Source organism: Methylobacterium sp. BTF04 (assembly GCF_010692745.1).
Lineage (GTDB): Bacteria > Pseudomonadota > Alphaproteobacteria > Rhizobiales > Beijerinckiaceae > Methylobacterium.
The window spans coordinates 1-57,671 of the sequence record NZ_JAAHTB010000006.1 but is presented as its reverse complement, the minus strand read 5'-3'; the positions used below and the strand labels follow the sequence as shown (position 1 = coordinate 57,671).

Sequence of the window (57,671 nt, the reverse complement as noted above, 5' to 3'; positions counted from 1 at the left end):
ACCGGCGCGCCGCGCTCCTTGATGACCTCCTCGATCGACGTGCTGCCGACCGTGGAGAGAATCATCTGGTGACCCTTGACCTTGCAGGCGCGCGCAGCGGCGGCCTCGGCCTCGGGGTGGAACGCACCGACGCTGCTGACGGGGGCGAGCGCGATGGGGCTCGCCCACGTCTCACCGAAGATCTTCACCGAGGTGTCGATCTTGCGCACGTCGATCAGGCGGCGAGCGCGAATCTTGATCTTGTCGAAGGCGTCGCGATTCGCCTTCAGGGTCTTGTCGGCATCGACGCCGCTGGCGAGGTAGCCGTAATGCGCCGGGGGCAATTCCTTCTTCGCCACCGGTTCGAAGTCGAACACGTTGAGCGCCTGGGCGGGCGTGCTGATGAGGTCGCCGTTCATGGTCGGCGCCTGGCGCAGCACGTCGTAGCTCTGGGCCAAGGCCTCGGTGGTGCCGAGGGCGGACAATCCGGCCAGGGTGCTCGCGACGCCCGGAGCGATGACCGGACTCGCCGAGATGTACTCGATGAACTTGCGACGGCTGACCATCGTTTCAGTCTCAGTGTCGTGCTGAGGTTGAAGGTTCTTCGACATCGATTGAGTCCATACGTCCGCGTTCAAGGTATGCTGTCCTGCACCATTCATGTTGCAGTGCGCAAGAGCCTGATTTCAGACTTATATGTCCATCGATCGACGCCACAAGCCGACGTCAATCACTGCCCGGCAGCTTGAAAACCCCTCCATTGTCGGTCGCTCAAACGCAGTGCAGAGCGCTCAGCACTGCATTATCTCTCATTCGCGCAAGGCTCTCAAAGATTCCGCGCCGCGAAGACTGGCGCTTTCTCTCTCAGGTGTTGTCGAAGGGCGACAGAAGCGGCGGACGAACGCTCCGAACGATCCTAATCATCTGCGCCGATCCCCGCCGCATTCCGCTCACCCCGGTAGCCCGAAGCCAAGACGTAGAGTTCGCTCGAATCGGCACGGCTGGCATTCGGCTTGACGTGCCGCACGCTGGCGAAATCGCGCTTCAGGTCGGCGAGCAACGCGCCCTCGGTGCCGCCCTGGAACACCTTCGCGAGGTAGGAGCCGCCGGGCGCCAGAATCTCGCGAGCGAATTCCGCAGCGGTCTCCGCCAGCCCGATGATGCGCAGGTGGTCGGTCTGCTTGTGGCCAGTGGTGTTCGCCGCCATGTCCGACAGCACGAGGTCGGCTGGGCCGCCGAGTAGGCCTGTGAGCAGGCCGGGGGCTTCCGGCGCCAGAAAGTCGAGGGTGATGAAGTCGACGCCGACCATCGGCTCGATCTCGAGCAGGTCGATCCCGACGATCTTCCCGCTGTCACCGACGATCTTGGCGGCCACCTGCGACCAGCCTCCGGGGGCTGCGCCGAGATCGACGATGCGCTGGCCGGGCTTGAGGAGCTTAAAGCGCTCGTCGATCTCGATCAGCTTGAACGCGGCGCGCGAGCGGTAGCCTTCGCGCTTGGCCCGCGCCACGTAGGGGTCGTTGAGCTGCCGCTCCAGCCAGCGTTTCTGCGATTCGGTGCGGCCCCGTCCGGTCTTCACCCGCTGTTTGAGATCGCCGCGCAAACCTGCGCCGGCACCACGCCTGTCGCTCACCGGTAACCCCCACGGCGCCAGACGCCGTCTTCACGCATCATATTCATCAAGAGTCCTTCGCGCAGGCCGCGATCGGCAATGCGCAGACGATCGGACGGGAAAGCCCGGCGAATCGCCTCTAGGATCGCGCAGCCCGCCAGTACCAGGTCGGCCCGGTCGCGGCCGATACACGGATTGTCGGCCCGCTGGTCGAGCCGCGTATCGAGGAGGTCATCGATGGCATCGCCGACCTCGGCGTCGCTCATCCACAAACCGTCGACTCTGCGTCGCTCATAGCGGACGAGCCGCAAATGCATCGCGGCCAGAGTCGTCACCGTGCCCGAGGTGCCGAGCAAGTGGAAATGCCGCGCATTCGCGGCCGGCGCCGCCCGGATGGCGAAGCGCGCCAGCATGTCGGCCACCTCCTCCACCATGCCTTCGAAGGTCAGCCGGGTGACGTCGGCGCCCCCATGCCGTTCGGCCAGGGTCACGACGCCGACGGGCAGCGAATCCCAGGCGCGAATACGCAGGGTCGGGTCGGCGGACGGGTTCGTGGCAGCCCCGTCCAGCCAGGCGATCTCGGTGGAGCCGCCGCCGATGTCGAAGATCACCACCGATTCGGCGTAAGGGTCAGCCAAGGCGGCGCATCCGGTCACCGCCAGATAGGCTTCGGTCTGACGGTCGACGATCTCGAGATCGAGGCCGACCTGGTCGCGCACCCGCTCGACGAATTCGGCACCGTTCACCGCGAGCCGGCATGCCTCGGTGGCGATGATCTTGGCGCGCATGACGCCACGCGCCTGCATCTTCCCGCGGCAGACCCGCAGAGCCTCGATGGTCCGCTCGATCGCGGCGTTGCTCAGGCGATCCGAGGTGCCGAGGCCTTCGCCGAGGCGGACGATGCGCGAAAAGGCATCGATGACGCGAAAGCCGTGCGAGGCCGGCTCGGCGACGAGCAGCCGGCAATTGTTGGTGCCGAGGTCGAGCGCTGCGTATGCGTTGCGCCGTCCGGTGCGCGTGACAGCCGCCGGCTGCTCACTGGCGCCTAGCGCGGCCGTGGGCAGGGTTTGGCCGGCTGCGGAGGGAGCCGGCATGGTGTCGGCACTCTCTTCCCTCATCGGCTGTGCCGAATCCTCGGTCGTGGCCCCAGGCGGAGAGCCGGGCCATCATTCGCCCGCGACGCTACAGGGCTCGCGGACAAACTGCAAAGACTCGATCACGTCGATGAGAGATGGTGGCCGGCGAGAGAGCGACTAGGGATACTCAGCCGAGCTTGCCGACGGCCGCAATCCGAGGCACCGGCCGCAGCAAACTCTTCACCTGGGAGAACGGCCGCGGGCGGTTGATGACCTCGTCGAGGCGCGACCAGAGGGTTTTGGGCGAGAACGGCTTGGCGATGATCTCGTTGACGCCCACCGAGATCGCGCGATCGACGACGTTGCGGCGCGGCTGAGCCAGCATCAGGATGATCGGGATGGTGGGCGATGGGGACGTGGTCGGGGTGCGCGCCAGCCGGATGAACTCTTCGCCGGAGAGGATGGCGAGGTCCCAATCGATGATCGTCAGATCGGGCTTGCTCTCGGCCAGCACGCCGAGTGCCTCGGCCCCGTCGGGCGCCTCCAGTACGCGCTTGATCCCGACGCGCATGAGCATGTCGCGTACGATTCGACGGATATACAGGCTTTCGTCCACGACGAGGGCCGAAAGATCCGGAAATGAGGGTGTTGCGATCATGCGGCGGCGCTCGGGGCGGACCGCGGGAGCGGATCTGCCAATCGCGGCAGGCTAGGCCGCCGGACCTTTGCGTTTCCCTAACGGATTACCCACGAATCGCCCGAACCGGCGCGACGCTACACGCAGCGCGCGTGCTGCGAGGATACCGCTGAGCGAACGAGGAAGCGGCACAGCCGGCCAAACATACGCATTTGGCCGCAGGAAAGTGAGGGAACCAAGGCGGGATTGGGCATAAGCATCTTGCGAGATCGCCCTATTTCAGTCAGGACTGGACCGTTATTCTTGGTCACCGCTGCTGGGAGTAATGATAGTGCGGAACGTGGGCTGTCTGGGACGGCGCGCCCGTGGTATTCAAAACTGATGGTCGGCGGACGGTTTTTGCGAGCTTTCTATGGGACGTGGTCGTGATTTCAGGGGGCCGCAGAAGCGCGGTTTCGATGAGGGTGGAGCCGAGCCGCGTTGGCCGGATCAGGCTCCTCCGAGCGGTGGTGGCTACGGTGGCGGTTTCGGCGGTGGCGGCGGTTTCGACCGCGGCCCGTCGCGCGCTGCGGCAGCGCCTTCGGGACCGGAGCGCGATGCGACGGTCAAGTGGTTCAACAAGGAGAAGGGCTTCGGTTTCGTCGAGCTGGCTGACGGTTCGGGCGATGCCTTCCTCCACATCCGCGCTGTCGAAGCTGCGGGCCACGCCGACCTTCTCCCCGGCACGCGCCTGACGGTCCACACGGCCCAGGGCCAGAAGGGTCCTCAGGTCACCGACGTGACCAGCGTCGATACCTCGACGGCCGAGGCAGCTCCCCCGATGCGCGATGCGCGTCCCCCGCGCACTGGCGGGTTCGGTGGCGGTGATCGCTTCGGCGGCGCTGGCGCTAGCGCCGGCGGCGGTGGCAGCTACGGTGGTGGCGGTGATCGCTATGGCAGCGCCGGCGCAGGTGGTGGCGACCGGGGCGGCGGACGCTTCGCAAGCGGTCCGTCCACCGAGATGAGCGGCACCGTGAAGTGGTACGATCCGGCCAAGGGCTTCGGCTTCGTGTCCGTCAATGACGGCGGCAAGGACGTGTTCGTGCACCGTTCGGCTCTGTCGCGCGCCGGCCTCGAGTCCCTCGCCGAGGGCCAGCAGGTCGTTCTCGGCGTGGTCGAGGGCCAGAAGGGCCGCGAGGCCCAGACCATCAACGTCGACGATTGAGATCCGGGACGGCTGCAACGCGGCCAGCCGATCGATGCGATCTTTGAAAGCGGCGGCCGGAAGGCCGCCGCTTTTCGTTTGAACAGAGGCCTGCAGGGAGGATGCATGCGGCTCATCATGATCACGACCGCACTGGTTGGAGCGACGTGGAGCGGCGCGGTGGCCGAGGATTTCAGCGGGTTCTATGCCGGGCTCAATGCCGGCTACGCCCGACAGGCCGGCGAGCGCGAGGACCGGGGTCCCGGACCGCTGACCGGCCAAGCCGACATTGCCGCTCCCGAGTCGCGTCTTCCACCAAGCGCCCGGAGCGCATCCGAGACGATCCAGGCACGCAACCGGGCGGTCGATCGGACGGTCGATCGGACGCGCTGACGGCGTCGGTACCAACAACGAAAAAGGGCTGCCCGTGCGGGCAGCCCTTCCGATCTTCGAGCGATGATCCGGTTGGGATCAGCGCGAATAGAACTCGATCACGAGGTTTGGTTCCATCTGAACCGGATAGGGAACCTCGCCGAGGTTCGGGATGCGGGTGACGCGCGCAGTCATCTTGGCGTGATCCACCTCGATGTAGTCCGGCACGTCGCGCTCTGCGAGCTGCGACGCGACGATGACGATCTCGAGCTGCTTGGACGAATCCTTCACCTCGATCACGTCGCCGGTCTTCACCAGGTAGCTGGCGATATTGACGCGCTGACCGTTGACCTTGACGTGGCCGTGGTTGACGAACTGACGGGCCGCAAACGGGGTCGGCACGAACTTAGCGCGGTAGACCACGGCGTCGAGGCGACGCTCGAGCAGACCGATCAGGTTCTCGCCCGAATCGCCACGCAGGCGGATGGCCTCGGCGTAGTAACGGCGGAACTGCTTCTCGGTGATGTTGGCGTAGTAGCCCTTGAGCTTCTGCTTGGCGCGCAACTGCGTACCGAAGTCGGACATCTTGCCCTTACGACGCTGGCCATGCTGGCCGGGGCCGTACTCGCGACGATTGACCGGGCTCTTCGGGCGGCCCCAGATGTTCTGGCCCATGCGGCGATCGAGCTTGTGCTTCGCCTGAATGCGTTTTGACATCGCGGTTCCTCTCGCAATGGAGATCTATCGAGGAACGCGCCCTCCTCTTTCCGAAACGGTCCTGGACCTGTCCCGGAACGACAGAGCGACCGAAGCCGCTCACGGGTGCGCTTGAAAAAGCGACGGGGCCCCTCGCGGAGCCCCGTCACTGCAGTGTCCCTAGACGAGAGCGTCGTCCCGGTCAATGCCGAGCCGGCTTGTGGTCAGGGCAATCACGCGAGGCCGCTGCCCGCCTAGACGGGTTCGGTGGCTCACCATCCTTCACGGCTGCAGATCGGGAGCTGCCACTCCGCAAAGCCGCACAACCGGCCTCCACCGATCGCTTCAGGCTCGGCGCGTGCCACTGTCGTCCGCGAATATCTATTGCAGGCTAAGCGGCATCGACTCCACTGCGATCTCCAACACGCCCCGCAGCGCGAGCGAATGGCGCAAAGGACCGGTGAGGCCGCTTCCGCCGGTGAAGGCGCCAAGCACCGGAGCCTCTCGGTCGAATGGCAGCCGGGATGCCGGACCGAGCAGCTGCGTCACGCGGCGCGCGATCGCGGGAGCGGGATCGATCCACGTGACCGGCCATGGGGCCAGCGCCTGGAAGCGCGCGAGCAGCAGCGGATAATGGGTGCAGGCGAGGCAGACCACGTCGGTGCGGCGACCATCGTCCAGGGTGACGAAGCAGGGCGCGATCTCTGCGGCCAAGGCCGCATCGTCGATAGGCAGGCCGGCAAGCTCAGCCTCTGCGAAGCCCGCGAGGTTCGGGGCGCCGACCAGCGTGACATCGCACGCCCCCGCATAAGTCTCGATGAGCTCATGGGTATAGGCGCGGGCCACCGTACCGGGGGTTGCCAGCAAGGTGATCACGCGCGACCGCGTCGCCTCGGTCGCAGGCTTGATCGGAGGCACCACGCCGACGAACGGCGTTGCGAAGCGCTGGCGCAGAGCCGGGAGCACGAGGGTCGAGGCGGTGTTGCAGGCCACCACCACAAGGTCCGGCGCATGGACCGCGAGGAGCCGCTCCATCACTACGAGCACACGGTCGACGAGGGTCGCCTCCGAGAGGCGGCCGTAGGGGAAAGCGGCGTCATCCGCGGCGTAGACGTAGGTCGCGTCGGGTCGCGCCCGTCGGACCTGCTCGAGCACCGTCAGGCCGCCGAGCCCAGAATCGAAAACCAGGATCGTCGGCACTGGCGTCAGGTCCCGTGCCACTGAGGCCGTAGTCGCTCCAGCCATGAGATCGATCCGCATCCGAGTCCGGTCCGAAGGTGCGTGGGGAAGTCGAGTGTCGGACCGGCAAGGTTAAGGCGCTGTCACCGCGGCAGGAGAAAGGCGAGTGAATCCGGCCGCGCTGAGGTCCGCGGCGAACGGACTGGCACAGGGGGCGTTGCCGAATGGCCGAGCGGCCATATTTTCTGGTGAGTTTTGTATCAGGAGTGGCCGTAATGGCAGCAACGGCAGCGTCACGCGGGACCGATATCGGCCGCGACATCTCCTCGGCGTTTCCGCCACCGAGTCTCGGCGCCGCTCCGGTGGATAGGGCTGCGTGGATCGCCGCGTTCCATCATGTCCGCGACGAGACCGAGCGGCGGGCTGCCCCATTGTCCGCGGAAGACCAGCAGATCCAGTCCATGGCGGATGCCAGCCCGACAAAATGGCACCGGGCGCATACGACATGGTTCTTCGAGCAGTTTCTGCTGCGCGAGCATCTACCGGGCTACGCCATCCACGACGAGCGCCTGAACTATCTGTTCAATTCCTACTACGTCGCTGCGGGCCCGCGTCAGCCGCGGATCATGCGCGGACTCATCACACGCCCGAATGCGGCGGAGGTCGCGGCCTATCGCGCCCATGTGGACCGGGCCGTCGATGCGCTGCTGAAGGAGGCCTCGCAGGCCGCGCTGCACGCCGTGCTGCCGATTTTAGAGATCGGGCTCTATCACGAGCAGCAGCACCAGGAATTGCTGATCACCGACATCCTGCACGCCTTCGCGCAGAATCCTCTTGGGCCGGCTTACGACGAGGCCTGGCGTTTCCCGGCTCCGACGCAGGCCGCCGGCACGGTAGACCTGGCCCGTGGCATCACCCGGATCGGGCATGCCGGCGAGAGTTTTTCGTTCGACAACGAATCGCCCCGCCATGAAGTATTGATCCAGGGCGCTGCGCTCGACCGCGGATTGGTGACGAATGCGCAGTGGCTCGCCTTCATGGAAGACGGTGGCTATTCCCGGCCCGGTCTCTGGCTTTCCGATGGCTGGGTCGCTGCGCAGGCCGAGGGCTGGGAGGCGCCGGGCTATTGGCGCCGCGAGGGCGAGACATGGTCGAGCATGACGCTGGCCGGTGTTCGCGCCATCGACCCGTCGCTACCGGTCACCCATGTCAGCTATTATGAAGCTGACGCCTATGCGCGATGGGCGGGGCGCGAACTCCCCACCGAGTTCGAATGGGAGGTCGCAGCGCGCGACGACAGGCTCGCCGATGCGTTCGGCTCGGTGTGGCAATGGACCCGCAGCGCCTACACTGCCTACCCGGGATATCGCCCAGTGGACGGTGCCCTCGGCGAGTACAACGGCAAGTTCATGTCGAACCAGTTCGTGTTGCGCGGCTCGTCGGTGGCGACCGCCGAGGGTCATGCCCGCGTCGGCTACCGCAACTTCTTCTATCCGCATCAGCGCTGGCAATTCACGGGCCTGCGCCTGTCGCAGACCCACGCCTGAGACCGTCGTTTCGCGTCCCGGAGACCCTAGGCCTTGACCATCAATCCCGTCTTCACGGACGCCACCCCCATCGCGGCCATTGATGCCGAGCAGCAATTCCGCGCCGACGTCCTCGCGGGCTTGTCGGCCCAACAGAAGTTTCTCTCCGCCAAGTACTTCTACGATGCGGCGGGCTCCGATCTGTTCGAGGCGATCACCCGGCAGCCGGAATACTACCCGACCCGGACCGAGATCGGCATCCTCGACAAGCAGGGTGCCGAGATCGCTGCGACGCTCCCGGCGCGCGCCAACCTCGTGGAGTTCGGGAGCGGCTCCACCGCCAAGGTGCGCCGGCTCCTCGTACATCTCCCCGATCTCGCGGCCTACGTGCCGGTGGATGTCTCGGAAAGCTTCCTGCGCAGTGAAGCCAATGCGTTGGCTATCGATTTTCCGCAGCTCGCCATCGCGCCGGTGGCGGCGGATTTCACCCGAGCCTTCACCCTACCTGACGGACTCTCGCACGGTGCCGTGGCCGGCTTCTTTCCTGGCTCGACCATCGGCAATTTCGAGCCGCCCCAGGCCGCTCATCTTCTCGCCCATTTCGGACGGGTCCTCGGGCGCGGCGCCACGCTGATCATCGGCGTCGACCTAGTGAAGGAAAAGGCTGTGCTCGACGCCGCCTATGACGACGCGGCGGGGGTGACTGCCGCCTTCAATCGCAATCTTCTTGTACGAATCCAGCGGGAACTCGGCGCAGACATCGACTTAAACGCCTTCGCGCACCGGGCGTTCTTCAACGTCGCGGCGTCGCGTATCGAGATGCACCTCGTGAGCCGGATCGCGCATACCGTCACTGTGGCTGGTCGGGCCTTCCGGTTCGAGGCGGGCGAGACCATTCATACCGAGAACAGCTACAAGTACACGATCGACCGGTTCAGGGATCTCGCCGCAGAGGCCGGCTGGACGCCGCGGGCGGTATGGACCGACTCCGAAGCCCTATTCTCGATTCACGCGCTGGTGCGGAGCTGATCATCGTCCCGATTTGCGAATCGCCGCCTCTAGACGCGACGTGCCGCGATGGCATTTGGGCCGATGGCTGCTGTGGATTCGATAGCGGCCCACGCGAAAGAGCGGGTTTCGGGGCCGAAGCACTCGGATTGCAGGCCGCCTCGCGAGAGTCGGCACGCCCCGATCCATCGGGGACGAGAGCGGGTCCAAGCCTCATCGTTTCGGCAACACGCGCAGGCGCGTTCGCCCAAGTAAAGGAATCGATCCCATGCACATGAACAAGCTCGGACAGACCGGTCTCTTCGTCTCTGAACTCTGCCTCGGCACCATGACCTTCGGCGGGACCGGCGAGATCTGGAGCAAGATGGGGTCGCTCGACCAGAACGATGCGGAGCGGCTCGTCGGCCGGGCGCTCGATGCCGGTATCAACTTCATCGACACCGCCGACGTTTACTCGGATGGCCTGTCTGAGACGATCACCGGTCAGGCGCTGCGCAACCTCAAGGTCCCACGCGAGAGCGTCGTCGTCGCCACCAAGGGCTACGGCCGGATGGGGATCGGCGCGAATGCCAGCGGCAACTCCCGCCTCCACCTCCTCGATGCGGTCAAGGGCAGTCTGAAGCGGCTGCAGCTCGATCACATCGATCTCTATCAAGTCCACGGCTTCGATCCCGCGACTCCGATCGAGGAGACCGTGCGAGCGCTCGACATCCTGGTCCAGCACGGACACGTCCGCTACGTCGGTGTCTCCAATTGGGCCGCCTGGCAGATCATGAAGGCGCTGGGGATCGCGGAGCGGCTGGGACTCGCACGCTTTGCCAGCCTCCAGGCGTATTATACCATCGCTGGACGCGACCTCGAACGCGAGATCGTGCCGATGCTGCGCAGCGAGGGGCTGGGCCTGATGGTGTGGAGCCCGCTGGCGGGTGGCTTCCTCAGTGGCAAACACACCCGCGAGCGGGACGCCAGCGCCGGGGATCGTCGCGCTGCCTTCGCCTTCCCGCCGATCGATGCCGAGCGCGCCTTCACCTGTATCGAGGCGATGACGCCAATGGCGGAGGCCCGTGGCATCGCCGTGGCGCAGATCGCACTGGCCTGGTTGCTGCACCGGAAGGTCGTCAGCAGCGTCATCGTCGGCGCACGGCGCCTTGATCAGCTCGAGGACAACCTCGCCGCCGTCGACGTTACGCTGACGGAGGCGGAACTCGATATCCTCGACGGCGCCGGCACGCTGCCGCGCGAGTATCCCGGTTGGATGTTTGAGACGCAGGGAAACCGCGCCGTTCAACTCGCGGAATCGCTGCGGACCAATACGCGCTGATTCTCAACCGCGATACAGGAAAACGGAATCCGCTTTTCGCATATTATGATGTTCAGTCAATAAGATAGGGCCAGTTGCGGTGTTCGTTACACCGCAACGGGCTCTCGGTCGCAGACGCGATCAGCTCCGCTTTTCCATCATCGCCTTGACCTGCATCAACTGGTCCCAGACCGTTCCCGGAGTGGTGCCGAGAAACTCGAAGCCGGCGGTGACGCCCCAGTAGATGCCGAACAGGATGATTGGCACGAGGATCCAGCCGAGGATCTCCTCGCCCCGCCGCCGGCGCTTGCGGCGCATCCGGCGCTCGTCGCGCCGGCTCGGCTTGGGCGGCGCCACAGGCGACGACACCGACGTGAGGGGGCCCTCATGCAGATCGTTCATCAAGACGCCCCTCTTCACACAGATCTATGCAACGCGCAGATGGCCGGGCACGATCCGGTGCGACCTCCACTCTTCGATGCGCTTGCTAACCATCGCGAACGCAGGTGTCGACAGTTGTCGAAACATTTCGGCAGCGCGGTGGTATGCCGAGACTCGCTCCGGCCCTCTCCTGAACGCCCAATACGAATGGGGCTCCCTCCCGTTTCAGGAGAAAGCCCCATGCGATGGGCAATCCGATCAGGCCTTGACCAAGGGGACCTTCGGCACGGTGCGGACGCTGCCCGAACCACCGCCCTTATCGTCCTTTTTGTCGTCTTTCTTGCGCGGAGCCGCCTTCGCTTTGGCACGCTTGTGCTTCTTGGCTGCGTTGGTGACGTCCTTCTCGGGCTTCGGCGTCACGGGGCCTGCCGGGAACTCGAAGCCGAGCGCGTCCTTCTCGCCCTCCTCGGGCTTACGGACCACGACCCGCACCGCGCCGCCATCCTTCAGACGACCGAACAGCACCTCGTCGGCGAGGGGCGTCTTGATGGTGGACTGGATGAGACGCGCCATCGGCCGGGCGCCCATGGCATCGTCGTAGCCGTGTTCCACCAGCCACTCGCGCGCTTCGTCTGCCAACTCGATGGTGACGTTGCGATCGGCAAGCTGTGCCTCGAGTTGCAGGACGAACTTGTCGACGACCTTGGCGACGACTTCCTTCGGCAAATGGCCGAAGGAGATGATCGCATCGAGACGGTTCCGGAATTCCGGCGCGAACAGCTTGTTGATCGCCTCGACGTCGTCGCCGGTACGCTTGGTCTGGGTGAAGCCATAGGCCGACTTCGCCAGATCCGACGCGCCCGCATTCGTGGTCATGATGATGATCACGTTGCGGAAATCGACCTGCTTGCCGTTGTGATCGGTGAGCTTACCGTGATCCATCACCTGCAACAGAATGTTGAACAGGTCCGGATGGGCCTTCTCGATCTCGTCGAGCAGCAGCACGCAATGCGGGTGCTGATCGATGCCATCGGTGAGAAGTCCGCCTTGGTCGAAGCCGACATAGCCGGGAGGTGCACCGATCAGGCGGCTCACCGTGTGGCGCTCCATGTATTCCGACATGTCGAAGCGCAGCATCTCGATCCCGAGCGAGGCGGCGAGTTGCTTGGCGGCTTCGGTCTTGCCGACGCCGGTCGGGCCAGCGAACAGGTAGGAGCCGATCGGCTTGTCGGGGTCGCGCAGGCCGGCCCGCGCCAGCTTGATCGCCGAGGTCAGCGCCTCGATGGCGCCGGTCTGGCCATAGACCACCCGCTTGAGGCTCTCGGTGAGGTTCTTGAGCACCACCGCATCGTCCTTCGACACGGTCTTGGGTGGGATGCGGGCCATCGTCGCGATGGTCGCCTCGATCTCCTTGACGCCGATGATGCGCTTGCGACGCGCCTCCGGCACCAACATCTGCGAGGCGCCAGTCTCGTCGATGACGTCGATGGCCTTGTCGGGTAGCTTACGGTCATTGATATAGCGGGCCGACAGTTCCACGGCGGCCTTCACCGCTTCGGTAGTATATTTGAGCTTGTGGAATTCCTCGAAATACGGCTTGAGGCCCTTCACGATCTCGATGGCATCGGGGATCGACGGCTCGTTGACGTCGATCTTCTGGAAGCGACGCACCAGGGCACGGTCCTTCTCGAAGTACTGGCGGTACTCCTTGTAGGTGGTCGAGCCGATGCAGCGGAGCGAACCGTTGGCCAAAGCCGGCTTCAGGAGGTTCGACGCATCCATCGCCCCGCCCGAGGTGGCGCCGGCACCGATCACCGTGTGGATCTCGTCGATGAAGAGCACCGCGTTCGGGTGCGCCTCGATCTCCTTCATCACCTGCTTGAGACGTTCCTCGAAGTCGCCGCGATAGCGCGTGCCCGCGAGCAGCGTACCCATGTCGAGGGAGAACACCGTCGCGTCGATGAGAACCTCGGGGACCTCCTTGTGGATGATCTTCCGGGCCAAGCCCTCGGCGATGGCGGTCTTGCCGACGCCGGGATCGCCCACCAGCAGTGGGTTGTTCTTCTGGCGGCGGCACAGGATCTGGATGGTCCGCTGGACCTCGGTGTCGCGGCCGATCAGCGGGTCGATCCGGCCATCGCGGGCCTTCTTGTTGAGGTTGATGCAGTAGGCGTCGAGGGCATCGCCCTTCTTCTTCGGCCGCCCCTCGTTCTCCTCACCGCTCGGACGCTCGGAGGATGCCTCCTCCTCCGCACCCCGAACCGGCTTCGGCTCCGAAGCGCCGGGGCGCTTGGCGATGCCATGGCTGATGTAGTTGACCGCATCGTAGCGGGTCATGTCCTGCTCCTGCAGGAAGTAGGCGGCATGGCTCTCGCGCTCGGCGAAGATCGCCACCAGAACGTTCGCGCCCGTTACCTCTTCACGGCCGGAGGATTGAACGTGGATCACCGCACGCTGAATCACCCGCTGGAAACCGGCCGTGGGCTTCGCATCCTGCCGTCCATCGCCGATGAGGTTCGACAATTCCGTGTCGACGTACTCGACGAGGCTGCGCTTGAGCGTCTCGACCTCGACGTTGCAGGCTCGCATCACTGCCGCCGCATCCTGGTCGTCGACGAGGGCGAGCAGGAGATGTTCCAGCGTCGCGTATTCGTGCCGGCGCTCACCGGCAAGGGCCAGGGCGCGGTGAAGAGCTTGTTCTAGGCTGCGAGAGAAGCTGGGCAAAGCAGGGCCTCTGTGTGGGGGGAGCCTATTTTTTTTCCATGACGCACTGGAGAGGATGTTGATGTTTGCGCGCGAAGTCCATGACCTGCGTCACCTTAGTCTCGGCGACCTCGTAGGTGAAAACTCCGCACTCACCCACACCATTGTGGTGGACGTGCATCATGATCTGGTATGCGTCTTCCTGTGACTTATTGAAGAACTTCTCGACCACATGCACGACGAACTCCATCGGAGTATAGTCATCGTTCAAAAGAAGTACCCGATAGAGGCTCGGGCGCTTGGTCTTCGTCTTCGTCCGGGTGATGATCGCAGTGCCAGACCGACCATCGTCGTTGCCGCCCGGATCATGCGGGTCCGAGTCCACGGACCTGACCGATCGTCCAGTCGTACCTATCTCGGCACGCGACCGCGCACCGCCCCGCAGCGGGACATCGAAAATTTGAATCGCATCGACCCGAAATGGCGGCATGCTGCTCATGAAGCTGCTGATCCGCGAGGGGGCGCCGGCGAGGCGCGCTCGCATTGAGAGCAATCTATAGAGCGCCGGGTCGTTTCGCCAGTCGGCTGCGCGCACTTGTCCGTGTCGGAGGGGCGCCGATGGCTAGAGGGCGGATAGGCGACCGCGCTTACGCGATCGCCGGGTTCGGGTCATCGGGCTTATTCAGGCGATCGCGGGCAGCGTCACGCCGGCCGGAGCGCCCTTGGCGAGATCCTTGGTCATGTCCTTGGCGAGCCCGCTGTAGAGCTCGCCGATGAACTTGGCCTGTGCCGTCATGCGCTCATAGGAGCCCTTCAGGTATTCGGCCTGGATCTGCAGGGCGGTCTTCGGATCGCGGGCCTTGGCGAGCTCCCGCATGGCCGTCGCGCTATGTTGGAGCGACTGCTTGGCGAAGTCGGCCCATTCGATGCCTGCGGTCTGCGCGGTCTTCGACACGGCCTCGACACTCTTCAGCATCATCTGCATCGGGTTCTGCCCGGAGGCGCCCTGCCCGAAGGTGCGGGGGGAAAACGGCTTCAAGGTCGCGAAAGACTGCGTCATCATGGCTGCGCTCTGCCCTTGCGGGCCCTCTGTGAAAGATATCTTCGAACGTCCCACTGTGTGCGGCGCACCAAATTCCGTCAAGACCGATGTTGCGTCGCACCATTATCCGTAAGATCCATTGCGGATCATTAACCCGGCCGTAACTGCATCGACCTAGCCTGATTGACAGATGTTGCGAGGTCACGGCGGCTTTGAGCCGGCCTCGTACGGATGTTGCGGTGCAAGCCGGCCGAAAGGCCGCGCATGTCGAGGCAGTGAGTCGTAATGCGTAGCCCCTCCAGCCGGTCCCAATTCGGTCGCGCCAAGGTCGCGCCGACGTTGCCGGCCCTCATCGCAGCGGCGGCCGTTCTCACGGCGATCGCGTCTCCCGCCGAAGCGAAGCGTCATCCCCATCATCGCGGAGGCGGCGGCTACAGCCCGCCCTACGCCGCCATGGTCGTCGACGTGAAGACCGGAAAGACGCTGCACGCCGTCAACGAGGATTCCCTGCGTCATCCGGCATCGATCACCAAGGTGATGACGCTGTACATGCTGTTCGAACAGCTCGAGCGCGGCCGCTACACCCTCGAATCCCCGCTCTCGATCTCGTCCTTCGCTGCCGCGCAGGCGCCCTCGAAGCTCGGGCTGCGGCCGGGCTCGACCATCGAGGTCGAAGACGCGATCAAGGCCATCGTCACGAAATCGGCCAACGACGTCGCCTGCGCCATCGGAGAGAACATCGCCGGCTCGGAGGCGCGCTTCGCCGAGATGATGACCGCGAAAGCCCACGCACTCGGCATGAGCCGGACCCACTACGCCAATGCCTCCGGGTTGCCCGATTCCGATCAGATCACCACCGCGCGGGACCTGACGATCCTGGCGCGGGCGATCCAGGACCGCTTCCCGCGCTACTACAAGTATTTCCAGACCCGCTCCTTCGCCTTCCGCGGCCGGGTCATCGGCAACCACAACCACCTGCTCGGCCGCGTCGAGGGCGTGGACGGCATCAAGACCGGCTACACCCGCGATTCCGGCTTCAACCTGATGACCGCCGCCAAGTCCGACGACCGCCAGATCGTGGCGATCGTGCTCGGCGGCAAGTCGGGTGCGAGCCGGGACAAGATCATGGCCGACCTGGTCCGGGCCAGCCTGCCGCGAGCCTATGCGGGCAACCGGCAGACCCCTTCCAGCATAGAGGTCGCCGAGCGGGCGCGACCGGCAGTGGTGGCCGACGGCGCCTCCCGCACCCGCACCCAGGTCGCCTCCGCCGACGACGAGGATATCGAGACCACCGCCTCGACGCCGCGCGGCGAGCAGCCCCTCGACATCAGTCCGAACCGGACCACGACGACGCCTGGCAGCGCCGGTACGAAGTGGCGCTCCGGCGCCCTGCCGGGCAGCGCCCAGGCCTATGCGCCGGCCGCGGGACAATCCGCCTTCCCAGCGGGCTCGAAGACCAACGCCCGTCTCGCCTCGGTGGACGGTCCTCGGACGGAATCGGCGCCCAAGCCGATCTCCGGTACCAAGGTCACGCCCACCGCCTGGGTGATCCAGCTCGGCGCCATGGACGACGAGGACAAGGCCAAGTCGATGCTCTCGGAGGCACGCAGCCGCGGCGGCGGATCGCTGTCGAAGGCTTCGCCCTACACGGTGAAGGTCGAGCATGGCGGGGCGACCCTGTACCGGGCCCGCTTCTCGGGGTTCGCCGAGCAGGATTCCGCCCAGGACGCCTGCAACGCGCTCAAGCGCAACGGCTTCAGCTGCTTCGCAACCCGCAGCTGACAGTTTCGGAAGAGTGAGCAGTCCGAGTTCGGGATTGCTCGTTTCCCATACGCGGCGCGGATCGGCGCCGCGTGAAAGATGTGCCCATTGAATGGGTCGCGTGAAGTTCTCGATTTTTTCTGGCAACGCGCGTGGAGTATCAGCGATGTCGGTTCGTCAGCCTGTCCCGGGCCGCGTTGACACGCGCCGCCTGTTCGACCGTTCCACCCTGGTCGGGGTGAAGCCGCTTCATCAGCGTTCTGTGAGCCGTGCGGATCTCCTCCAGGGACGCCCCGCGCTCAAGCCCCAGGATCTGATAGGCCTGCTCCTGCGTCATCGCCCCTGGGTCCGCCGAGCGGCGCGCCCGCGGGTCGGGATCAGCGTCAGCGTCTACACGCCAGCCGGCGTGCCGGCGGTCGAGATACGCCTCTAGGCGGCGCGCGGTGTCGGGGTCGTTGTCTCGGCAAAAGCGCAGCAGATCGAGCAGCGCCGGTCGCGGGATCAGGCCGAGCGCCTGACCGGCGAACGGACCGACGAGGGCGACCCCCTCGCCCGTCTCCCCGAACTGCACCGTTTGGACGCCGCGCGGCGCAGTGCCACGGCGCACTCTTCCGATGAGCCTCTGCCAGCGCTGCGCGAATCCGGAACGCCCCTCCAGAAGCCAGATGCCACCGGCTCCAAGTAGCAGAGCGAGGTCGATACGTCCGCGCACGAGGACAAGGCCGGCCAGTGCGAGGGCGACATAGCCGCCGACCTGCCGCATCATTCGCGTCGTCAGGGCCGGATAGTGGCGCCGGGCATTGCCGGCGCCCCACCACAGGATGAGGAGCGCGAGTCCCCCGAACAGCAGGGTCATCGCGCGATGCCGTACTGGGCACCGATCCGGCCGCCGACCCGCACTTCGACGCCGCCAATCTCGTGAATGCCGTTCTCCCTGGAAACGCGCGGCCGTGCCGCCGCCGCAGCATGACATTCCGGATTCGGCGGAAGCCGCACCCCTTCGGGCGCGTCCTCAGGGCAGAGCTGACGAGTGGGCCCGCGCGCGCTCCCCTCCCCCGCCGCAGCCGCGGTGACGGTTGCGACGAGCAGGAAGGCCGCAACGGATCGGGTATCGAGAAACATGAACTGCCTTTGTCGAAGCCCGCGACCCTATCGCCGCGCGTTGGCGATGACGAGCCGGCGTTCGAGAGTTGAGTCCCGCGGGTGTTACAGACGCGACTCGGCGACGTCGGCGGTAGTCACGCGCACGGTACGGGTCCGGCCGTTGCGCTCCACCGTGAATTCCACCGTAGAACCGAGGCCGGCAGATTCCATCGCGGCGGTGAAATCGGCGAGGCGGTGTACCGGCTGCCCGGCCGCACCGACGATGACATCGCCGATTTCACCGGTCTGCGTATCGACGCCGCGCAGTCCCGCATTCGCGGCGGGCGATCCACGGAGAACCCGCAGCACCACGACGCCGTCGATGCCGAGGCGTGCGGCGGTCGCCTCCTCACCGGCGATGATGCCGATCCCGGGGGTGCGGACGCGCCCGTTGCGGATCAACTCCGGCACGATCCGGTTCACGACGTCGACGGGGATGGCGAAGCCGATCCCGGCGCTCGCCCCCGACGGCGAGAAGATCGCGGTGTTGACCCCGATGAGCCGGCCGGCGGAATCGAGCAGCGGGCCGCCGGAATTACCGGGGTTGATCGCCGCATCGGTCTGGATGACGCCCGACAGCTCGCGCCCTTCGCCGGTGGGGAGACGGCGCTGGAGTGCGCTGACGACGCCGGTGGTCAGGGTATGGTCGAGACCGAACGGGTTGCCGATGGCGAAGGCCGATTGCCCGACCTTGAGGTCGGACGAGGTCCCGATGGCGAGCGGCGGCGGCATCGCGGCGATGCGCCCGAGTCGGAGCACCGCGAGATCATAGCTCGGCGCCGTACCGACCACCGTCGCGGCGATCACCTCTCCCGAGGAGAGCCGCACCGAGATCGACCCCCCGCCTTTCACCGCGGCGTCGACCACGTGGTTGTTGGTGACGATGTGACCGCCGGCATCCCAGACCAACCCGGTGCCGGTCTGCGCGCCGCCGCCGCTCTGCCGCTCGCCGTCCTCGGATTCGACGCCGAGCAGGGCGCGTCCCTGTGCGGCGGCCTGGGCAAAGACGTGCACGACGGAAGGGCTGGCGCGGGCGAACAGCGCCACAGTGGAGGCCTCGGCCGGGGCAAGGTCACCCCGCGCTGTCACTGCGCGCGGCGTCTGCGCCGAAAACAGGAACGCGGTCACGTAAGGCTGGGCCACCAACAGCGCGAACAGGACGAGGGCCGCGCTCAACCCAATCCTCACGAACCGATCCGGCATGTTGCATCCCTTTTACCACGCTGGAAAATTCGTATCGGTGCGCGGCCGCATTAACTCCTCGGTGACGCAATTCCCGTCAACTGGATCCAAGGGCGACACGGCCAGGGTGCGTCAGCACACCGTCTCCCCACGATGACGTAGCTACAACTCTCGATCACCGCGAGATCTACAAAACAGACATAAACGGAAACAGCGTCCAGATGCAGCCATATGGCGCATTATGCTTCAGACATAATGCTCCGCATGAGGGATAGTGCGTCGAAACAGTGGCGGTTTTAAATACCGTGCCTGAATTGATCGCAAAGCTGCCCTAGAGATGCTTCCATTCACATCGATACAGAGCCCCATCGGCCGTTCAGATTCGCCTCTTTAACAGTGTGCGGACCGGGCTGCCGGCATCGTGGGGAACGTCCCTCCCGATTCAAGGAACAGGCATCATGGAAACCGAAGCCCTCGAACGACCGGCCGATCTGACGATCTGGCGTACTGCCCCGGTCCCCGCTCCCCTCGCTCAGCCCGCTCGCTACGAGACCCTGCGCGAGGCGATCAAGGCCGCTGCCGGCGCCCTCACCGATCCGGCCAAGCAGCCGTGGATCATCACGGAAGAGGGCGAGATCCTCTCCCCGAACTGGATCCGCACCTACCTCAACTGAGCCGATCCGTCGGCGCCGAATCCGGCGCCGCCCGCATCGCGAGCCGACCGCCGCACCGTCCGCGGCCGGCTCACGAGCGTCGCTAGACCGTATGAAACGCTCATCAACACAAACCACGACTGGAATTCCTTCACGGAGGCCAACGGCCGGCGGGTCGCCTGCCGCGGGCATAGCCATCTGCGGGCGGGGGTGCCGGATAGTCTCGGCGAGCCAGATGGAGGCTGCTACCAAGTCCGACGCCAACAAGAAGCGGCATCCCGCGGTGAATGCATCCGAGTTCAAAATCCGCCCACCTCTGGCCGAACAGCAGCGCGCTCACCGCGAACGCCGCGACGTGCCTGTCCAAGCGAAAGTGGTGACTGATGAAATTCGGTTCGATCGCCCCAGCTGGCGGCAGCGTGAGCGCCAAAGGCGAATGATGCGAGGACCGGAAATCGAACTGACTTCAGACGCTGGCGATCTTACGAACGCGTCTTAGCGCACAGGGATGCGGTCAAAAGCTGTACGCCGGTCAGAGGCAGGCTGCGTCGGCCTAAGAAGCCAGACGCGCGCGGCGCTCGCGGTGACGGTTTCGTGTCCGGTTGAGCCGTCCTCGGCGAGGCCGGGTCAGCGGGTCAATGAGGCAAGAAAAAAGGCCGCTCCGAAGAGCGGCCCGAAGTCTAGGGAGGAAACGCCCAAGAAGGGCTGCCGGACCACGACGCCATCGCGATCCCGCAATGCACAAAGTAGAGTGCGCCGCACAAATAGCAAGGGACTTCCGTCCGCCCCCGCCCATCATCGGTGCATGCCCCTCGGGCGCCCTGCGCAACACTCAGGCGCGCCAACGGAGCGCCACGCTTACGCTTGATGCTCGCTCAGCAGGCGCGCAATTTCAGCCTTGAGCGGCTCGGACAAGTCCTTCCGCTCCAGCGCGTAGGCGATGTTGGCCGTGAGGAAGCCGAGCTTCGAGCCGGTATCGTAGGTCCGGCCCTCGTAGCGCATACCGAAGAATTGCTGCTCCTGCGCCAGCTTGATCATCGCATCGGTGAGCTGAATTTCTCCGCCCGCACCCTTTTCGCCATGGGCGAGGATGTCGAAGATCTCGGGCTGGAGGATATAGCGGCCGGAGATGATGAAATTCGAGGGCGCAGTGCCGGCCTTCGGTTTTTCGACCATACCGTTGATTTCGAAGGTCTGCCCGAAGGTCTCGCCGACGCCGACAATACCGTACTGGTGCGTCTCATCGGGCTTCACCTCTTCGACGGCGATGACGTTGCCACCGTGCCGCTCATAGGCCGAAAGCATCTGCTGCATGCAGCCGCGGCTCAACATATCCGGCAACAGCACCGCGAAGGGTTCGTCGCCGACGATCTCGCGGGCGCACCACACCGCATGACCGAGGCCGAGCGGTGCCTGCTGCCGGGTGAAGCTGGTCTGGCCGGCGGCCGGCAGATCGCGCTTGAGTTCCTGGTATGCGGCGTCCTTGCCGCGCTCCTGCAACATGCGGTCGAGTTCGAATGCCACGTCGAAATGGTCCTCGATCACGGCCTTGCCGCGACCGGTGACGAAGATGAAGTGCTCGATGCCGGCTTCACGGGCCTCGTCGACCACATGTTGGACCACCGGCCGGTCGACCACCGTCAGCATTTCCTTCGGAACGGCCTTCGTCGCCGGAAGGAAGCGAGTGCCTAAGCCCGCGACAGGAAGAACGGCCTTGCGAATCGGTTTCATCAAACGGGACCCGGTGGCAAAGAGGAGAGTGTGAAGAGCCTGACAGACGAGCAGTTTCAGTTGCGGCGCCCCTGCGCGATCCCGGCAATGGGCTCGCGCGGTGCACGCGATCTACGGCATAAACGACAACACGGTTTTCCGATATATCTGCGCTGTAAGGTTTAAGAGGGCTCTGGGCGATGGCGGTTCTTGTGACGGGCGGAGCCGGCTACATCGGCAGCCACATGGTGTTGGCGTTGCTCGATGCAGGCCATGAAGAGATCGTCGTTCTCGATGATCTCTCCACAGGTTTCGATTGGGCGCTGCCGCCCGAGGTCAAGCTCGTAATCGGCGACGTGGCCGATCAGGCGCTGGTGACCGAGATCATCCTCCAGCACCGCATCGACGCGGTTGCGCATTTCGCCGCCAAGATCGTCGTGCCGGAATCGGTGGCCGATCCGCTGGGCTATTACCTCGCCAATACGGTGAAGACCCGCGCGCTGATCGAGACGGTGGCGCGCACGGGCGTCAAGCACGTGATCTTTTCCTCCACCGCAGCGGTCTACGGTGAGCCGGAGATCGTTCCGGTTCCGGAGAATCTTCCGGCCTCGCCGATCAATCCTTACGGCCGCTCCAAGCTGATGAGCGAGTGGATGATCGCCGATGCCGCCGCGGCGCATGGATTCTCCTATGTCATCCTGCGTTACTTCAACGTCGCCGGGGCCGACCCGCGCGGGCGCACCGGTCAATCGACCCCCAATGCCACACACCTGATCAAGGTCGCGACCCAGGCCGCCCTGGGCCAGCGGACGCATCTCGATGTCTACGGCACCGATTATCCGACCCGGGACGGCTCGTGTCTGCGCGACTACATCCAGGTCTCGGATCTGGCCGAAGCCCACCGGGTGGCGCTCGACCACCTGCGGGCGGGCGGCGAGAGCCTGACCATGAATTGCGGATACGGCCAGGGCTACTCGGTTCTCGAAGTCATCGACGTGGTCAAACGCGTCTCCGGCCGTGATTTCGAGGTGCGGTTGTCGCCGCGCCGTCCCGGCGATCCCGCCCAGATCGTCGCAAAAGCCGACCGTATCCGGCAACTCGGTTGGCAGCCGCGACACGACGACCTCGACGGCATCGTCGCCCAGGCCTTCGCCTGGGAAGAGGCTCTGACCCGCCGCAACCGTACGTGAAGCACACCATTACCGCTGCCCTTGCCGGCGTGATCGCACAGGGTGCCATCAGTCAGTGTGCCTGGGCCGAGCCCGGGCGCGCCCCCGCTCTCGTGAAGGTCCGAAACCCGGTCGAGGCCGCCAGCGACCCTGCCGAGACGGGCTTTCGGGTATTCGTCGAGGCTCTACGGCCGGATGCGACCGCAAGGGGCGTCTCACGCGCGATCTTCGACGCGGCCTTCCGCGATGTCGCCACGCCGGATGCGGAGGTGCTGGCGCGGACTAGGCGTCAGGGCGAGTTCGCACGTCCGGTCTGGGAGTACCTCGTGGGCGCGGTCTCCCCGGGCCGGATCACGCGTGGGCGAGCGCAAGGCGCGCGTCTGGCGGCGACGCTCGCGTCCATCGAGGCACAGACCGGCGTCCCCCGCGCCATCGTGCTGGCATTCTGGGGGATCGAGTCCGATTTCGGCGCAAGTGCCGGCACCGTCTCGACGATTCGGGCGCTCGCGACCCTGGCGCAGGCCCGGTTTCGTGGAAATCTGTTCCGCGAAGAATTGCTCGCCGCGCTCACCATCCTGGAACGCGGCGACATCACCCCGGCTCGCATGAAAGGCTCCTGGGCCGGAGCGATGGGGCAGGTTCAGTTCTTGCCGTCGAGCTTTCTCGCCCACGCGGTGGATTTCGACGGCGACGGCCATCGCGATATCTGGAACTCGGATGCCGACGCCCTCGCCTCGATTGCAGGCTACCTCAAGAATCTGGGCTGGAATCCGGGGCTGTCCTGGGGATATGAGGTCGTTCTGCCCGCCGACTTCGACCTGACGCGCTACCGCGCCGATCTCGCCGACTTCGCGCGTCGCAGCGTGCACCGGACCGACGGTGCTGCGCTGCCGGTCTCGGGCGAGGCCAGCGTGTTCCTACCTGGAGGCATCGGCGGACCGGCCTTCCTCATCACCGGCAATTTCGAGGTGGTTCGCGCCTACAACACCTCGGATGCCTACGCGCTGGCGGTCGGGCATCTCGCCGATCGGCTCGCTGGTGGTCCTGCCCTCGCGGCCGCCTGGCCGAGCAAGGCGGCACGTCTCGATACCGATGGTCTACGCGCGCTCCAGACCGGATTGGCAGCACGTGGGCTCTATGCCGGCGATGCCGATGGCCGGGCCGGCCCCAAGCTGCGGGACGCGGTACGGCAATATCAAATTGGACAGGGTATTCCGGCAGATGGGTATGCCACGCCGGCACTTCTCGCTCGGGTGAAGGGCGGCCCTTAGACCTCGGCGGCTTCCTCGGCTAGACTGTGATCTCCCTTAAGGGTGCACCTTATTGCGCCCCCTGCGACAGATTTCGAGATCGTTGCCATTTCCAGGTCGTTTCCATGTCGAGGTCGTTTCCCATGACGCTTCCGGCGCCGCGTGTGGCCTGTTCCTTGATCGTCTGCATCGGTCTTCTCCTGGTCGGGTCCGTGCCGGTCCGGGCGCAATGGGGCGATTCCTACGACGCGCCGCAAAGGCGCTCACGCGACGTCTATCGCGACGACAGCGGCTACGGCGCGCGACAAGCCAATCGCCGCTACGCGCCGCCGCCTCAGGAGGCGCCGCGCCAGTTCTACTGGCCATGGGAGGACCGCCCGCAACAAGCCCAACCCGCACCAGTCTCACCAAGTGCGCGTCAGCCGCCCCGGCAACGCGGGCCAAGCTACGCCGACGATCCGCGCTCCTCACGTGAGGACACGCGTCCGGTCCGGCGGCGTCCGCGCCCGGTTCCGCTCGTCGCCCAGCCCAAACCCGTCGCCCCCAAGGCCGAGCCGGCCACCCGCATCGCGGTCTTCGGAGATTCCTTGGCCGGATATCTCAGCAGCGGCCTCGACGACGTCTTCGAGGACAATGCCGATGTCGGCGTGCTCGACCGTTCGAAGCCGGACAGCGGCTTGGTGCGTAAGGACGTTGTCGACTGGCCGAAGGCGGCCGAAGACTTCCTGAAGGCCAATCCTAAGGTCGCCTTCGCCCTCGTGATGCTCGGTGCCAATGACCGGCAGCCGATCCGCGACAACGACCAATCCGTCGAGCCGTTGAGCGAGCGGTGGCGCGCGCTCTACGCGGAGCGCGTCGATGCGATGGTCAAGGTGTTCACCGACCGCAAGATTCCGCTGATCTGGGTCGGCACCCCACCGATGAAATCGGAATCCCTCGCCAAGGATCTCGCTGTCATCAACGACATCTGTCGCGAGCGCGTCGCCAGGGCCGGGCAGACCTACGTGGATATCTGGCCGGGTTTCGTCGACGACCGGAACCGCTATGCAGCGAACGGGCCGGACCTGGAAGGCCAGGAGGCGAAGTTGCGCACCTCCGATGGCGTGCACTTCACCAAGGCGGGCGCGCGCAAGGTCGCCCACTTCGCCGATGTGGAGCTCAAGCGGCTAATGGGAGCAGGCTCACCCGAGCAGCCCGCGGCTCCGGTCGCGACCGCGCCGATGCCGACACTCGACAACGAACCGGTCAAGCTCGACGACGCGGCTGCCATCGATCGTCAGATCACCGCCATGCTGCCGAGCCTGCCCGAGCCGCCCGGTATCCCGGCCCTCCCGATCAAGCCGCTGGCCGGTCCAGTTTTACCGCTCGGCCGCAGCGAAATCACGCCGGGGGGAACCCTGATTAGCAGTCGACCGCGCGACGGTGACCCAACAGGGAATGTCGAGCGGGCGCTTCTGCGCGGAGCGGCGCCATTGCCTCAACCCGGCCGGGCCGACGACTTCAAGTGGCCGCCGGGGTGAACACGCGCGGCCTCGCGTCCAGTTTGACCGGCCCCGCGCAGCGGGACCGGTCGTCGCCTCAGCGCGGCAGGATGCTGACACCCATCAGCGCTTCGTCGATCGAGCGCGCGGCCTGCCGGCCTTCCCGGATCGCCCAGACGACGAGGGACTGACCCCGGCGCATGTCGCCGGCAGCGTAAATCTTCTCGTTGGAGGTCCGGTAATCGGTCACATCGGCGGTGACGTTGCCGCGCTTGTCCATCGCGACGCCGGACTCCTCGAGAAGCCCCTTGCGGAGCGAACCGGCGAAACCGATCGCCAGGAACACGAGATCGGCCGGCAGAACGAACTCTCCGCCGGGCACGGGCTGGCGCTTGTCGTCGACCCGAGTGCAGACCACGCCGGTGAGCTTGCCCTTCTTGCCCTCGAGCCGAAGGGTCGCCGCCTGGAACTCGCGCTCGGCGCCTTCGGCTTGGCTCGACGAGGTGCGCATCTTGGTGGGCCAGTACGGCCAGACCGAGAGCTTGTCCTCGCGCTCGGGCGGCCGGGGCCGGATGTCGAGCTGCGTCACCGACAGGGCGCCCTGGCGGAACGAGGTGCCGACGCAATCGGACGCGGTGTCGCCGCCGCCGATGACGACGACGTTCTTGGCGGTGGCGAGGATCGGTAACTCGCCGTTGCCCGGCATCGGCTCGGCGCCGACGCGACGGTTCGATTGGACGAGGAACGGCATCGCGTAATGCACTCCGATGAGCTCCTGGCCGGGAAGCTGCGGATTGCGCGGGTCTTCGGCACCGCCGGCAAACAGGACTGCGTCGAACTCGGCGGTGAGTTCGTCGAGCGGCTTCGTCACACCGACATTGACGCCATAATAGAAGCGGACGCCCTCTGCCTCCATTTGCTTCACGCGCCGATCGATATGGCGCTTCTCCATCTTGAAGTCGGGAATGCCGTAGCGCAGCAGGCCGCCGGCCTTCGGCTCGCGCTCGAAGACGTGGACGTCGTGGCCGACGCGGGCGAGCTGCTGGGCCGCCGCCATGCCGGCGGGGCCCGAGCCGATGACGGCGACCTTCTTGCCGGTGCGGTGTCCGGCCGGCTCGGGCTTCACCCAGCCGTTGTTCCAGGCGCGATCGGCGATTGCCTGCTCGATGGTCTTGATCGCCACCGGCTGGTTTTCGAGATTCAGCGTGCACGCCTCCTCGCAAGGCGCCGGGCAGATGCGCCCGGTGAATTCGGGAAAGTTGTTTGTGGAGTGGAGGTTACGCGCCGCCTCCTCCCAATCCGACTGGAAGACGAGTTCGTTCCAGTCGGGAATCTGGTTGTGGACCGGGCAGCCGGTATCGCCATGGCAGAACGGGATGCCGCAATCCATGCAGCGCGCCGCCTGCTTTTTCAGGTCGTGCTCGTCGAGCGGCAGCGTGAACTCACGAAAATGCCGCACGCGGTCGGCGGCGAGCTGGTACTTCTGCTCTTGCCGATCGAATTCGAGGAAGCCCGTGACCTTGCCCATCGTGACCGTCTTTCGCGAGTCTAGCTGATCGTCGTGCGGAAGGCGGCCGAATACGGCCTGTTCCGCTGATTGACTATGCGGTGCCCTTACCCGAGGGCAGCTTCAAGGGCCGCCGCATCGTATTCCTGCGCGAAAGCTCCACTGCAACGTGTGAGCCAAGCCCGGATCGCCGGCCTCCCCTCCGGGGAGAATCCGACCTGTTCGACCCATGGCGTATAACCCAAGAGTGCAACATTCGCGATGATTGCGCCGCGACCGACCAACCGGGCTGCGTCCGAGTTCGGTGCAACGCAGTCCATGGGCCGAAACGACCAGCGGCGATCCGAACTTTCGGAAATTCCCAGAATCGGGATCCCCGAAAATTCGGATCCGCGCACTACTCGGCTGCCACCGGCATCCGCGCCATTTCCATCTCGCGCAACGCCCGGCGGTACTCCACCGGCATCACTTTGACGAACCTGGTGCGGTAGCCGGCCCAATCCTCCAGGATCGCCTTGGCACGCGGGGACCCCGTGTATTTCAGGTGATTGGTGATGAGCTGGCTCAGGCGCTCCTCGTCGTGGCCGGACATATCGGCCAGGATGTCGACGCGCCCCTTGGTCTCGAGGTCGCCGTCCTGGTGGAAGCGACGCATCAGGTCGTCCTCCTCCTCGACGGGCTCGAGATCGACCATCGAGAGATTGCAGCGGGCGGCGAAAGAGCCGTCGGCATCGAGCACGTAGGCGATGCCGCCGGACATGCCGGCCGCGAAGTTGCGCCCGGTCTCGCCGATGGACACCACGACACCGCCGGTCATGTACTCGCAGCCATGGTCGCCCATGCCTTCGACCACCGCGATGGCGCCGGAATTGCGCACGGCGAAGCGCTCGCCGGCCGAGCCGCGGATGTAGCACTCACCCGCGATGGCCCCGTACAGGACGGTGTTGCCGGCCATGATCGTGTGCGACGGCGGTGCCCGAAGGGCATCGGACGGCCGGATGATCAGCTTGCCGCCCGACAGACCCTTGCCGACGTAATCGTTGGCATGGCCGGTCAGGACCACGGTGACACCGGCCGCGAGCCAGGCGCCGAAGCTCTGGCCGGCGGTGCCGGACAGGTTCACCCGGATCGTGTCGTCGGGCAGGCCCTCGTGGCCATAGAGCTTGGCCACCGCGCCCGACAGCATCGCGCCGGCGGTGCGGTCCGAGTTCCGGATGACCTCGTCGATCACCACGGTCTCACCGCTCTCCAACGCAGCCTTGGCGCCGGCGAGAAGGCGACGGTCGAGAACATCGTCGATGGGGTGCTTCTGCTTCTCGACGTGGCGGATGGCGATCTCCGGCCCGACATCGGGGCGGTGGAACAACTTCGAGAAATCGAGGCCGCGGGCCTTCCAGTGCTTGACCACCTCCAGGCTGTCGAGGAAGTCGGCACGGCCGATCAGGTCCTCGAGCTTGGTGTAGCCCATCGCCGCCATCAGCTCGCGCAACTCCTCCGCCACGAAGAAGAAGTAGTTGATCACGTGCTCGGGCGTGCCCTTGAAGCGCTTGCGCAGCACCGGGTCCTGCGTCGCCACGCCGACCGGGCAGGTGTTGAGGTGGCACTTGCGCATCATGATGCAGCCGGCCGCGATCAGCGGCGCGGTGGAGAAGCCGAACTGATCGGCACCGAGCAGGGCCGCGACGAGCACGTCGCGCCCGGTGCGGATGCCTCCATCGGCCTGCAGCACCACCCGGCCACGCAAGTGGCTGAGCACCAGGGTCTGTTGGGTTTCGGCAAGGCCAGTCTCCCACGGACCGCCGGCGTGCTTGATGGAGGTGAGCGGCGCCGCGCCCGTACCGCCGTCGAAGCCGGAGATGGTGATGTGGTCGGCCCGCGCCTTGGCGACGCCGGTGGCCACCGTGCCGACTCCGACTTCGGAGACCAGCTTCACCGAGACGTCGGCGGCGGGATTGACGTTCTTCAGGTCGAAGATCAGCTGGGCCAGATCCTCGATCGAGTAGATGTCGTGGTGTGGCGGCGGCGAGATCAGGCCGACGCCCGGGGTGGCGTAGCGGACCTTGGCGATCTTGGCGTCGACCTTGTGGCCGGGCAGCTGGCCGCCCTCGCCGGGCTTGGCGCCCTGCGAGACCTTGATCTGCATCATGTCGGCGTTGACGAGATATTCGGTGGTCACGCCGAATCGGCCCGAGGCCACCTGCTTGATCGCCGAGCGGCGCGAGCGCCCGTCGGCCATCGGCTTGAAGCGCTCGACCTCCTCGCCGCCCTCGCCCGAGTTCGAACGACCGCCGAACGAGTTCACCGCGATGGCCAGCGTCTCGTGCGCCTCCTTCGAGATCGACCCGTACGACATGGCGCCGGTGGCGAAGCGCTTGACGATGTCGACCGCCGGCTCGACCGCCTCGATGGCGACGGGCTCGCGGCCGAGTTCGGCGGCCTGCTTGATCCGGAACAGGCCCCGGATGGTCTTGAGGTGGTTCTCCTGCTCGTTCACCAGCTTGGCGTATTCGCGGTAGCGATCGGGCAGCCCGAGGCGCACCGCGTGCTGCAGCGTCGCGACGGAATCCGGGGTCCAGGTGTGGCTCTCGCCGCGCAGGCGGTAGGCGTACTCGCCGCCGACATCGAGCGCGGTCCGGTAGATCGGCGCGTCGCCGAAGGCGTCCGAGTGACGCCGCGTGGTTTCCTCGGCGACCTCGGCCATGCCGATGCCTTCGATGGTGGTCGCGGTGCCGAAGAAGTCGCGGGCGACGAAGGCCGAGTTCAGGCCGATGGCGTCGAAGATCTGGGCGCCGCAATAGGACTGGTAGGTGGAGATGCCCATCTTGGACATCACCTTCAGCAGGCCCTTATCGATCGACTTGATGTAGCGGTAGACGATCTCGTCGGGGGTCAGGTCCGGCGGGAACTCGTCCTTCATCGCGATCAGCGTCTCGAAGGCGAGATACGGGTTGATCGCCTCGGCGCCGTAGCCGGCCAGACAGGCGAAGTGGTGCACCTCGCGCGGCTCGCCCGACTCGATCACGAGCCCCACCGACGTGCGAAGCCCCTTGCGGATCAGGTAGTTGTGCACCGCCGCCGTCGCCAGCAGCGCCGGGATCGCGATGCGATCTGGGCCGACGCCACGATCCGACAGGATAATAATGTTGTAGCCGCCGCGGACCGCGACCTCGGCCCGGTCGCACAGGCGATCCACCGCGCCTTCCATGGCGGCAGCACCGGTCTCGGCCGGGAAGGTCATGTCGAGAGTCTTGGTGTCGAAACGATCCTCGAAATGGCTGATCGAGCGGATCTTCTCGAGATCGCCATTGGTCAGGATCGGCTGTCGCACCTCGAGCCGCTTCTTGCGGGACGCGCCTTCCATGTCGAGCAGGTTCGGGCGCGGACCGATGAACGAGACGAGGCTCATCACGGCCTCTTCGCGGATCGGGTCTATCGGCGGGTTGGTGACCTGCGCGAAGTTCTGCTTAAAGTAGCTGTAGAGCGACTTCGGCTTGTCCGAAAGCGCCGAAAGCGGGGTGTCGGTGCCCATCGAGCCAACGGCCTCCTGGCCGGTGACGGCCATCGGCGTCATCAGCAGCTTGAGGTCTTCCTGGCTGTAGCCGAAGGCCTGCTGGCGATCGAGCAGCGGCACATCCGAGCGCGAGGCGCGCGGGATGACCGGCTTGAGGTCTTCCAGCACGATCTGGGTGTTCTTGACCCACTCGGCATAGGGGTGCGCGGCGGCGAGCTCGCTCTTGATATCCTCGTCCGAGACGATGCGGCCCTTCTCTAGGTCGATCAGCAGCATCCGGCCCGGCTGAAGCCGCCAGGACTCGACGATCTTCTCGTCGGGGATCGGCAGCACGCCCATCTCAGAGGCGAGCACCACGAGGCCGTCATCGGTGACGAGGTAGCGGGCGGGGCGCAGACCGTTGCGATCGAGGGTCGCGCCGATCTGGCGGCCGTCGGTGAAGCACACGGCGGCCGGGCCGTCCCACGGCTCCATCAGCGCCGCGTGATACTCGTAGAACGCCTTGCGCTCTTCGTTCATCAGCGGATTGCCGGCCCAGGCCTCGGGGATCAGCATCATCATCGCGTGGGCGAGCGAGTAGCCGCCCTGCACGAGGAACTCGAGGGCGTTGTCGAAGCAGGCGGTGTCGGACTGGCCTTCGTAGGAGATCGGCCACAGCTTCGAGATGTCGTTGCCGAACAGATCGGAATCGACGCTCGCCTGTCGCGCCGCCATCCAGTTGACGTTGCCGCGCAGCGTGTTGATCTCGCCGTTATGCGCCACCATCCGGTAGGGGTGAGACAGACGCCAGGTCGGGAAGGTGTTGGTGGCGAAGCGCTGATGCACGAGCGCCAATCCCGAGATGAAGCGCTCGTCCAGCAGGTCGCGATAATATTCGCCGAGCTGGCTCACCAGAACCATGCCCTTATAGACGATGGTCCGGGTGGACAACGACACGGGGTAATACGTGTCGGTACGCGCGTCCTTGAGACCGTAGACCTTGTTCGAGATCACCTTGCGGACAGTGAACAACCGGCGCTCGAAGGCGTCCTCGTCCACGCTGGTGGCGGGGCGGCCGATGAACAGCTGGCGGTGATGCGGTTCGGTCTCCTTGACCATCACGCCGAGATCGCTCGGATCGACGGGGACGTCGCGCCATCCGAGCAGCGGCAGGCCCTCGTCGACGAGGGCCTTCTCGACGATCTGTTCGATGAGTGCGCGCGCCTCGGAATCCTTCGGCATGAAGAACTGGCCGACGCCGTAATGGCCGGGCTCCGGCAACGCGATACCGAGGCCGGCGCATTCCTCCTTGAAGAAGGCGTGCGGGATCTGGGTGAGGATGCCGCAACCATCGCCCATCTTCGGATCGGCACCGACGGCGCCGCGGTGGTCGAGGTTCTTCAGGATCTGGAGACCCTGGGCGACGATCGCGTGGGTGCGCCGGTCGTGCATATCGGCCACGAAGCCGACGCCGCAGGCATCGCTCTCCCGGGCGGGGTCGTACAGCCCCTGCGCCTTGGGCAGCGCGCCGTCACGCACGATCAGCGGCGCGCCGCCGTCACGCGTGGCGGGAATCGACGCCTGAAGCGCCCCGAATTCTGCAGATGCGACCACGCCCACCATCTCTCGCCTCCGACCCGCTCGCTCGCGAGCATGTTTCGTGCCCAAGGCCGATAGGGCCCCAGGTTTGTCTGTCGACAGCATCGGCTCGCGGCGGGTTTTGTGTCGGCGGGACTTCGGTGAGGAAGCGCCCGCTACCCGCGGGCTCGACGCCGGCCTGGTATCAAGCCGTGCGGACCCGGATCGCCGAAACGGCGATCGTCTTGGAATCTCGTTTTTTCGCCGGAAACGTCACCCGCGGAGATCCTTGGCCGAACGGACAGGTTGACTGCCAGAAATGGGACAGCCTTGCTGTCCTAACGATGGAAAGTGACAGATTTTAACAGCTCCAGCAAGTGCCTTGACCAGCGCACAGACCGTTTTCTCAAGAACCGATAGAGCTCACCGCCAGTCGATGGTGACGCAGGCGCTGAAAGCTAGGCGCCGAAGCGGTCCCCGATGGCGCGCGGAGCGAAACGAAATCGATCGAAGGACGCCTGAATCATCCCGCATTCTCGCCCCAATCCGTCGATCTAAAGGCCGGGCCGAGCACAAGCGGCATGCGGGGCAAGACCTTGCGGGCAGACAACGACCGGAGGACCCGCGCCAACAGCGGGCCTCCGGGTTGATGCCGGGATCTGGATCAAGAGGCCACATGGATTCGAGCCGCAGGGCGCCTGTGCGCTCATCGACGTCACGGACCGCCGTTTTGGCAGGCATCGTCTGCCTGTCGACATTCGGACCAGGCGTTGCGTATGCACAATACGCCTATGAGCCGGATGGGCTGATGCCGCCCCGTGCCGTGATCTGGCGCTTGAACGACCGCGGCTTCACCGAAATTTCGCGCCCGCGCTTCGACGGCCGGGCCTATGTGGTCGAAGCGTCCGGTCCGTATGGCGAACGGGTGCGCCTTTTCGTCGATGCGCGCGACGGCGCTATCCTCGGCCGCCAGCGCCTCGGCGCGGCCAGCGCGCCACCGCCCATCCGCGTGGTCCGCCCCGCTCCGGGATATGGCTGGACGGAGGAGGACGAGACGCCGCGCCGGCGGCTTCGCGAAGCCGAACGGATGGTGCCGCCCGCCGACATTCCGGCGATGCCGGGCATGCCGCAGCGGCGCTCCCGCGTTGAAACCCTGTCGCCGCCGCCTGTTCGCACCGAAGGCGCGGAGCGCAATCCGCTCGGCGTGAACCCCGATACCAAGGGTCGCCAGGACGCACCCCGCAAGGTGGTGCGGCTCAACCCACCTGTGAAACCAGCGGCGCCGCGCCCAGCTTCGGACTCGCCGAAGCTCGCCGACACGCCGCCCGCTGCCCCGAAGCCCGAGGCCGCACCGGCGACTGCCGTTCTCGAAGCACCCAAATCGGCCCCGAATCCGACGCCGGCTGCAATCCAGCCGGCTGCTGAGCCACTTGCTCAGCCCCTCGCCTTGTCTCCCGCCCCGTCTCCTGCCCAACCCGCCGCTCCGGAGAAATCCGCGAGCAAGGATTGGAAGGACCCGCCCGCCGATCAGAAGCGGGCGGTGCGGGTGATCGGGGGCGCGACCGTCGTCCCTGGCACGACCGCCAAGGACGAGCCGGCCAAGGACTGAGCGCCAGGCTTACCGGAACAGGATCAGGGCCTTCGCCACGGTGATCCAGATGCCCCAGGCGATGGGAATGCCCACCGCCGTCCAGGCGATGGCCGCGACCGGGCTGAATCCGCCGCGACCAATCCCGTAGGAACCGGCGGTCGGCACGGTCGCCGCTGCACCCTTGACGTTGGCAGCCGCCACCTCCGCGTCGGTCATGAACCACTTCTTGGCCAGTGGCCGGATCAGGAGGTTCGCGATGAAGCCAGCGGCGAGGAAGGCGGCCAGCACGTACATCGTGCGGGTGTAGAGTTGCGCGCCCTGCACCCCGGCATCGACCTGGGCCTGACGAATCCCGGTGACGAGGAACGGTCCGACGATACCGGCAGTCGACCAGGCGGTGAGGAGACGTCCGTGGATGGCGCCCACGAACTGGGTACCGAACACGTCCGCGAGGTAGGCCGGGATGGTGGCGAAGCCGCCGCCGTACATCGACAGGATGATGCAGAAGAACAGCACGAACAGGGCCTGTGAGCCGATGGTCGCTGCCCAGGGGGCCGCTGCGTAGAGGACGAAGCCGAGGGCGAAGAACGTCGCATAGGTGACCTTGCGGCCGATCTTGTCCGACAGCGACGCCCAGAAGAACCGACCGACGATGTTGAACAGCGACAGCAGGCCGACGAAGCCGGCGGCGATGGCCGCGATCTGCGCCTTCTGGCCGGAATCGAGTTGCGCGAAGCCCGTCTCCGGCAGACCGATCAGCTTGCCGCCGAAGATCTCCTGCAACATCGGCGACGCCAGCGCGAGCACACCGATTCCCGCCGAGACGTTGAGGCAGAGCACCGCCCAGAGCAGCCAGAATTGCGGAGTCTTGTGCGCCCGGTCGAGATGGACGTGGCCCGCGGTGATCATGGTGTTCTTCGACACCGGCGGAACCCAGCCATCCGGGCGCCAGCCTGCCGGCGGAACCCGGTAGCCGAAGGCGCCGCACAGCATCGCGACGACATAGATCCCGCCCATCACGGCCAGAGCCTGCCAGACGCCGACGCCGGCCGGCGACTTGAAGTGATTGATCAGCGTATCGGCCAAGGGCGATCCGATCATCGCGCCGCCGCCGAAGCCCATGATCGCCATGCCGGTGGCCATGCCGCGCCGGTCGGGGAACCACTTCACTAGGGTCGAAACCGGAGAGATGTAGCCCAAGCCCAGGCCGATGCCGCCGACGAGGCCCATGCCGATCCAGACCACCCAAAGCTGGTGCACGTAGACGCCGAGCGAACCGATGAGGAAGCCGCCGCCCCAGCACAGGGCGGCGACGATGCCGGCCTTGCGCGGCCCGGCTCGCTCCAGCCAGCCGCCGAACACGGCCGCCGAGAGCCCGAGCATGACGATGCCGATGGAGAACACGATGACGAGGTCGCTGACGCGCCAGTCGCAGCTGGTGGTGAACAGGGCTGTCCACACACTCATGTCGGGGCAGGTCGCGGGCGTCGGCTTCCCGACGCTGAGCGCCCGCGACAACGGCAGCCAGAACACGGACAAGCCGTAAGCCATGCCGATGCAGAGGTGGATCGCCAGGGCTGCCGGCGGCACCAGCCAGCGATTGAAGCCCGCTTTCGCGACGATGTTTTCTCGCGAGAGCCACCCTGGCGCCGCGGCGGAGCCGGTCAGGCCCGCACTGGATATCGAAGTCATTGTATAGCTCCCCGAGGTGTCGACCGTGTATCGGGCCGTTCACCGAAGGAGTTAGGCCATAGCGCGCGTCGTTACGCTATGCTTTTAGCCAGCTGCTGAAATTTTAATCCACGGTGATGCGACAAAAATTTCAATCTCAGCCTGCATCGCTGGCACCGGCTCCCTGGAGTGCTGGATCATGCGTCGCGGCCCGGATCGGGCTCTCCGCGTCCGGCTTGTCGAAGAGCGCCTGAAGCGCCAACGGGTCGAGACCACTGCCCTCTTTGGGGCCGAAGACCTCGATGGCGCGCCGCATTTTCGGCGTCCAGAATGCGACGATATGCTTGTGAATGCCCGCGACCGCCTCATCGTCCGGATACGACCGGAAGAACGTGGCGATCTGGTTCGCCATGCGAACGAGCTTCTGGTCGGTGGTTAGGGCGCTCATGACGGACGACGCTCGGATCGAGGATGGGATGGCGGGCCGGGTTCAGAGGCCTGCGGTGAGGGTCAGGCGCTCGCGGCCGGTGAAGACCGTGAGGGTATCGGAGCGGGCGATGGCGCAGAGGGTCATGCCGTGCATCCGCGCTCGGTCGATGGCGAGCGAGGTCGGCGCCGAGATCGCGACAAGGATCGAGGCGCCGAGGCTCGCGGCCTTCTCGACCATTTCGAACGAACACCGGCTGGTGATGACGACGAAGCCGGACGCCGGATCGGTTCGGTCGCGCATCAACGCGCCGATGAGCTTGTCGAGGGCATTGTGCCGCCCGACATCCTCGCGCACCGCCAGGAGCGACCCGTCGAGACACGCCCAGGCAGCGGCGTGGACCGCGCGGGTCTGGGCATTGAGGACCTGCGCGTCCCCGAGCGCCGTGAGAGCCCGCTGGATCGCGCCGATATCGACCGCCGTCGCGCCGCCGGTCCTGGTCTCGGCCATCGGTAGATCCGCGAGATCCTCGACCCCGCAGACACCGCAGCTTGTGCGCCCACTGATCGCCCGCTTACGCGCGAGATGCTCGCGCAGGCGTCCGGGGGCGAGATCGACGACCAGACGCAATCCGCACTCGCCGTCCTCGACCTGCACGGACCGGATCTCGTCGGCGGAGGCGACGATGCCCTCCGTCAGGCTGAATCCGTAAGCAAAGTCCACGAGGTCGGCCGGACTGGTCATCATCACCGCATACGGGATGCTGCCGTAGACGAGGTTGACCGGCATCTCCACGGCCAGCGGCCGCTCGCCTTCGTGAGCCACCCTGTCGTCATAGGCGATGACCAGGGTCGGGACGCGCCGGGCCGTGTCGGCCGGCGCGTCGATGTCAGGCCGGCTTCGGCTATTCGGCGGCATTCAACTGGGTCGCGATACGGGTCAGGGAGAAGTCCTCTTCGTAGAACTTCGCCTGCCAATCGGAGGGCCGGTTGGTGCGCCGGACCTGCACCGCCGTCACCTTGTACTCGGGGCAATTGGTCGCCCAGTCCGAGTAGTCGGTGGTAATGACGTTGGCGCCGGTCTTGGCGTGGTGGAAGGTGGTGTAGACCACGCCGGGTTGCATCCGCTCAGAGACGACCGCCCTGAGAGCGATGTCGCCGGACCGGCTCTCGAGGGACACCAGATCGCCATCGACCACGCCGCGAACCTCTGCGTCGAAGGGATGGATCTCCAGAACGTCCTCCTCATGCCAGCGCGAGTTCTCCGTGCGGCGGGTCTGCGCGCCGACATTGTACTGCGACAGGATGCGGCCGGTAGTGAGGATGAGCGGGAAGCGCGGCCCGGTGCGCTCCTCGGTGGCGACGTATTCGGTGATCATGAACTTGCCGAGACCGCGGACGAAGCGATCCACGTGCATCATCGGGGTGCCGCGCGGCGCCTCGTCGTTGCACGGCCACTGGATCGAACCGAGTTCGTCGATCTTGGCGAAGCTCACACCCTTGAAGCTCGGCGTGAGCGAGGCGATCTCGTCCATGATCTCGGACGGATGGCTGTAGTTCATCGGGTAACCGAGTGCGTTGGAGAGCAGGATCGTACCCTCCCAGTCGCCGACGCCCGCCAGCGGCGGCATCACCTTGCGCACGCGCGAAATGCGGCGCTCGGCATTGGTGAAGGTGCCGTCCTTCTCCAGGAACGATGCCCCCGGCAGGAAGACGTGGGCGTATTTCGCCGTCTCGTTCAGGAAGATGTCCTGAATGACGATGCACTCCATCGCCATCAGGCCGGCGGTGACGTGGTGGGTGTCGGGATCGGACTGGGCGATGTCCTCGCCCTGAATGTACATGCCCTTGAAGGCGCCATCGACGGCTTCGTCGAGCATGTTGGTGATGCGCAGGCCCGGATCCTTGTCGAGCGACACGCCCCAGAGCGACTCGAAGGTCTCGCGGGTGGCATCGTCCGAGACGTGGCGGTAGCCCGGAAGCTCGTGCGGGAACGAGCCCATGTCGCACGAGCCCTGAACGTTGTTCTGGCCGCGCAGGGGGTTCACGCCGGCACCCAGCATCCCGATGTTGCCGGTGGCCATAGCGAGGTTGGCCATGCCCATCACCATGGTGGAGCCTTGGCTGTGCTCGGTGACGCCGAGGCCGTAATAGATGCCCGCAGCCCCGCCGGTGGCGTAGAGCCGGGCGGCGGCGCGCAGCTCGACCGGATCGATCCCGGTGTAGATCGCCTGCGCCTCGGGGGAATGACGCTCGTCGGCGACGAAGCGAGCCCAGGCCTCGAAGTCCACGAGATCGCACCGCTCGCGAACATAAGCCTCGTCGACGAGGCCTTCGGTGACGATGACGTGCGCCATGGAATTGATGAAGGCGACGTTCGAACCGGGCTTCAGCGGCAGGTGATGGTCGGCCGCGATGTGGGGCGACTTCACGAGATCGATCTTGCGCGGATCGGCGACGATGAGACGGGCGCCCTCACGCAGGCGCTTCTTCATGCGCGAGGCGAAGACCGGGTGGCCGTCGGTCGGATTGGCGCCGATCACCAGGATCACGTCGGAATGCGCCACCGAGGCGAAGTCCTGCGTACCCGCCGAGGTGCCGAGGGTCGACATCAGGCCGTAGCCGGTAGGCGAATGACAGACCCGGGCGCAGGTATCGACGTTGTTGTTGCCGAAGGCGGCACGAACGAGCTTCTGGACGAGGTAGGCTTCCTCGTTGGTGCAACGCGACGAGGTGATGCCACCGACCGAATCCTTGCCGTACTTGGCCTGGATGCGCTTGAATTCGGAGGCGGCGCGATCGATCGCGACTTCCCACGACACTTCCTGCCAGGGGTCCGTGATCTTGTCGCGGATCATCGGCTTGGTGATGCGGTCCTTGTGTGTGGCGTAGCCATAGGCGAAGCGGCCCTTGACGCAGCTATGGCCTTCATTCGCCTTGCCGCCCTTGTAGGGCACCATGCGGACGATGCGGGTGCCCTGCATCTCGGCCTTGAACGAGCAACCGACGCCGCAATAGGCGCAGGTGGTGATCTCGGAATGGTCCGGCTGACCATGCTCGATGATCGACTTCTCCTGGAGCGTCGCGGTCGGGCAGGCCTGCACGCAGGCGCCGCAGGACACGCACTCGGAATTGAAGAAATCGGTCGGACCGGCAGCGACGCGGCTGTCGAAGCCGCGGCCGGAGATCGTCAGCGCGAAGGTGCCTTGGGTCTCCTCGCAGGCGCGGACGCAGCGGTTACAGACGATGCACTTCGACGGATCGTAGGTGAAATACGGGTTCGAGGTGTCCTTGGCGAGGAACTGGTCGGAACTCGGCTTGACGTGGTTGGCGCCGTCATAGCCGTAGCGCACGTCGCGCAGGCCGACAGCGCCGGCCATGTCCTGCAACTCGCAATCGCCATTGGCGGCGCAGGTCAGGCAGTCGAGCGGGTGATCGGAGATGTAGAGCTCCATCACGCCCTTGCGGAGCTTGGCGAGCTTATCGTTCTGGGTCGAGACCACCATGCCGTTCTCGGCGGGCGTGGTGCAGGAGGCGGGCGTACCGCGGCGACCTTCGATCTCCACCAGGCAAAGGCGGCAGGAGCCGAAGGCTTCCAGGGAGTCGGTGGCGCACAGCTTCGGGATCTGGGTCCCGACATGCATCGCCGCCGCCATCACCGATGTTCCGGCCGGAACGGTGACGCTCATGCCGTCGATCGTCAGGGTGACGGTCTGCTCGGAGACCCGGATCGGGGTGCCGTAATCGATCTCTTTGATGAGGGCCATGGGTCGCGGCTCCTTATTCGGCAGCAACGGACATCGGTCCGCGCTGCTGGAAATCCTCGGGGAAATGGGTGATCGCGCTCATCACGGGCATCGGCGTGAGCCCGCCCATGGCGCAAAGCGACCCATCGGTCATGACGTCGCAAAGGTCGGCCACGATGGCCAGATTTTCGGTCGGCCGGATACCGGCAATGACCTTGTCCATGGTCTCGACGCCGCGCGTCGCACCGATCCGGCACGGCGTGCACTTGCCGCAGGATTCCACCGCGCAGAACTCGAAGGCGAACCGCGCCTGCTTGGCCATGTCGACGGTGTCGTCGAACACCACGATGCCGCCATGACCGACGAGGCCCTTCTTGGCCGCCATCGCCTCGTAATCGAGGGGCGTATCGAGGAGATGGTCGGGGAAGTAGGCGCCGAGCGGGCCACCCACCTGGACCGCGCGGATCGGCCGGCCACTCTGCGTGCCGCCACCGAAATCCTCGATGATTTCGCGCAACGTAATGCCGAAGGCGTACTCGATCAGGCCGCCATGCTTGATGTTGCCGGCGAGCTGGATCGCCAGGGTGCCGAGCGAGCGGCCCATGCCGTAATCGGCATAGGCCTTGGCGCCGTGCTCCAGGATGTAGGGCACGGCCGTGAAGGTCATCACGTTGTTGACCAGGGTCGGCTGGCCGAGGAAGCCCTTGAGCGCCGGGATCGGCGGCTTGGCCCGGACGATTCCCCGGCGGCCTTCCAGGCTCTCCAACAGCGAGGTCTCCTCGCCGCAGATATAGGCGCCGGCACCGAGACGGACCTCGAGATGGAACGCCTTGCCCGAGCCCATGATGTTATCGCCGAGGAAACCGCCCTTGCCGGCATTGGCGATCGCCTCTTTCAGGGTGGCGAATGCCTGTGGGTATTCGGAGCGCAGATAGATGTAGCCCCGGGTGGCACCCGTCGCGATGGACGCGATGGTCATGCCCTCGATGAGGTTGAAGGGGTCGCCCTCCATCATCATGCGGTCGGCGAAGGTGCCGGAATCGCCTTCGTCCGCATTGCAGACCACGTATTTCTGCTCGGACGAAGCGAGCATCACCGTGTTCCACTTGATGCCGGCCGGGAAGCCTGCACCGCCGCGGCCGCGCAGGCCGGAATCACGAACCTGACCGACGATGCCGGCGGCATCGAGCTTCAGTGCAGCTTCGAGACCGTTATAGCCGCCATGCGCCCGGTAATCCTCCACCGAGACCGGATCGACCACGCCGCAGCGCTGGAAGGTCAGGCGATGCTGCCGGGCGAGATAGGGCATCTTCTCGGGGTCGCCGAGGCGAAGGGCATGCTCGCCGCCGGTGGCCAACCCGGCATCGAGCAGGCCGTCGACATCGGACAGGGTGACGGGCCCGTAGGCGATCCGGCCCTCCGGGGTCGCGACCTCGACCATCGGCTCCAGCCACAGCATCCCGCGCGAACCGGTGCGGACGATGGTGACGTCGAGGCCGCGCCGTTCGGCGCCGGCGAAGAGCGCACGGGCAACGCGGTTGGCACCGAGGCCGAGCGCGACGGCATCGCGGGGGACGTAAAGGGTGATGCTCACGACTTTACCTCGCTGAGGGCCGATTCCAGGGAATCCGCGGTGAGGCGGGCCAGGGGTTCGTCGTCGATCAAGGCACCGGGGCCGTTGGCACAGAGGCCGAGGCAATAGACCGGCTCGACGGTGACCTGCCCGTCCGAGGTCGTGCCGTGCCAATCGATCCCGAGGCGGGAGAGGATCTGCGCGTGGAGCGCGTCGGACCCCATCGCCTGGCAGGCCTCTGCCCGGCACAACTTGACCTGGTGCTTGCCCGAAGGAGCCCGGCGAAAGTCATGATAGAAGGTGATGCAGCCGTGGATCTCGGCGCGCGAGAGATTGAGCGCATCCGCGATCAGCGGAACCGCGCCCTCGTCGACGTAACCGAAGGTCTCCTGCAAGGCGTGCAGGATCGGAAGGGTCGCGCCTTCCAGATGGAGATGGTCGGCGATGATCCCGGCGGCGCGGGGCTCACTCCAGGGCTCGTTCGGCAGCATTGTTCCTACCCGGACTTATCTTGTTCTTGTTATAAGGTGGTATATCACCGATCCGAGATCAATCGCGACATTCGGTCGAGCAACAAGGATTTTTTGTTAAAACCGTCTTTTGTGGCGCAAAAACCTAGCGTGACCGGGCGGCTTCCGCCTGCGATTCACAACGTGGCGATATCGTGCGCGATGGCCGGCGCCACGTTGCGCGCTTCGACGATCAACGCCGCGCAGAGGGGTGTCATCGGCTCCCGTTCGGGAACGACCAGACCGATGAGGTGGCTGACGTCGGGCTCGACGATCGGCACCGCGCGGACACGGTCGCTGAGGCGAAAACTGTCGGCCAGAACGGCCGGCATGATGCTCGCCCATTTGGCCGTTCGCACATGGGTGAGCAGCACGATCATCGAATTCGACTCGAGCAGAGGCGCCGACACACCGCCGCCGCTGGTCAGATGCCGATCGATGATCCGGCGATTCTGCATGTCGGGGGTGAGGAGGCACAGGGGAATGCGCCCGACCTCGTCCCAGGTCACCGCCTCGCGCGTACCGAAGATGCCATCCACCGCCGTGAGCAACCGGTAGCGCTCGCGATAGAGCGGCACGGCGGTCAGGCGGCCGAGCGGCTCGTTCTCCAGATAGGTGATGCCGGCATCGATCTCGAGATCGGCGATCAGGCGTCCGATCTCGCCCGACGTGGTGGATTGCACGGAGAAGCGCACCTCCGGGTGGCGGGCGCGGAATGGTGTGGTCAGCGCGGCGACGATGGGGGTCGCGGTGGGAATCGCGGCCAAGCGCAGGGTGCCGGACAGACCCCGGCGCAGGCTCGCCACTTCGTCGCGCATGGCGCGGGCATCACCGACGATCCGGCGCGCCCAGTCGAGCACCCGCTCGCCCTCCGGCGTGAAGCCCTGGAAGCGCGAGCCACGCTGGACCAGCATGACACCGAGACGCTCCTCCAGTTGCTTCACGCCGGCCGAGAGGGTCTGCTGCGACACGTTGCAGAACTGGGCCGCGCGGCCGAAATGCCGCTCACGCGCCAGGGCGAGGATGAATTCAAGCCGCTCGATCACGCTGCAATCCCCACTCCTCGCTGCAGGCCATGGCTTTGCGCCGAGGTTCCGCGGACGCGATCCCACCGGCGCGGACGCCGTTTCGCGGTGCTCCGCGCAGCTACCTTTGAATCAGACCTATGCAGAAGAATGCGCCCGATGCGACGCTGTTGCGGTTGCGCGCCCCACGGCCTTGTGGTCTGACACCTCGACCGGCAATCCGCGAGCTTTGTGCGATGGATTGCCTAAAACCCGCAAAACGCGCTTGCGCTTCGTGTCGAACTTAGCAAGACGCGCGGGTACTTTACGATCACGCCATGGGGAGCCAGAGAGGCACATGCGGACGACGCAGCCGAAAAACCGGTCATCATGGGGGCTTGCCGCACTCGGCGCCTTCCTCGTTTCGTCGTCATCGGCCCTCGCGGCCGGCCTCGGCCAGCCCGAGCCGTGGCAGATGGATCGCCAGATCCCGGTCACCGAGAACGCCCGGGACATCCATCACTTCGAGCAGGGCATGCATTGGCTGTCCTTCGGCATCTCGCTGTTCGTGCTCGGCCTCATTCTCTATTGCGTCTTCCGCTTCAGCGAGAAGGCCAATCCGACGCCGTCGAAGACGACCCACAACACGATGATCGAGGTGGCCTGGACCATCATCCCGGTCCTGATCCTCGTGGCCGTGTCGATCCCGTCGTTCCGCCTGCTGCGCACGCAGCTCTCCGATCCGAAGGCCGACGTCATCGTCAAGGTCATCGGCCATGCCTGGTACTGGTCCTACGAGTATCCGGCGGTGGAGAATGGCGGCGGCTTCGCGTTCGATGCCAACATCGACGAAGACAAGATGCCCAAGCTTCTCGGCACCGACAACGACATGGTCGTGCCGGTGAACAAGATCGTCAAGATTCAGGTGACCGCTGCCGACGTGCTGCATTCCTGGGCGATGCCGTCCTTCGGCTTCAAGATCGACGCCATCCCAGGCCGCCTCAACCAGTTCTGGTTCAAGGCCGACCGTGAGGGCACCTATCACGGCCAGTGCTCCGAGCTGTGCGGGGCGCGCCACGCCTACATGCCGATCACCGTCAAGGTCGTGAGCGACGAGGCCTATGCCCAGTGGCTCGTCGAGGGGAAGACGAAGTTCGCCAGCCTCGACGGCAATTCCAAGATCGCCGCGGCCCGCTAAAGGCCCGGCCGGATCGGGTCTCGTTCGGGATCCGATCCTTTCGCCATTCGAGAGATCAAGAGTAACTGGACAAGGTCTGCATCCATGGCCAACGCCGCAGCACATACGGGGCATCACGACGCCCACGATTCGCATATGCCTTCGTTCTTCGCCCGCTGGTTCCTGTCGACGAACCATAAGGACATCGGCACCCTCTACCTGCTGTTCGCGTTCTGCGCGGGCATCATCGGCGCGTTCCTCTCCTTCGGCATCCGCATGGAGATGGAAGAGCCCGGGCTGCAGTACTTCTCGAATCCCGGCACCTACAACGTGTTCGTGACCGGCCACGGTCTCATCATGGTGTTCTTCATGGTGATGCCGGCGCTCATCGGCGGCTTCGGCAACTGGTTCGTGCCGCTCATGATCGGCGCGCCCGACATGGCGTTCCCGCGCATGAACAACATTTCGTTCTGGCTCACCGTTGCCGGGTTCTGCAGCCTCGTCTGCTCGCTGTTCGTCGAAGGCGCTCCCGGCGCGAACGGTGCCGGCACCGGCTGGACGGTCTACCCGCCACTCTCCACCGTCGGCCATCCCGGCCCGTCCGTCGACTTCGCGATCTTCGCGCTCCACCTCTCGGGCGCCGGATCGATCCTCGGTGCGATCAACTTCATCACCACCATCCTGAACATGCGCGCGCCGGGCATGACCCTGCACAAGATGCCGCTGTTCGCCTGGGCCGAGCTCGTCACCGCCTTCCTGCTGCTGCTGTCGCTCCCGGTCCTTGCCGGCGCGATCACCATGCTCCTCACCGACCGCAACTTCGGCACGACCTTCTTCGATCCGGCCGGCGGCGGCGATCCGGTGCTCTACCAGCACCTGTTCTGGTTCTTCGGTCACCCCGAAGTGTACATCATGATCCTGCCGGCCTTCGGCATCGTCAGCCACATCATCTCGACCTTCTCGCGCAAGCCGGTGTTCGGTTACCTCGCCATGGCCTACGCCATGGTCGCCATCGGCGTGGTCGGCTTCGTGGTGTGGGCTCACCACATGTACACGGTCGGCCTGTCGCTCCAGACGCAGTCCTACTTCGTGTTCGCCACCATGGTGATCGCGGTTCCCACAGGCGTGAAGATCTTCTCGTGGATCGCGACCATGTGGGGCGGCTCGATCCGTTTCACCGCCGCCATGCACTGGGCGGTCGGCTTCATCTTCCTGTTCACGGTCGGCGGCGTCACCGGCGTCGTGCTGGCGAACTCGGCGGTCGATAAGTACCTGCACGACACCTATTACGTCGTGGCCCACTTCCACTACGTGCTCTCGCTCGGCGCCGTGTTCATCATCTTTGCCGGTATCTACTACTGGTTCCCGAAGATGACCGGTCACGTGATCCCGGAATGGGCTGGCAAGCTGCACTTCTGGCTCGCCTTCATCGGTGCGAACGTCCTGTTCTTCCCGATGCACTTCCTTGGCCTCGCCGGTATGCCGCGCCGTTACGCCGACTATCCCGAGGCCTTCGCCGGCTGGCACAAGGTCTCCACCTGGGGTGGGCACATCTTCGCCCTCGGCATGGTGGTATTCTTCATCGGCGTGGTGATCGCCTTCCGCTCGAAGGTTCGCGCGGCCGACAATCCGTGGGGCGAAGGTGCAACCACCCTCGAGTGGACGCTGTCGTCGCCGCCGCCCTTCCACCAGTTCGAGACGCTTCCCCGGATCGTCGACGAGCCGGGTCACTAAGAGAAAAGCCACCGCTTTTCGGATTGCGAGGACCGCGAAAGCGGTCCTTGCTCTTTCCCGGATACCTCGGCCGGATCGAACCGTCCGAGGTATCCCGCAAAGGGCGGCGCCACGGCGGCGCGATCCGAGCCCGACCTGCCAGACACATGCATCAGGTACCCATGACGAGCCTGTCGAACAGCCTCCCCGCTGGCGCCGAGCCTCACCCGGTCACCATGGCCGTCGGCGGCGAAGTCTCCGACTTCTTCGCCTTGCTGAAGCCGCGGGTGATGGTGCTGGTGATCTTCACCGCCCTGGTCGGCATGGTGGTGTCTCACGTCCACATCCAGCCGGTGGTCGGGACGATCTCGCTCCTGATGATCGCAGTGGGCGCCGGTGCGTCGGGCTGCCTCAACATGTGGTGGGACGCCGATATCGACGCAGTGATGACCCGCACCGCCAAGCGTCCGATCCCGGACGGGCGCATCCAGCCGGGCGAGGCGCTGGCCTTCGGCCTCGTCCTGTCGGTCGGCTCGGTCCTGGTGCTCGGACTTGCCTCAAACTGGCTCGCCGCCGCGCTCCTCGCCTTCACCATCGTGTTCTACGCGGTGGTCTATTCGATGTGGCTGAAGCGGACGACGCCGCAGAACATCGTCATCGGCGGTGCGGCCGGCGCCCTGCCCCCGATCATCGGCCAGGCCGTGGTGACGGGCTCGGTCGGCATCGAGTCCCTGGTGCTGTTCCTGATCATCTTCATCTGGACGCCGCCGCATTTCTGGGCACTCGCCCTGATCAAGTCCGGCGAATACGCCAAGGCCGGCATCCCGATGATGCCGAACGTCGCCGGCCCGCAATCGACCCGGCGCCAGATCATCTATTACTCGCTGGTGCTGTTCCCCATCGGGCTCGCGCCGGTGGCCCTCGGCTTCGGTGGATGGCTCTACGCCGTCACCGCGTTCTTCGGCGGTCTCGGCATGCTGGCCTTCAGCGTCCATGTCTTCCGCAACCGGGAGGGCGAGGCCGAGCGCAAGGCCGCCTTCGGGATGTTCGGCTTCTCGATCCTCTATCTCTTCCTGCTGTTCGCGGCCCTGCTTGCCGAGCAGAGCCTCGGCCTGTTCCGCGCGGTCATGGTTTGAGCGACATGGAAAACTTTCCGACGCCCCGTCGCCTGACGCCCGAGGAAGCCAAGCGCCAGCGTCAGCGCTCGATCGCCATCGCCGCCGTGCTCTTCACCTTGGTGACGATCTTCTACGTCCTGACGATCGCCAAGCTCGGACCCCAGGTCCTCAATCGCGCGCTTTGAGCGTGGATCACGGGGCGACATCGTCATGACCGACCGACCCACCAACCCGAACCGCAAGCTCGCTGTCACCGCCTTCGCGTGTGCCGGTCTCGCCTTCGGGATGATCGGCCTCGCCTTCGCATCGGTGCCGCTCTACGACATGTTCTGCAAGGCGACCGGCTATGACGGGACGCCACGTACCGGCGCCGCACCGAAGGCGATCGCCCTCGACGACAGCATGATCGTCCGCTTCGACACCAACGTGTCGTCGTCGCTGCCGTGGCGCTTCCAGGCGGAGTCGCCTCAGGTCGTCGCGCATCTCGGTGAGACCAAGACGGTGTTCTTCCGGGTCAAGAACACCGGCACCACCCCTTCGACCGGCATCGCGACCTTCAACGTCCAGCCGAGCCTGATGGGCGGCTTCTTCGTCAAGATCGAATGTTTCTGCTTCAACGAGCAGACGCTGAAGCCGGGCGAGACCATGGATTTCCCGGTGGTGTTCTATATCGATCCGGCGGTACGCCAGGATTCGAACACCGCCCATCTCACCGAAATGACGTTGTCCTACACCTACTTCGCGTCGAAGAACGGCCAGCCCACGGCAGCGCTTGCGACAACGGGCGGCACGGACAAGAAGTCGAATTTTTGACGCGTTCAGTTTTTTGACGCGCCAAGCGTGACAAGAGATCACCCTGCCCGGTATGGGATCGGGGGTGAGGATCGGGCGGCATCCGGTCTACAGAGCGTTAACGAGCATCCGAGGCCCGCCACGGCCACGGAACGCCTGGGTTAGGAGAGACAATCAGATGGCCGAGGCCCACGCCAAGAATCACGATTTCCATATTCTCGCCCCCAGCCCGTGGCCGCTGATGGGCGCCTTCTCCGGCTTCCTGATGGCCTTCGGCGCCGTCTTCTGGATGAAGGCCCTCACCGTCGGCACTCTGGCGATCGGCCCTTACGTGTTCGGTGCCGGCAGCCTCGGCGTGCTCTACGTGATGTTCTCCTGGTGGCGTGACGTGGTCCACGAGGCCAATGCCGGCGACCACACCCGCGTGGTCCAGCTTCACCACCGCTACGGCATGATCATGTTCATCGCCTCGGAGGTGATGTTCTTTGCGGCCTGGTTCTGGGCCTATTTCGAGGCGGCGCTCTACACCGCCGATCCGATCCAGGCGACGCGTGTCGACTTCACCGGCGGCACTTGGCCGCCCAAGGGTATCGAGGCGTTCGATCCCTGGCATCTGCCGCTCCTCAACACCCTGATCCTGCTGACCTCCGGCACCACGATCACCTGGGCGCACCACGCCCTGCTGAACGACGACCGCAAGGGCCTCAAGTACGGTCTGTGGCTGACCATCATCCTCGGCGTGCTTTTCACCGCCTGCCAGGCCTACGAATACGCCCACGCGCATTTCGGTTTTGCCGGCAGCATCTACTCGTCGACCTTCTTCATGGCGACGGGCTTTCACGGCGCGCACGTCATCATCGGGACGATCTTCCTCGCGATCTGCCTGTACCGCGCCTATCTCGGCCAGTTCACGGTGAAGCAGCATCTCGGCTTCGAATTCGCCGCCTGGTACTGGCACTTCGTCGACGTGGTGTGGCTGTTCTTGTTCGCCTCGATCTACGTCTGGGGCTCGGGCATCGGTCACGCGGCTCACTGAGCCGCAGCGCGGCACGGTATGACAGCCATGAAAAGGGCGGCGCGAGCCGCCCTTTTTCGTACCTTCACCAGAACGCGTTCCCATATGACAAGAGCCGGCGCCCTCGCCCGGCTCGAGGAGTCACGATCTTGGACGTCAAGCGGCCGGTTCCCCCGCCCATCTCCACCGGCCTTCGCGGCCGCTGTCCCCGCTGCGGCGAGGGTCACCTGTTCGACGGCTTCCTGACCTTCAAGCCATCCTGCGAGGTCTGCGGGCTCGACTATGAGAAGTTCAATTCCGGTGATGGCCCGGCCTTCTTCGTGATGTCGATCGTCGGCATCGTCGTCGTCGGTCTCGCTCTGTGGATCGAAGTCACCTACGAGCCGCCGATGTGGGTTCATGCGCTCGTGGCCGGCACACTCTCCATCGGCTTGAGCCTCCTGTTGGTGCGGCCGCTCAAGGGCATGCTCGCCGCACTGCAATTCACCAACAAAGCCGAGCAAGGACGCTTCCGCTAGTGACACGGACGATTCGACCCGGTGCGGTCCGGGCACTGGCCGTGCCCGGCTTCGTGTCGCTTGTGAGCCTCGCGATCCTCGTCAGCCTCGGAATCTGGCAACTCGAGCGCAAGGGCGAGAAAGAGGCGCTAATCGCGCGGATTCTCGCCCGATCGGCGGTGGAGCCGCCGGCTGCCCTACCCCCAGCCGCTAGCTGGGACCCGGCGCAGGACGAGTTCCGCCGCGTCCGGGTGTCCGGCGTGCTCCTCAACGACAAGGAAACCCTGGTGCATGGTCTCGCGGCCGGTGCGACGCCGGGCCGCGCCTTGCAAGGCTACTACGTCCTGACACCGCTCAAGCGCGACGATGGCGGCACGGTCCTGATCAATCGCGGCTTCATTCCCACCGAATTGAAGGACCCGGCCTCGCGACAAGGTGCACAGATCTCCGGTGAGACCGTCGTCACCGGCATTCTGCGGGCGACCGAGCCGCGGACGATGTTCGTACCCGCCGCCGATCCGGCGCGCGGCGAGTGGTTCAACCGCGATATCGCCGGCATCAGTGCCGCCCGCGGGCTCGGCGATACCCCGCCCTACCTCGTCGAGGCGGATGCGACGCCCAATCCCGGCGGTTGGCCCAAGGGCGGTCAGCTGCGGGTCGATCTGCCCAACAACCACCTGCAATACGCCTTCACGTGGTTCGGCATCGCCGCGTGCCTGATCGGCGTCTTCGGCGTGTTCGCGTGGCGGCGCCTCTACGACGCACCCGAACCGACCGTGGAACGATAGCCGGCACGCGTCTTGCCCTTGCTGTGAAGCGGGTGCGCGCTACTCTCCAGTACAGGCGATCCGCCACGGAGTGTGCCCATGCGCGCCATCCTCATTCCCGTCGCCCTGTGTCTCGGGCTCTCCTCCGCTCACGCCGCCGACGAGGCGGCCCGAACCCAGGCCAAGGCCACCGTCGAGCGCCAGATCGAAGCGTTTCGGCGGGACGATGCGGCGACCGCCTATGCCCAGGCGGCGCCTGCGATCCAGGGCATGTTCACCTCTCCCGACAATTTCATCGCCATGGTCCGCCAAGGCTATGCGGCCGTCTACCGGGCGCGCAGCTTCAGCGTCGATCGGGTCGAGGATGTTGGCGAAGACGGCTTGGCTTTGGGCGTGAAGCTCCAGGATGCCGAGGGCGTCGACTGGATGGCGTTGTACAGCCTCGAGAAGCAGCCGGACGGCGCCTGGCGGATCAGCGGGTGCCAGTTGGTGAAGGCACCGGGCAGCAACGCCTGAGGCTGCGGACAGCTTTCGACAGGGCCGAACGCTTGGTGTAGACGGGGCGCCTTCCCGGAGGCCCATTTGCTTCACGTTTCGACCCGCGGCGCCGCGGCGCCCCTCAGTTTTTCCGATGCCCTGCTCGCCGGCCTCGCCCGCGACGGGGGACTCTACGTGCCGGAGAGTTGGCCCCGCCTCTCGAAAGAGACTATCGCGGGGTTCGCTGGTGCGCGATACGCCGATGTGGCCAAGGCGGTGCTGCGTCCGCTGATCGACGGCGAGATCCCGGATGCCGACCTCGATCGGATGATCGAGGAGTCCTACGCGACATTCCGCCACCCAGCGGTCTGTCCGCTCGTGCAACTCGACGACAACCTGTTCCTGCTCGAACTCTTCCACGGCCCGACGCTCGCGTTCAAGGACGTGGCGATGCAGCTTCTCGGCCGGCTGATGGACCATGTCCTTCGCGCACGCGGGTCCCGCGCCACCATCGTCGGCGCCACCTCGGGCGATACCGGCAGCGCTGCCGTCGACGCGTTCCGCGGTCTCGATCAGGTCGACATCTTCATCCTGTTCCCGGAAGGCCGGGTTTCCGAGGTGCAGCGCCGGCAGATGACCTCGGTGGGGGCGCACAACGTCCACGCCATCGCCATCGACGGCAATTTCGACGATTGTCAGAACATCGTCAAAGCCCTGTTCCAGCACGCGGAATTTGCCGACGACGTGAAGCTGTCGGGCGTCAATTCGATCAACTGGGCCCGGGTCGCCGCCCAGGCGGTCTACTATTTCACCAGCGCCGTGGCCCTCGGCAGCCCGCACCGCCCGGTCTCGTTCGCGGTCCCCACCGGCAATTTCGGCGACATCCTCGCCGGATGGGTCGCCAAGCGCATGGGCCTGCCGATCGAGCGGCTGGTGATCGGTACCAACGCCAACGACATCCTGGCCCGCACCCTCGAGCAGGGCGCCTACGAGCAGCGCGGCGTCCAGCCGACCACCTCCCCGTCCATGGATATCCAGATTTCCTCGAACTTCGAGCGCCTGCTGTTCGAAGCCATGGGCCGTGATTCCACGAGCCTCGGGCGCCTGATGGCCGGCCTCAAGCAATCGGGCGGGTTCACCCTCGACCCCGGCGTTCTGAACACGGTGCGGAGCGAGTTCGACGCCACTGCGGTGCACGAGCCGGAGGTGGTGGCCGAGATCGCGCGCACCTACGCCGAGACCGGCCTCGTCATCGACCCGCACAGCGCCATCGGTGTTCATGCCGGTCGCAAGTTGCTGCAACGGGACCCGCATACGCCGGTCGTCGCCCTGGCGACGGCTCATCCGGCGAAGTTTCCCGATGCCGTCGCCAAGGCCATCGGTGGCGCCCGCCCGCCCCTGCCGCCGCATCTGGCCGACCTCATGGACCGCAAGGAAACCTTTTCGCGGGTCGCCAACGATCAGGCGGCTGTCGAGACGTTCATCCGCGAACGCGCACGCATCACGAAGGGGGCCTGACGCCCATGAACCAGCACTTCGCGACGCATGGCGCCTCGCCCGGCCTCAAGATCACCCGCCTCGACAACGGCCTCACGGTGGTCACCGAGGCGATGCCGGGCGTCGCCACCGCGACCCTCGGGGTCTGGGTCGGAGCCGGCTCACGCCATGAGCGGCCCGAGGAGCAGGGGCTCAGCCACCTCATCGAGCACATGGCGTTCAAGGGTACGAAGTCCCGCTCGGCCCGGCGAATCGCCGAGGACATCGAGAATGTGGGCGGCGACATCAACGCCGCCACCAGTGCAGAGGGCACGAGCTACACCGCCCGCGTGCTCGGCGAGGATGCGGGCGTCGCCCTCGACGTGCTTGGCGACATCCTCACCGATTCGGTTTTCGACGCGGGCGAACTCGCCCGTGAGAAGGGCGTGATCCTGCAGGAATACGCGGCCATCGAGGATACCCCGGACGACGTGGTCTACGAGGCCTTCACCGAGGCCGCGTTTCCCGATCAGCCGATGGGTCGCCCGATCATCGGAAAGCCCGAGACGATCAACAGCTTCGATCGGGACATGATCGAGGCCTACATCACCCGCGAGTACACCCCGGATCGGATCGTGCTGGCCGCCGCCGGCGCCATCGGACACGACGCCATCGTCGAGGCGGCCCAGCGCCATTTCGGGAACCTGAAAGCGTCGCAGGCGCCCGAGACGGTGCCGGGCCTGTATCGCGGCGGTGAGCGCCGGATGCAGAAGAAGCTCGAACAGGCGAATGTGGTTCTGGGACTCCCCGGCCTGTCGTTCCGCGACGACGGTTACTATGCGTTGCACATGTTCACGCAGGTCCTCGGCGGCGGACTGACCTCGCGCCTCTGGCACGAGGTGCGCGAGACCCGCGGCCTCGCCTACGAGATCCAGTCCTTCCACTGGTCGTTCTACGATTGCGGGCTGTTCGGCATCGGCGCCGGTACGTCGAGCGGTGACCTCGCCGAACTGGTCGACGTCACCCTGGAGGCGACGACCAAGGCTGCGGCGGATGCCGATACGGTGGAGGTCGCTCGCGCCAAGGCCCAGGTGAAGGTCGCCCTGCTCTCGGCCCTGGAAACGCCGGGCGGCCGTATCGAGCGGAACGCCCGCCAGATCATGGCCTGGGGCCGGGTGATTCCGCCTCAGGAGGTGATCGCCAAGGTCGACGCCGTCACCGTCGACGACGTGCGCGCCGCGGGAAAGCGTCTGCTCTCCGGTGCCCCGACGCTGGCTGCCATCGGCCCGATCAAGAAGCTGCCCTCGCTCGATCGGATCGCCAAGGCCCTCCGGAGCTGACGGAAACCGCCCCCCACGGCTTGTTTTGGCCGCAAAGCCGCGCGATCCGAAACCGGCGGCGATACGGTTAAGAAACGGTGGGAACGACCTGCTCCGCAGGGCCTGGCGCCTTGCTGAGCGGCGACCCCGCCGATACCAATGTGCCGCGAGCTGAGCCGCATCGTCACCCAAACCAAGCCCGGCCGGAACACTCGCCCGTTGCGCAGAACCTCCCTCGTCTTCGCCGCCTTCGTCTCGGCCCTGTTCGGCGCCCTGCTCCTCAGCGGGCCGGCGCGGGCGGTGGAAGCCGTGCGGGTCACGCTCGACGCGCCCGCGATCGACCTCACGCCGATGATCGAGCGCTACCGCTCGGACGGCGACCTGATCCAGATCTCCACGGCCCCCGGCAAGGACGGAATCGTGCGACGCATCGTCGTGAAGGCGCGCGATGCCGGCGCGCGGCCCGACTGGATGGTCTTCGCGCTGACCAACGACACCGACGAGCAGATCGACCGGGTCCTGGTCGCCCCCCATTTCCGCCTCGTCGGCTCAGGTGTGATCTGGCCGGATCTCGGCGGCTCGCGCATCGCCGCGATCACCGCGAGCCAGGGCATCCGCCCGGACCGGGACGACAATCTCGAAGCCGATCAGTTCAACATCACCCTCGATCCCGGCGCCACCGTCACCTACGTGGCCGAGTTGCGCGGCCCCAACATCCCGCAGGTCTACCTCTGGGATCAGGACGCTTACCGCAAGAAATCCACCGGCCTGACCCTCTACAAGGGGATCATCATCGGCATCGCCGGATTGCTGGCGCTGTTCCTGACGATCATCTTCGTGGTCAAGGGCGCGATCATCTTTCCCGCCGCGGCCTCCCTCGCCTGGGCAGTACTCGCCTATGCGTGCATCGATTTCGGATTCCTGCAGCGCGTCTTCCCGATCACCGAAGTGGCCGAGCGGGTCTATCGCGCCTCGGCCGAGGCGGTGCTGGGCGCGACGCTGCTGGTCTTCCTGTTCGCCTATCTGAATCTCAGCCGCTGGCATGTGCGCTACAGCCACGTCGCCCTGTTCTGGCTCGCCTGCCTCGCCGGTCTGGTGGCGTTGGCGGTGTTCGATCCACCGGTGGCGGCAGGCGTCGCCCGCATCTCGATCGCGGCGGTGGCCGGCGTCGGCCTGCTGCTCATCGTCTATCTCGCGGCCCATAACGGCTACGACCGGGCGATCCTGCTGGTGCCGACCTGGTTCCTTCTAATGGTCTGGGTGGTTGCTGCGGGTTTCGCCATCACCGGGCAGATCGGCAGCGACCTGGTGCAGCCGGCCCTCATCGGTGGCCTCGTCCTCATCGTCATGCTGATCGGCTTCACGGTGATGCAGCATGCCTTCGCCGGCGGAGGCCTCACCCACGCCCTCGTCTCCGACACCGAGCGGCGAGCCCTCGCGCTCACCGGGGCCGGCGACGTGGTGTTCGACTGGGACGTGCCCGGCGACCGCGTCTTCGCCGGCCAGGAAATCGAGAGCCAGCTCGGCCTCAAGCGCGGCACCCTCGAAGGTCCTGCCTCGAACTGGCTCGGACTGGTTCACCCCTTCGATGTGGAGCGCTACTCCGCCGCCCTCGATACGGTGATCGAAGAGCGGCGCGGTCGCATCGTCCACGATTTTCGCCTGCGCTCCACCGCCGGCCCGTATTACTGGTACCGCCTCAAGGCGCGTCCGGTGATCGGCTCGGACGGCGAAGTCATCCGGATCGTCGGCACCATCAGCGACGTCACCGAGGTGAAGACCGCCGAGGAACGCCTGCTCCACGACGCGGTCCATGACAGCCTCACCGGCCTGCCGAACCGTGAATTGTTCTACGATCGGCTCGACGCGGCCATTGCGTTCGCCAGCCAGGATTCGCGCCTGAAGCCGACTACGATCGTTCTCGACATCGATCGGTTCAAGGCGATCAACGACGCGATCGGGCTGTCGGCCGGCGATTCCATTCTGCTCACGCTGTCGCGGCGCCTCGGCCGCCTCCTGCGGCCCCAGGACACCCTGGCGCGGGTGGCCGGCGACGAATTCGGCCTGATCCTGCTGTCGGAGCGCGAGCCCGACCGCATCCTCGCCTTCGCCGAGATGATCCGCAAAGCCATCGCGACGCCGATCACCTATGCCGACCGCGAGATCTTCCTCACCGTATCGGTGGGCATCGCCCTCCACGAATCCAGCGGCAATCCCAAGCGCGAAGAGGTCTTCAAGAACGCCGAGATCGCGATGATCCAGGCCAAGCGCGGTGGCGGCGACCGCACGGAAGTCTTCCGCGCCACCATGCGCAACGACCGCGGCGACCGGATGATGCTGGAGGGCGACCTGCGCCGCTCGCTCGAGCGCAACGAGATGAAGGTGCTGTTCCAGCCGATCGTCCGACTAGAAGATCGCACGGTGGCCGGTTTCGAGACCTTGCTGCGCTGGGACCACCCAAAGCTCGGGCGCGTTGCGGCCTCGACCTTCATGCCGGTGGCGGAGGAGAGCGGCTTCATCGTCAATCTCGGGATCTTCGCCCTGGAGCGCACCGCCCTGGAGCTCGCCGCCTGGCAGCGTTCGCTCGATGTCGAGCCGCCGATCTTCGCGTCCGTCAACGTCTCCTCGCGCCAGTTGCTGCGGCACGATCTCCTGCACGATGTGAAGACGATCCTCGCCCGGTCCGGAGTGCTGCCGGGGTCCCTCAAGCTCGAACTCACCGAAAGTCTGGTGATGGAGAACCCGGAATACGCCGCGCAGATGCTCGCCCGCATTCACGACCTCGGAGCGGGCCTGTCGCTGGACGATTTCGGCACCGGCTATTCCGCCTTGTCCTACCTGCAGCGCTTCCCGTTCGACATGATCAAGATCGATCAGTCCTTCGTGCGCCAGATCGGCACCGGACGGACCGCGATCCTGCGTTCCATCGTGAAGATGGCGCAGGAACTCGGCCTCGCCATCGTCGCGGAAGGGGCGGAATCCGAGGCCGATGCCCAGGCTTTGACCGAACTCGGTTGCGAGTATGCACAAGGCTTCGCCTTCGGCGAGCCGATGTCGATGCTGCAAGCGCGCCAACTCCTCGGCGCGGCGCCCGAAGCGGCGTGATTTGGCCAAGTCACCGCAACGATCTCACTCTAGTACGCCTCTGTCGCCGATCATTTTAAACCTCCCTTAACCATGATCGACCATCGTCAGGGTTGAGAAATGTGATCGGACGGCAGGGCGGAATACGCCAGCCGTGGGGAGACGGCGCGATGGCCCAGGCGGCTTTGCAGGCAACCGAAGATTTCGACTCCACCCTGGTGCGGCGCCTGATGGCGCGGCCGCTGCGCGTGGTGCGAGAGGCCGATATCGTGCCGCTCCACCAGCCTGCCCCGGTCGATGCCAAATTGGGCGTGGACGTGTCGCGGCTCCAAGCCGAGGTCATGGTGATGAAGGCAGTGCTCGGCGCCGAGCGCCGGGAGACTGAGCGCTTGCGCCAATGCCTCAGCCGTGTCGAGGAGCCAGCACCGCTCGGTCCGGAAGCGCAGGCGGTCCGTGATCGCTGGGCAGCCTTGGTCCACGAACTGCTGCACATGCCGCGCTGAAGGCGGTTGGGCGACGGATCGAGTCCGTCCCCGATCCGCTGGGACGCGTTCCCGATCCGATCTTTTCCAACACGCGAGGGACGACCATGAGCGCCCGCTGCTCGCTCGTCGTCAACGGCAAGTCCGTGCGCATCTCGACCGGCGATACGCCGCTCGAAGCCGCCCTTGCCGATGGGATGATCGCCTCGTCCCCAAGCTTGCTGGGCCAGGGCTCCGGCCCGTCACCGCGACGAGCCCAGGCGCGTAGCCACCGCTCGGATGCGATCAAGCTTCCGGTGCCGCGTCCGTCTTTGATCGAGACGCTCGCGCCCCTCCCCGCTCCGTCACGACCGGGGCCGGTGCAGAATCGTGTCGGGACCGTCACGCAGATTTCACCGCTCGGACCTCACACGGTAGAGGTCGTGGTCACGATCACCCGCCGCCTCGCTTTCGAGCCGGGGCATCAGGTGATAGCGACCTTCGCGGGCTTTCAGCCGATCACCTTGAGCCCGACATTGCGGATCGACGGTGCGGCCGAGCTGAACGAACTCGTGTTCCACCTCCGTCTCGACGGAACGCCCGGCGGCCTCGCGGCAGCACTCGGCGAGAGCATCCTCATCGACCACCCGGTGAAGCTGAAGGGCCCTGTCGGTCGCGGACAGTACCGGCCTGGCGGCGGACGCCTCGTGCTCGTGGCCGCCGAGACTGGCTTTGCGGCGATCTGGGCGATCGCTCGCGCGGCGCGCTACATCGAGCCCGCCCGCGAGATCGTCCTCCTCGTCGGCGCCCGCGACCCGCTCGATCTCTACATGCGCCCGTCCCTCGACTGGCTCCGTGCCACCGGCGTCGGCCGGATCGTCATGGTCTCGGATCGGAGCCGGCAGCGCCCCCCGGATGTGCGGCCGGGGCCCCTCACCGCGCATATCGCCTCGCTGCGCAGCACGGATGTGGTCCATGTGGCTGGCGACGCCTCGACAGTCGGCGCCGTAGAGGTCCTGGCCGCGTCGGCCGGTGCACGGTGCTACCCGATGCTGCTCGATTCGGGCACCTGACACCAGCGGCCGCGGGAGCCTGCGACGCTCCCGGCTATCCAGCGCGACCGGTCACGCTCGCGAACCTGCGAAATCTCGACTGCCCATCGGAAACGCGCTGACCAGCAGCGATCTCCGATCGGGCAGGAGTGGTCGATCGTCGATCCGCCACCGATCCCCGCCCCGACAGGGTCCTGGTCAGACCGCGTCCCGGTCAGGCCTCGGCCTCGACCAGGATCTCGCGCTTGCCCGCATGGTTGGCCGAACCGACGATGCCCTCGCCCTCCATGCGCTCCATCAGCGAAGCGGCGCGATTGTAGCCGATCTGGAGCCGGCGCTGGATGTAGCTGGTGGACGCCTTCTTGTCCCGCAGCACCACCTGAACCGCCTGGCTGTAGAGATCGCCGCCGGTCTCGCCGAAGCTGCCCTGGTCGAACACGGCGCCGTCCATCTCGATCTCGTCGGATGCGCCCTTGCCCGCTTCGCCGTCATCGGCGGTCACCGCTTCGAGATAGGACGGACGGCCCTGGCGCTTGAGATGCGCCACCACGCTCTCGACTTCCGAATCCGAGCAGAACGGCCCGT

50 protein-coding genes (1 of these 50 running past the window's edge) are annotated in these 57,671 nt (G+C 65.8%); 26 read left to right on the top strand and 24 right to left on the bottom strand.

Going from position 1 to position 57,671, the window contains the following annotated elements:
- The 4 genes from G3T14_RS05685 to G3T14_RS05670 form a co-directional block, all read right to left on the bottom strand.
- Window positions 1-545, bottom strand: partial view of an alpha-hydroxy acid oxidase gene (locus G3T14_RS05685; RefSeq protein ID WP_163640919.1) — the start only. Its footprint begins 706 nt before the window's first position; the window shows 545 of its 1,251 coding nt (coding positions 1-545); the start codon lies at window positions 543-545; its stop codon lies off the left edge, out of view.
- 350 nt (window positions 546-895) lie between these two features.
- Window positions 896-1,612, bottom strand: coding sequence for an RlmE family RNA methyltransferase (locus G3T14_RS05680; RefSeq protein WP_163640917.1), 717 nt, complete (start codon window positions 1,610-1,612; stop codon window positions 896-898).
- Window positions 1,609-2,709 carry a Ppx/GppA phosphatase family protein gene (locus G3T14_RS05675; RefSeq protein ID WP_163640915.1) on the bottom strand — a complete coding sequence of 367 codons (1,101 nt, stop codon included), beginning with the start codon at window positions 2,707-2,709 and terminating at the stop codon, window positions 1,609-1,611. The genes G3T14_RS05680 and G3T14_RS05675 overlap by 4 nt, the downstream gene beginning before the upstream one ends.
- 145 nt (window positions 2,710-2,854) lie before the next feature.
- The gene (locus tag G3T14_RS05670; RefSeq protein ID WP_163640913.1) at window positions 2,855-3,325 is read right to left on the bottom strand and encodes a response regulator; all 471 of its coding nucleotides are present in this window, start codon (window positions 3,323-3,325) and stop codon (window positions 2,855-2,857) included.
- A gap of 391 nt (window positions 3,326-3,716) precedes the next feature.
- Here G3T14_RS05670 and G3T14_RS25370 point away from each other — a divergent pair, with 391 nt between their 5' ends.
- Window positions 3,717-4,508: a cold shock domain-containing protein gene (locus G3T14_RS25370; protein ID WP_163640911.1), complete on the top strand. Its 792-nt coding sequence runs from the start codon at window positions 3,717-3,719 to the stop codon at window positions 4,506-4,508.
- Window positions 4,509-4,625: 117 nt separating this feature from the next.
- On the top strand, window positions 4,626-4,880 hold the full coding sequence (locus G3T14_RS05660) for a hypothetical protein (protein WP_204262659.1): 255 nt from the start codon (window positions 4,626-4,628) through the stop codon (window positions 4,878-4,880).
- Between the two features lie 78 nt (window positions 4,881-4,958).
- On the opposite strand, the gene rpsD is transcribed toward G3T14_RS05660, so the two are convergent.
- Window positions 4,959-5,576, bottom strand: a complete 618-nt coding sequence (gene rpsD, locus G3T14_RS05655) for a 30S ribosomal protein S4 (protein WP_163640907.1) — start codon at window positions 5,574-5,576, stop codon at window positions 4,959-4,961.
- 360 nt (window positions 5,577-5,936) lie between these two features.
- On the bottom strand, window positions 5,937-6,815 hold the full coding sequence (gene murI / locus G3T14_RS05650) for a glutamate racemase (protein WP_163640898.1): 879 nt from the start codon (window positions 6,813-6,815) through the stop codon (window positions 5,937-5,939).
- A gap of 194 nt (window positions 6,816-7,009) precedes the next feature.
- On the opposite strand from murI, the gene egtB reads away from it, so the two are divergent.
- From egtB to G3T14_RS05635, 3 genes are all read left to right on the top strand, one after another.
- Window positions 7,010-8,281: an ergothioneine biosynthesis protein EgtB gene (gene egtB, locus G3T14_RS05645; protein WP_163640896.1), complete on the top strand. Its 1,272-nt coding sequence runs from the start codon at window positions 7,010-7,012 to the stop codon at window positions 8,279-8,281.
- Between the two features lie 39 nt (window positions 8,282-8,320).
- Window positions 8,321-9,289: an L-histidine N(alpha)-methyltransferase gene (egtD, locus tag G3T14_RS05640; RefSeq protein ID WP_348645217.1), complete on the top strand. Its 969-nt coding sequence runs from the start codon at window positions 8,321-8,323 to the stop codon at window positions 9,287-9,289.
- Window positions 9,290-9,536: 247 nt separating this feature from the next.
- Entirely contained in the window at window positions 9,537-10,589 is a 1,053-nt protein-coding gene (locus G3T14_RS05635; protein ID WP_163640892.1) for an aldo/keto reductase, read from the top strand.
- A gap of 120 nt (window positions 10,590-10,709) precedes the next feature.
- Here the strand turns inward: G3T14_RS05635 and G3T14_RS05630 are convergent, their stop codons facing one another.
- The 4 genes from G3T14_RS05630 to G3T14_RS05615 form a co-directional block, all read right to left on the bottom strand.
- Entirely contained in the window at window positions 10,710-10,973 is a 264-nt protein-coding gene (locus G3T14_RS05630) for a hypothetical protein (protein WP_163640890.1), read from the bottom strand.
- 234 nt (window positions 10,974-11,207) lie between these two features.
- Complete coding sequence (clpA, locus tag G3T14_RS05625; RefSeq protein ID WP_163640888.1) at window positions 11,208-13,673, bottom strand: ATP-dependent Clp protease ATP-binding subunit ClpA; 2,466 nt, start codon at window positions 13,671-13,673, stop codon at window positions 11,208-11,210.
- A gap of 25 nt (window positions 13,674-13,698) precedes the next feature.
- Window positions 13,699-14,097: an ATP-dependent Clp protease adapter ClpS gene (gene clpS / locus G3T14_RS05620; protein WP_204262666.1), complete on the bottom strand. Its 399-nt coding sequence runs from the start codon at window positions 14,095-14,097 to the stop codon at window positions 13,699-13,701.
- Between the two features lie 237 nt (window positions 14,098-14,334).
- Entirely contained in the window at window positions 14,335-14,715 is a 381-nt protein-coding gene (locus G3T14_RS05615; RefSeq protein WP_246732948.1) for a phasin family protein, read from the bottom strand.
- Window positions 14,716-14,979: 264 nt separating this feature from the next.
- Here G3T14_RS05615 and G3T14_RS05610 point away from each other — a divergent pair, with 264 nt between their 5' ends.
- The gene (locus tag G3T14_RS05610; RefSeq protein ID WP_163640886.1) at window positions 14,980-16,476 is read left to right on the top strand and encodes a D-alanyl-D-alanine carboxypeptidase; all 1,497 of its coding nucleotides are present in this window, start codon (window positions 14,980-14,982) and stop codon (window positions 16,474-16,476) included.
- Between the two features lie 139 nt (window positions 16,477-16,615).
- On the opposite strand, the gene G3T14_RS05605 is transcribed toward G3T14_RS05610, so the two are convergent.
- The 3 genes from G3T14_RS05605 to G3T14_RS05595 form a co-directional block, all read right to left on the bottom strand.
- A complete protein-coding gene (locus G3T14_RS05605) occupies window positions 16,616-17,311 on the bottom strand; it encodes a DnaJ domain-containing protein (protein WP_163640884.1) in 696 nt (231 codons plus the stop codon).
- Window positions 17,308-17,577: a hypothetical protein gene (locus G3T14_RS05600; RefSeq protein WP_163640881.1), complete on the bottom strand. Its 270-nt coding sequence runs from the start codon at window positions 17,575-17,577 to the stop codon at window positions 17,308-17,310. Before G3T14_RS05600 ends, G3T14_RS05605 begins: the two co-directional genes overlap by 4 nt.
- Before the next feature lie 84 nt (window positions 17,578-17,661).
- Window positions 17,662-18,801, bottom strand: coding sequence for a trypsin-like peptidase domain-containing protein (locus tag G3T14_RS05595; protein ID WP_163640879.1), 1,140 nt, complete (start codon window positions 18,799-18,801; stop codon window positions 17,662-17,664).
- A gap of 437 nt (window positions 18,802-19,238) precedes the next feature.
- On the opposite strand from G3T14_RS05595, the gene G3T14_RS05590 reads away from it, so the two are divergent.
- Both G3T14_RS05590 and G3T14_RS24945 read left to right on the top strand, forming a co-directional pair.
- Window positions 19,239-19,454, top strand: a complete 216-nt coding sequence (locus G3T14_RS05590) for a hypothetical protein (protein ID WP_163640877.1) — start codon at window positions 19,239-19,241, stop codon at window positions 19,452-19,454.
- 214 nt (window positions 19,455-19,668) lie between these two features.
- Window positions 19,669-19,932 (top strand): hypothetical protein, encoded by a 264-nt coding sequence (locus G3T14_RS24945; protein ID WP_246732945.1) that lies wholly within the window; start codon window positions 19,669-19,671, stop codon window positions 19,930-19,932.
- A 359-nt stretch (window positions 19,933-20,291) separates the two neighbouring features.
- Here the strand turns inward: G3T14_RS24945 and G3T14_RS05580 are convergent, their stop codons facing one another.
- Complete coding sequence (locus G3T14_RS05580; RefSeq protein WP_163640874.1) at window positions 20,292-21,164, bottom strand: UTP--glucose-1-phosphate uridylyltransferase; 873 nt, start codon at window positions 21,162-21,164, stop codon at window positions 20,292-20,294.
- Window positions 21,165-21,343: 179 nt separating this feature from the next.
- On the opposite strand from G3T14_RS05580, the gene galE reads away from it, so the two are divergent.
- The 3 genes from galE (at window position 21,344) to G3T14_RS05565 (ending at window position 25,082) form a co-directional block, all read left to right on the top strand.
- A complete protein-coding gene (galE, locus tag G3T14_RS05575) occupies window positions 21,344-22,333 on the top strand; it encodes a UDP-glucose 4-epimerase GalE (RefSeq protein ID WP_163640872.1) in 990 nt (329 codons plus the stop codon).
- Between the two features lie 92 nt (window positions 22,334-22,425).
- Complete coding sequence (locus G3T14_RS05570) at window positions 22,426-23,583, top strand: lytic murein transglycosylase (RefSeq protein ID WP_163641097.1); 1,158 nt, start codon at window positions 22,426-22,428, stop codon at window positions 23,581-23,583.
- Window positions 23,584-23,705: 122 nt separating this feature from the next.
- Window positions 23,706-25,082 carry an SGNH family hydrolase gene (locus G3T14_RS05565; protein WP_204262658.1) on the top strand — a complete coding sequence of 459 codons (1,377 nt, stop codon included), beginning with the start codon at window positions 23,706-23,708 and terminating at the stop codon, window positions 25,080-25,082.
- Between the two features lie 58 nt (window positions 25,083-25,140).
- Here the strand turns inward: G3T14_RS05565 and G3T14_RS05560 are convergent, their stop codons facing one another.
- Together G3T14_RS05560 and gltB are read right to left on the bottom strand one after the other, a co-directional pair.
- Entirely contained in the window at window positions 25,141-26,571 is a 1,431-nt protein-coding gene (locus G3T14_RS05560) for a glutamate synthase subunit beta (protein WP_163640870.1), read from the bottom strand.
- Window positions 26,572-26,947: 376 nt separating this feature from the next.
- Window positions 26,948-31,615: a glutamate synthase large subunit gene (gene gltB, locus G3T14_RS05555; protein WP_348645216.1), complete on the bottom strand. Its 4,668-nt coding sequence runs from the start codon at window positions 31,613-31,615 to the stop codon at window positions 26,948-26,950.
- 811 nt (window positions 31,616-32,426) lie between these two features.
- Here gltB and G3T14_RS05550 point away from each other — a divergent pair.
- Window positions 32,427-33,227: a hypothetical protein gene (locus tag G3T14_RS05550; RefSeq protein WP_246732943.1), complete on the top strand. Its 801-nt coding sequence runs from the start codon at window positions 32,427-32,429 to the stop codon at window positions 33,225-33,227.
- A gap of 9 nt (window positions 33,228-33,236) precedes the next feature.
- Here the strand turns inward: G3T14_RS05550 and G3T14_RS05545 are convergent, their stop codons facing one another.
- From G3T14_RS05545 to G3T14_RS05515, 7 genes are all read right to left on the bottom strand, one after another.
- Window positions 33,237-34,901 (bottom strand): OFA family MFS transporter, encoded by a 1,665-nt coding sequence (locus G3T14_RS05545; protein ID WP_163640867.1) that lies wholly within the window; start codon window positions 34,899-34,901, stop codon window positions 33,237-33,239.
- Window positions 34,902-35,037: 136 nt separating this feature from the next.
- The gene (locus G3T14_RS05540) at window positions 35,038-35,328 is read right to left on the bottom strand and encodes a formate dehydrogenase subunit delta (protein ID WP_163640866.1); all 291 of its coding nucleotides are present in this window, start codon (window positions 35,326-35,328) and stop codon (window positions 35,038-35,040) included.
- Between the two features lie 42 nt (window positions 35,329-35,370).
- Window positions 35,371-36,225, bottom strand: coding sequence for a formate dehydrogenase accessory sulfurtransferase FdhD (gene fdhD / locus G3T14_RS05535; RefSeq protein WP_163640865.1), 855 nt, complete (start codon window positions 36,223-36,225; stop codon window positions 35,371-35,373).
- Window positions 36,212-39,073, bottom strand: a complete 2,862-nt coding sequence (gene fdhF / locus G3T14_RS05530; RefSeq protein ID WP_163640863.1) for a formate dehydrogenase subunit alpha — start codon at window positions 39,071-39,073, stop codon at window positions 36,212-36,214. The genes fdhD and fdhF overlap by 14 nt, the downstream gene beginning before the upstream one ends.
- 13 nt (window positions 39,074-39,086) lie before the next feature.
- On the bottom strand, window positions 39,087-40,646 hold the full coding sequence (locus G3T14_RS05525) for a formate dehydrogenase beta subunit (RefSeq protein ID WP_163640862.1): 1,560 nt from the start codon (window positions 40,644-40,646) through the stop codon (window positions 39,087-39,089).
- Entirely contained in the window at window positions 40,643-41,116 is a 474-nt protein-coding gene (locus G3T14_RS05520; RefSeq protein ID WP_163640861.1) for a formate dehydrogenase subunit gamma, read from the bottom strand. The genes G3T14_RS05525 and G3T14_RS05520 overlap by 4 nt, the downstream gene beginning before the upstream one ends.
- Window positions 41,117-41,271: 155 nt before the next feature.
- On the bottom strand, window positions 41,272-42,180 hold the full coding sequence (locus G3T14_RS05515; RefSeq protein WP_163640860.1) for a LysR family transcriptional regulator: 909 nt from the start codon (window positions 42,178-42,180) through the stop codon (window positions 41,272-41,274).
- Between the two features lie 316 nt (window positions 42,181-42,496).
- Between G3T14_RS05515 and coxB the strand changes: the two genes are divergently transcribed.
- The 14 genes from coxB to G3T14_RS05450 all read left to right on the top strand — a co-directional run bounded on the left by coxB (window position 42,497) and on the right by G3T14_RS05450 (window position 57,107).
- The gene (coxB, locus tag G3T14_RS05510) at window positions 42,497-43,336 is read left to right on the top strand and encodes a cytochrome c oxidase subunit II (RefSeq protein WP_163640859.1); all 840 of its coding nucleotides are present in this window, start codon (window positions 42,497-42,499) and stop codon (window positions 43,334-43,336) included.
- 84 nt (window positions 43,337-43,420) lie between these two features.
- Entirely contained in the window at window positions 43,421-45,049 is a 1,629-nt protein-coding gene (ctaD, locus tag G3T14_RS05505) for a cytochrome c oxidase subunit I (RefSeq protein WP_163640858.1), read from the top strand.
- A gap of 161 nt (window positions 45,050-45,210) precedes the next feature.
- Complete coding sequence (locus G3T14_RS05500) at window positions 45,211-46,164, top strand: heme o synthase (RefSeq protein ID WP_163641095.1); 954 nt, start codon at window positions 45,211-45,213, stop codon at window positions 46,162-46,164.
- Window positions 46,165-46,169: 5 nt separating this feature from the next.
- On the top strand, window positions 46,170-46,331 hold the full coding sequence (locus G3T14_RS24635) for a hypothetical protein (RefSeq protein ID WP_204262657.1): 162 nt from the start codon (window positions 46,170-46,172) through the stop codon (window positions 46,329-46,331).
- Between the two features lie 25 nt (window positions 46,332-46,356).
- Window positions 46,357-46,959 carry a cytochrome c oxidase assembly protein gene (locus G3T14_RS05495; RefSeq protein WP_163640857.1) on the top strand — a complete coding sequence of 201 codons (603 nt, stop codon included), beginning with the start codon at window positions 46,357-46,359 and terminating at the stop codon, window positions 46,957-46,959.
- Between the two features lie 157 nt (window positions 46,960-47,116).
- The gene (locus G3T14_RS05490) at window positions 47,117-47,974 is read left to right on the top strand and encodes a cytochrome c oxidase subunit 3 (protein ID WP_163640856.1); all 858 of its coding nucleotides are present in this window, start codon (window positions 47,117-47,119) and stop codon (window positions 47,972-47,974) included.
- Window positions 47,975-48,102: 128 nt separating this feature from the next.
- On the top strand, window positions 48,103-48,471 hold the full coding sequence (locus tag G3T14_RS05485; protein WP_163640854.1) for a DUF983 domain-containing protein: 369 nt from the start codon (window positions 48,103-48,105) through the stop codon (window positions 48,469-48,471).
- Window positions 48,471-49,238: an SURF1 family protein gene (locus G3T14_RS05480; RefSeq protein ID WP_163640853.1), complete on the top strand. Its 768-nt coding sequence runs from the start codon at window positions 48,471-48,473 to the stop codon at window positions 49,236-49,238. Before G3T14_RS05485 ends, G3T14_RS05480 begins: the two co-directional genes overlap by 1 nt.
- A 78-nt stretch (window positions 49,239-49,316) precedes the next feature.
- Complete coding sequence (locus tag G3T14_RS05475; protein ID WP_163640852.1) at window positions 49,317-49,733, top strand: DUF4864 domain-containing protein; 417 nt, start codon at window positions 49,317-49,319, stop codon at window positions 49,731-49,733.
- A 66-nt stretch (window positions 49,734-49,799) separates the two neighbouring features.
- Window positions 49,800-51,212, top strand: coding sequence for a threonine synthase (gene thrC, locus G3T14_RS05470; protein WP_163640851.1), 1,413 nt, complete (start codon window positions 49,800-49,802; stop codon window positions 51,210-51,212).
- Between the two features lie 5 nt (window positions 51,213-51,217).
- Window positions 51,218-52,510, top strand: coding sequence for a pitrilysin family protein (locus G3T14_RS05465; RefSeq protein WP_163640850.1), 1,293 nt, complete (start codon window positions 51,218-51,220; stop codon window positions 52,508-52,510).
- A gap of 198 nt (window positions 52,511-52,708) precedes the next feature.
- On the top strand, window positions 52,709-55,594 hold the full coding sequence (locus tag G3T14_RS05460) for an EAL domain-containing protein (RefSeq protein WP_163640849.1): 2,886 nt from the start codon (window positions 52,709-52,711) through the stop codon (window positions 55,592-55,594).
- 149 nt (window positions 55,595-55,743) lie between these two features.
- Window positions 55,744-56,076 (top strand): hypothetical protein, encoded by a 333-nt coding sequence (locus tag G3T14_RS05455; protein ID WP_163640847.1) that lies wholly within the window; start codon window positions 55,744-55,746, stop codon window positions 56,074-56,076.
- Window positions 56,077-56,162: 86 nt separating this feature from the next.
- On the top strand, window positions 56,163-57,107 hold the full coding sequence (locus G3T14_RS05450) for a ferredoxin--NAD(+) reductase (RefSeq protein ID WP_163640846.1): 945 nt from the start codon (window positions 56,163-56,165) through the stop codon (window positions 57,105-57,107).
- 193 nt (window positions 57,108-57,300) lie between these two features.
- Here the strand turns inward: G3T14_RS05450 and G3T14_RS05445 are convergent.
- The coding region (locus tag G3T14_RS05445; protein ID WP_281409789.1) for a DNA translocase FtsK at window positions 57,301-57,671 on the bottom strand (371 nt) is incomplete at its 5' end.

Excerpts from the sequence above, each read along its gene's own strand:
- G3T14_RS05675 (WP_163640915.1), bottom strand. The coding sequence starts at position 2,709 with ATGAGGGAAGAGAGTGCCGACACCATGCCGGCTCCCTCCGCAGCCGGC.
- G3T14_RS05670 (WP_163640913.1), bottom strand. The coding sequence starts at position 3,325 with ATGATCGCAACACCCTCATTTCCGGATCTTTCGGCCCTCGTCGTGGAC.
- G3T14_RS25370 (WP_163640911.1), top strand. The coding sequence starts at position 3,717 with ATGGGACGTGGTCGTGATTTCAGGGGGCCGCAGAAGCGCGGTTTCGAT.
- G3T14_RS05660 (WP_204262659.1), top strand. The coding sequence starts at position 4,626 with ATGATCACGACCGCACTGGTTGGAGCGACGTGGAGCGGCGCGGTGGCC.
- rpsD (WP_163640907.1), bottom strand. The coding sequence starts at position 5,576 with ATGTCAAAACGCATTCAGGCGAAGCACAAGCTCGATCGCCGCATGGGC.
- murI (WP_163640898.1), bottom strand. The coding sequence starts at position 6,815 with ATGCGGATCGATCTCATGGCTGGAGCGACTACGGCCTCAGTGGCACGG.
- egtB (WP_163640896.1), top strand. The coding sequence starts at position 7,010 with ATGGCAGCAACGGCAGCGTCACGCGGGACCGATATCGGCCGCGACATC.
- G3T14_RS05635 (WP_163640892.1), top strand. The coding sequence starts at position 9,537 with ATGCACATGAACAAGCTCGGACAGACCGGTCTCTTCGTCTCTGAACTC.
- G3T14_RS05615 (WP_246732948.1), bottom strand. The coding sequence starts at position 14,715 with ATGATGACGCAGTCTTTCGCGACCTTGAAGCCGTTTTCCCCCCGCACC.
- G3T14_RS05610 (WP_163640886.1), top strand. The coding sequence starts at position 14,980 with ATGCGTAGCCCCTCCAGCCGGTCCCAATTCGGTCGCGCCAAGGTCGCG.
- G3T14_RS05605 (WP_163640884.1), bottom strand. The coding sequence starts at position 17,311 with ATGACCCTGCTGTTCGGGGGACTCGCGCTCCTCATCCTGTGGTGGGGC.
- G3T14_RS05600 (WP_163640881.1), bottom strand. The coding sequence starts at position 17,577 with ATGTTTCTCGATACCCGATCCGTTGCGGCCTTCCTGCTCGTCGCAACC.
- G3T14_RS05595 (WP_163640879.1), bottom strand. The coding sequence starts at position 18,801 with ATGCCGGATCGGTTCGTGAGGATTGGGTTGAGCGCGGCCCTCGTCCTG.
- G3T14_RS05590 (WP_163640877.1), top strand. The coding sequence starts at position 19,239 with ATGGAAACCGAAGCCCTCGAACGACCGGCCGATCTGACGATCTGGCGT.
- G3T14_RS24945 (WP_246732945.1), top strand. The coding sequence starts at position 19,669 with ATGGAGGCTGCTACCAAGTCCGACGCCAACAAGAAGCGGCATCCCGCG.
- G3T14_RS05580 (WP_163640874.1), bottom strand. The coding sequence starts at position 21,164 with ATGAAACCGATTCGCAAGGCCGTTCTTCCTGTCGCGGGCTTAGGCACT.
- galE (WP_163640872.1), top strand. The coding sequence starts at position 21,344 with ATGGCGGTTCTTGTGACGGGCGGAGCCGGCTACATCGGCAGCCACATG.
- G3T14_RS05565 (WP_204262658.1), top strand. The coding sequence starts at position 23,706 with ATGACGCTTCCGGCGCCGCGTGTGGCCTGTTCCTTGATCGTCTGCATC.
- G3T14_RS05560 (WP_163640870.1), bottom strand. The coding sequence starts at position 26,571 with ATGGGCAAGGTCACGGGCTTCCTCGAATTCGATCGGCAAGAGCAGAAG.
- G3T14_RS05550 (WP_246732943.1), top strand. The coding sequence starts at position 32,427 with ATGCCGCCCCGTGCCGTGATCTGGCGCTTGAACGACCGCGGCTTCACC.
- G3T14_RS05545 (WP_163640867.1), bottom strand. The coding sequence starts at position 34,901 with ATGACTTCGATATCCAGTGCGGGCCTGACCGGCTCCGCCGCGGCGCCA.
- G3T14_RS05540 (WP_163640866.1), bottom strand. The coding sequence starts at position 35,328 with ATGAGCGCCCTAACCACCGACCAGAAGCTCGTTCGCATGGCGAACCAG.
- fdhD (WP_163640865.1), bottom strand. The coding sequence starts at position 36,225 with ATGCCGCCGAATAGCCGAAGCCGGCCTGACATCGACGCGCCGGCCGAC.
- fdhF (WP_163640863.1), bottom strand. The coding sequence starts at position 39,073 with ATGGCCCTCATCAAAGAGATCGATTACGGCACCCCGATCCGGGTCTCC.
- G3T14_RS05520 (WP_163640861.1), bottom strand. The coding sequence starts at position 41,116 with ATGCTGCCGAACGAGCCCTGGAGTGAGCCCCGCGCCGCCGGGATCATC.
- coxB (WP_163640859.1), top strand. The coding sequence starts at position 42,497 with ATGCGGACGACGCAGCCGAAAAACCGGTCATCATGGGGGCTTGCCGCA.
- ctaD (WP_163640858.1), top strand. The coding sequence starts at position 43,421 with ATGGCCAACGCCGCAGCACATACGGGGCATCACGACGCCCACGATTCG.
- G3T14_RS05500 (WP_163641095.1), top strand. The coding sequence starts at position 45,211 with ATGACGAGCCTGTCGAACAGCCTCCCCGCTGGCGCCGAGCCTCACCCG.
- G3T14_RS24635 (WP_204262657.1), top strand. The coding sequence starts at position 46,170 with ATGGAAAACTTTCCGACGCCCCGTCGCCTGACGCCCGAGGAAGCCAAG.
- G3T14_RS05495 (WP_163640857.1), top strand. The coding sequence starts at position 46,357 with ATGACCGACCGACCCACCAACCCGAACCGCAAGCTCGCTGTCACCGCC.
- G3T14_RS05490 (WP_163640856.1), top strand. The coding sequence starts at position 47,117 with ATGGCCGAGGCCCACGCCAAGAATCACGATTTCCATATTCTCGCCCCC.
- G3T14_RS05475 (WP_163640852.1), top strand. The coding sequence starts at position 49,317 with ATGCGCGCCATCCTCATTCCCGTCGCCCTGTGTCTCGGGCTCTCCTCC.
- G3T14_RS05465 (WP_163640850.1), top strand. The coding sequence starts at position 51,218 with ATGAACCAGCACTTCGCGACGCATGGCGCCTCGCCCGGCCTCAAGATC.
- G3T14_RS05455 (WP_163640847.1), top strand. The coding sequence starts at position 55,744 with ATGGCCCAGGCGGCTTTGCAGGCAACCGAAGATTTCGACTCCACCCTG.
- G3T14_RS05450 (WP_163640846.1), top strand. The coding sequence starts at position 56,163 with ATGAGCGCCCGCTGCTCGCTCGTCGTCAACGGCAAGTCCGTGCGCATC.